Here is a 44,829-nt window from a genome sequence, read left to right as displayed (position 1 = left end):
TTCGCCACCCGCGCGACCGGGCGGTTGATGGGCAGCTCCGGCCAGTTCGGCGACCCCAAGCGGGAGAGCTGGGTGTCGAGGTAGCTGAAGTTGCGGCCCTGGAGGAGGGGATCGTCGCTGAAGTCGATCCCGGGCACCAGGTTGGTCGTCATGAAGCCCACCTGCTCGGTTTCCGCGAAGTAGTTGTCGGGGTTGCGGTCCAGGGTGAGTCGCCCGACCCGCTGCACGGGCACGAGGTCTTCCGGCACGATCTTGGTGGGGTCGAGCACGTCGAAGTCCCAGCCCTCGGCCTGCGCCTCGGTGAAGAGCTGCACGCCGAGGTCCCAGACGTAGGGATGACCGGCCTCAATGGATTCCCACATCGAGCGGCGGTGGAAGTCGGGGTCCTTGCCCGCGATCTTCTGCGCCTCGTCCCACACCAGCGAGTGCACGCCCAGGGTGGGCTTCCAGTGGAACTTGACGAAGGTCGCCTGCCCCCGCGCGTCCACGAGGCGGAAGGTGTGGACGCCGAAGCCCTCCATCATGGCAAAGGAGCGGGGAATGGCCCGGTCGCTGTGCACCCACATCAGCATGTGCATCGACTCGGGCGTCAGCGAGATGAAGTCGTAGAAGGTGTCGTGCGCCGACGCCGCCTGCGGAATCTCGTGGTGCGGCTCGGGCTTGACCGAGTGGATCAGGTCAGGGAACTTGATGGCGTCCTGGATGAAGAAGACGGGGATGTTGTTCCCCACGATGTCCCAGTTGCCCTCCTGGGTGTAGAAGCGCACCGCGAAGCCACGCACGTCGCGCGCCGTGTCCGCTGAGCCACGCGAGCCCGCCACGGTCGAGAAGCGCACGAACACAGGGGTCTGCGCCCCGACCTCGGTGAGGACCCGCGCCGTCGTGTACTGAGAAAGCGATTTCGTCAGCTCGAAATAGCCGTGGGCCCCCGCGCCACGAGCGTGGACCACCCGTTCCGGGATGCGCTCGTGGTCGAAGTGGTGGATCTTTTCGCGGAAGAGGAAGTCCTCCATCAGGGTCGGCCCGCGTGCCCCCGCCCGCAATGAGTTCTGGTCGTCGCTGATGGGGTGGCCCATGTTGTCGGTCAGCCGCGTGCCAGGCCCGGCCACGTTGGCGCTGAGGTCCTGGTCCTTCGTCTGGTCATCAAGCCGGGCCAGGGTGTCGTCGAGGGAAAGCGGGGTGGAGAGCTTACGGTTCTGAGACATGAGGAATCTGCCTTTCATAGGGGGCGGTGAGTGGACGCGGGGATCGAGACTCCGAAGTGGGGCGGTGCCCGGGAACGCCCGACCGCAGGACTGACGGATCGAAGGGGCACAACTTCAACCGGAGGAGACGGTCGTGCAGGACACGCTCAGGACCGGAGGTCGCGCTCACTCCGCCCGGCAACGGCCGCGGCCGTCGGGCGACGCAACCGCGAGAGAGCGAGCACGACAAAGGCGGCCTCCACGATCAACGCGAAGATGCCGCTAGGCTCAGACCAGTTGCCGGTGTCACCGGTCGCGCCGGGCAGGCCGGTGCTGCGGGTCAGGACGTACCCGGCGATAGCTCCCAGCGAGATCACGGCGCCCAGGACGTATCCGGCCCGGGCGAGTTCGGTGAACAGCCACGCCCCCGCCGCCGCGCACCCCGCGACGAGCAGGATGTACATCCAGCCCAGGTACGGCGTCTCCCCGAGCTTGCCCGGGATGTCCCGGTAGTGAACCCAGGCGATGGCGGCGAGCAGGATCAGGCCGAGCCAGTGGCGGGATGCTGGTGTCATGGGATTCCTCCTGAAGGGGTGAGGCGGGGCTCGCGGCGTTTTTGGCTTAGTCGCCGCTGTACGAGGGGACCGCTGTGGAAGGGTTTGTCTGGAAATCGGCCTCGCGCCGGTAGAGCGCGAGCAGCAGCAACAGGCCGAGCCCACTCATCGCCAGGGGCGCGCTGACGGGGGCCGGGCCGTTGAGCCAGCCCGGCCGCGGCGCCGGGAGACCCAGCACCCCGGATTCGCCCGGGCGCGCCTCCGGCGGGGTGCCCAGCGCGCCGGACCGGCCCTCGCGCCGCAGCTCAGGGTTCTTGCTGGTGTGCTCCACGGCCCCGTAAGCCCCGGTCAGGACAAGCAGCGCGGCGGCGGCGCGCACAGCCAGGCGGGTCCAGGCCCGCTCGGTGGAGAGGTAGAGGGCGCCGGCCAGGACGCCGACGAGGATCGCCGCGAACGGGATGAGCTGCGAGGGGCCGTACCAGTGCCCGACGGCGGCGAGTTCCGCCGCGAGGCCGAGCAGGCCCAGCAGGCCGAGGACGACGAGGGCGCGGCGCAGGGTGAGGATATGAGTCATGGATTCTCCTGGGGGAAAGCGGCCCGCTCCGGGTTCACGGCGCCTGTGCCGAACCGGGGAGGCGCCAGGAGGGCCGCGGCCCTCGCGCAGGGCTTCTGTGGGGGACCGCACCGCGGGTGGACGTCGGCCCGGCTTCCAGTGGGCGCGGGGAGCGTTGGACGGGCGTAAGGACTTGCCATTCCTCAAGGGGCCGTGAAGGTGCCTCCGGGCGTCCACAGGGGCGTGAATCCCGCGGACCACGTCCACGTTGTGCAGGGGGTGAGGGTCGGCGAGTGGAGTCATGGGAAAGGTCTGCCTGTTCCGCGTCCACGCTCAGGGGCGGGCGCCCAGGTTGCCCAGCCACACGCCGACGCCGAAGACGACCGCGCCGCCCACGATGACCTGGAAGATGGTCTGTCCCAGCGGGCTGCGCATGTAGTGGAACCGGATGTAGGCGATCACCAGCAGCTCGACCACCACCACCCCGTAGGCCAGCGCCAGGGCTGCGCGCAGGTCGGGCAGCAGGAAGGGCAGGGTGTGAAGCATCCCGCCCAGGATGGTGGCGAGCCCGGTGATGAGGCCGCGGCCCAGGGGGGAGCCGCGCCCGCTGACCTTGCCGTCGTCGGACAGCGCCTCGGCCAGCCCCATGCTGATCCCCGCTCCGACCGAGGCGGCCAGGCCCACGAAGAAGGCGTCGATGGGCCGCCCGGTCAGCCCAGCGGTGGCGAACAGCGGCGCGAGAGTCGAGACCGAGCCGTCCATCAGGCCGAGCAGGGCAGGCTGGATCTTCTGAAGCACGAACGTCTGGTCGTGCGGTGAGGCTTGCGTCATGCCGCTTATTAGGAATGGTTCTCGTTACACGAAGGTAAGAAAGACCGAGTAATGTGGGCGGTTTAGGCGGTTGGTGCCCGCGGGAACTCGATTGTCACAAGCAGGCCCCCGGCAGGCTGGTTCTCGAAGTGCAGGAGCGCGCCGTGGGCCTCGGCGACCCGCCGCACGATGGCGAGCCCCAGGCCGTTGCCTCCGCCCCGCGCGGCCTCCACCTGGTAGAAGGGCTCCGTCAACCGGGTGAGGACAGCCTCCGGCACGCCCGGCCCGGCGTCCTCCACGGCCAGGCACACCAGACCGCCCTGTTCGGCCACGCGCACCCGCATGGGGGCCCCGCGCCCGTGCCGCACCCCGTTGCCGATCAGGTTCTCCAGCAGGTGGGTGAGCAGGGCCTCGTCGCCGGGGACGGTGGTCTCGCCCCGGGTCTCGAAGTCCAGGGGCACGTCGGGGGCCGCCTCGCGGGCGCGGTCCACCGCCTCCCCCGCCACCCGGGCGAGGTCCACCGGGAGTCGGGCGACCTCCCGCACGCCCTGGGCGAGCAGCAGCAGGTGTTCGGTCAGGCGGCGCATCCGCTCCACATCCGAGAGCGCCTCGGTGATGTCCTCGCGCAGCTCCGCCGCCGAGCGGGGACCGGCGAGCGAGCCCTGGAGCCGGGTCTTGAGGGCCGCCAGCGGCGAGCGCAGGTCGTGGGCGGCCGCGCGGGTGAACTCCTCCTCCCGCTCGCGCACCTCGGCGAGCTGGGCGAACGACCCCTGAAGGGCCCCCGCCAGTCTTCCCAGCTCGTCGTTGCGGCCCACGCCGGGCAGGGGCGAGCGCAGGTCCCCCCCGAGGCCGACCCGGGCCGCCGCCGCTTGCAGCCGGTCCAGGGGCCGGAGCAGCCGCCCGGCCAGGACGAAGCTCAACAGGGCGACTAGGGCCGCCGCCGTCGGCACGGTCACCGCCAGCGCCCTCAAGTAGGCCCGCAGGGGATTGACCACGCCCAGCACGTCGCTGGCGAGTTGTGCCGTCGCCGCCCGTCCCCGCAGGGTAACCGTGGCAACGAGAACGTCGTGTCCGGCACGGGGCGCGTAGCCTGGCGGCAGATCGACCGGGATGGGCGGAAAGTTTTCTGTCACGGCCACCACCTGCCCGCCCTGTACCACCCGCACGTCCACGTTGCGCGGGAGGGTCGTAATCTCCAGCGGCGGCGCGGCTGGGGACTGGGGCCGGGCCGCCAGTTCCTGCTCCAGCCGGGGAATCAACATCTCCAGGCGCTCGTACTCGGCCAGTGCCAGGAAAGAGCGCAGGGCGAGGAACTGGACCGCTGCCACGACCAGGATCACCGCCGCGGTCTGGAGGGCTACACCCAGGGCCAGACGGGTGCGAATGGTCATAGGACCCGGTATCCCAGCCCGCGGGAACTCACCAGAACGTCTGGGCTCAGCTTGCGCCGCAGGTAGCTCACGTACACGTCCACCACCCGCGCCTCGCCTCCGAAATCCGGGCCCCAGACGCGACTGAGCAGTTCCTCTCGCGTGAACCATCTCTCCCGGGACAGCACCAGCACCTCCAGCAGGGCGTACTCACGTGCTGTGAAGCCGATGACCTCGCCGTGCCACCACACCTGGCGATGCCGGGCGTCGAGCAGGCCCGCGCCGCCGCCGAATCCCACTCTCGCGCTGCGCACCTCCTCGCCGCGACGCACGACCGCGCGCAGGGTGGCGAGCAGTTCGGGCAGCTCGAAGGGCTTGACGAGGTAAGCGTCCCCGCCCAGGTCCAGGCCGTCCACCCGGTCGTGCAGGGCGCCGCGGGCGGTCAGGAAGACGATGGGCACCTGGGCTCCCTCCGCCCGCAGGGTACGCGCCAGCTCGAAGCCGTCGAGTCCCGGCAGCATCACGTCCAGCAGCAGGGCGTCGTGGCCCCCCGAGCGGGCCCGGGCCAGGCCCCGCACCCCGTCGGGCTCGAGGTGCACCTCGTGCCCGGCGTCGGCCAGCGCCCGTGCCGTCGGGAGCGCGATGCGCGGATCGTCCTCGACCAGGAGCAGGCGCACGTTCAACGCCTCCCATTGCCGCCGGAGGGCGGAAGGAAGCTCACAGGCGGGGTCATGGGGACACCTTAAGAAGTGGAAATCAGATGGACGTAAGAACCTCCTGTGAGGGCGTCTTGAGAAGACGTTAGGAAGCGGGAGGTTCTTGCATCCGTCTAACGCCGGGTGCCTACGGTCGGGGAAGTTGCCGGTGCAGAAGCACCTCAGACAAGGAGACCCATGAACAACCTGTTGCTCGTGACCGCCCTCCTCCTCCCCTCGGCCCTCGCGGGTGGCGCGGGTGCCCAGAGCGCCGGGGCGGGCGTGCCCTACACCAACGTCAACGCCCCCGCCCCCAACACCGGGCAATCCACCGCCCAGAACACGGGCACGGCCTCGCCCCTGCCCTACAACCGCGCCTCCACCCTGCCTTCCGCCGGGACCGAGGACCTCAAGAAGAGCGTGCAGGCCCTGCAAAACACCCTCACCGAGCTTCAGGCCCTGCAACTCCAGACCAAGCAGGCGCACTGGAACGTGTCGGGGACCCTCTGGTACACCCTGCACGAACTGCTGCAAGAGCACTACGAGGGCCTCAGCAAATACGCCGACGACGTGGCCGAGCGTCAGCTCTCGGTGGGGGCGTCGAGCGACGGGCGGGCGATCACGATTGTCGCGGCCTCGCGCCTGCCGGAGATTCCGGGCGGTTTTCTCGACGACAGCCAGGTCATCCAGTTCTTCACCTACCAGTACGAGACGGTGGGGCAGCGGCTTTACCAGCGCATCAAGGACGTGGAAGATGCGGACCCCACGACCGCCAACCTGCTGCAAGAGGTCGAGCACGCCATCGAGAAAGACCAGTGGCAGATGCGCGCCTTCCTCCAGAACACGCCGCGCGACCCCAACACCGGCTTCGACCTCAACAACGGCCAGCCCGTTCCCCTGCGCGGGAAGTAGAGAAGACGGAGGCGGGACGGGGGGGCCCCGGCCCTCCCGTCGTTGTGTTCCAGGACGGATGGCGTGGAGGTCATCTCTACAGTGCCCCCCTGGGTTCTCCTCACCACCTCCACCGCCTCTTTCCTTTTTCGCACATCCTTAACAGTGCTCTCTTACCCCTGGGCATGGTTTTGAACCGCTGGGGTGATTTTGTCCGGCCACGCTTCCCCGAACTCGTCCTGACCCCCTGTGTTCTGGGCTTCGCCTTCCTGATCGCGGAGCTGGTGAGCTACCACCACTACCGCGAGGGCACCCAGATCATCGGCTTCAGCGCCTCGATCCTGGGCCTCGTCCTCAGCCTGCTGGCCTTTGCCCAGCAGCGGACCTTGCGCATGGTGGTGCTTGCCCTGCTGGCGCTGCTGACGTTAAGCGGCCTGTATGAGGCACTGGAGCATCGCGAGGCCCGGGCCGAGGACGCCGCCCGTTTCGCGCAGCGCCAGAGCGCCCAGAGTCCCACCGCTGCGAGCACCTCGGCCTCCGGTGCGGCCGTCAACTCCGATGACGGGGCCGAAGCTCCCGCTGTTGGCGCTCCCTCTGCGGGGGATGAGACCGGCGGGCTGCCCCCTGGCTTCAAGCCGGGCAGCCAGATTCCGGTGCTGGCCCCGCTGAGTCTCAGCGGCCTCGCCGGTCTGACCTTTCTGGCGCTGCTGGCCCGTCGCCGTCCCGACGAGGTGACGGCCCCCTCCGGCGTGGCGCCTTCCACCTTCGGTCAGCACGGGAGCGCATAGCCCTTCTCCTGCCCGGGCATACGGCGCGCCGCGTCCGGGGTTCCGGAGACCACTCCTGACAAGCTGGCTTCGGGTGCCTGAGCTGACCACACGCATCCCACGTCCCGCGTCATAGGGCCGTTTTTCCTTACCCTTCCAGCGCCCCCTCCTGCGGGGGGTTCACCCTCCTCACGGCCCGCACGGGCTCCTCCCGGGCACCGACCAGCAACCCCGTCGTCCCCAACACGGCGGCCAGGACGGAAGTTGTCAGAACCCTCCGTTTCGCTGGGTCAGCAGGGCCGCGTCAGCAAAGGCGAGGGTGGAGACGAGCAAGCTCATGGTGAAGCCGATCCCCGCGAGCAGGTCCGCCCCGACCATGTGCCGCCGGCTTACACAATGGGGCAGGGACGCCACCCCCGCCCGCGCCGCCAGTCAGGCACCTCCCACCACGCCCTGAGTCAGCCGTCGCACACGCTTAACGGACGTCTCCGGGCGCTTGGGGCTACTACGCGGAGCACCGCTCCAGCATCAGCCAGACTCACGCCCAGCGCCAACTTGACCGTGACGCCCTGTGACCCTCCGGGGTGGACGATCAGGGTGGCGTCGAGGAAGCGGGCGTTGGGGACCTTGATCACGCCCGCCGGGCCGGACAGCACCGTGTGCGTGAGGGTGAGGTCGCGGACCTCTCCGCCATACTCGATGCCGCCGAAGGCCCAGGAACGGACGGTGACCCGGTCGCCCACACGAAAGGCGCGGCTGGAGGTCAGCACCCTGCCCGACATGACGTTGGCCAGCAGGGACTGCGCGGCCAGGCCCAGCGCGACCGTCAGCACCGTGCCCCCGGCGATCAGCCCCGTCAGCCGGAACCCCCCGGCCCCCAGCGCGACCGGGGTCACGGCGACGAGCATCAGCAGATGGGCGAGCCGCAGGGCGGGCAACAGGTGCGGCGTGCCCACGCGCACCAGCGCCCGGCGGGTCAGCAGGGACACACCGCGGGCCAGCAGCAGCCCGCCGACGAACAGCAGCGCGGCCGAGAGGCGGCGGCTGGTCAGGTTCGGCTGCAACTCCTCGAGGATCGACGGGCTGAGCAGGAACAGCAGACCGGCGACGACGACGGGCCACCAGGGCTCACGGGCGGGGGCGGACGTCACGGCCCCCATCATGCCGGATCGGGGGGACCGGGCGGGACCCGGGGTGGGGCCAGTGGGATCCGGGCCCGGAGCACGCCGTCCGGTCAACGGGAAGCCGCCGAACGGGCCCAGACGAGGGCGTCCTGCACGCCACGCGGGGTGTGCCCCTGCGCGGCGTAGAGCTTCGCGGCGGCGAGGTACTGCGCGCGGGCGGCCCCGGGGCGGCCCTGCTTGCGGTACACGTGACCGAGCACGTACGCCGCCAGGGCGTTGTGCGGGTTCTCCCGCAACGCGGCCTGGAGCCACCGCTCGCTGCCTTGCAGCCCCGCCGGGGTGGCCCGCCCGACCCCGGTGCCCAGCAGGCCGCCGGGAGCCCGCTCGCCCCAGTAGTCGTCGAACTGCGAGCGCAGGTAGGCGAGGTCGAGGGCCGACACCCCGGAGAGCGCCACCGGCCCGCCGCCGTCGGCCCGCCGGTAGCCGGTGATCGTCTGTCCGGCCCCGTACCGGGGGACCAGGAAGCGGTACCCCCCGTCCGCCCAGGTCAGCAGCCCCTGGTGCTCCACGAAGGGCGTCGGGTCGCTCGCGTCGATCAGGAGGTCCCCGCGGCCGGACGGCAGGCGCAGCGTGGCCGTGACGTGCCCGAGGTTCGTCTCCTGGCCGCTGAGGTTGCGCCAGACCATGACTGAGCCGGCCTGGAGGCCCGCCTCCTGCAACAGCCCGGTGATCAGGACGCTCTGGAGCAGGCACTGCCTCTCGCCAGACCGCGCCGCGCCCGCGAACTCGAAGCCGCGCTCCAGGCTGAAGCGCGGCAGGGCGGCCTTCACGAAGCGGTGCGCCCAGGCGGCGGTGTCCCGGGCCAGCCGGTCGCGCTCCGCACCCACCGCCAGGAGGAGTTGGGCGCGCTGCCGCTTCAGTGCCCGGCCCAGGGAGGGTTCACCCAGGAGCAGCACGCCCTGGCGCCTGTAGGCGTCGGCGAGCCAGGTCGTGAACGAGCCGGAGAGCCCGGCCCGGCGGTAGGACTCTGCGCCGAGCGTCTGGAAGGCCTCGGAGGTCAGCGGGAGGCTGGCAGGGGCGGCCAGTGCGGCGGGGGTCAGGGCGAGCAACAGGGCGAGGGAACGGAGACGGGACATGTCGACCTCTAGGACAGGGGCGGGTGGCTCAGAGTTTCCAGATCAGCCTGCGCCGGGCCAGCCAGGCGAGGCCCAGCCACACGGCGAGGACGTACCCCAGGGTGTAGGTCCAGCCTCCCCAGAATCCGCCGAACTGCGAGCGGGCGAGGGTCAGCAGGGCGCCCTGCATGGGCTGTGGGGTTCCCGCCCAGGTGACCGTGAGGCCCTGCAAGACCCAGACCTTGACGAGGATGGGCAGCACATAGGCCGCGAGGGCGTTGCGCCCGGGAACGGTGAGGGGCGCGAGCAGCCGCGCGCCCCCCGGCAGGCGACCGGCGTCGCCAATCAGGAACATCGCCAGCAGCCCGAGGGTCCCGAGCCCCGCGGCGTACAGCAGGTAGGGCGGCGTCCATAACGCCTTGCTGAAGGGCAACGCACCGCTGGCGGCCCAGACGTACCCGGCGGCGCTCCAAGCCAGGCCCAGCCCCAGGAGCGTGACGGGGGCGCTTGTCCGCCTCGCTTGCAGGGGCCGCGCGGCGAGGCTGCCCAGCAGCACCAGGGCGGTCGCCGGCACGACGGACGGCAGCCCCCGCAGGCCCAGCGGCGTGAGCCAGGCATTCACGGCCTGCACGGGGTGGGCGGTCTCTCCCAGAACGCCCCGCCCGGCCGCGTGAGGCACCCAGAGCAGGAAGGCGGCGTAGAGCCCCAGCAGGGTGGCGGCGGCCAGGGCCTGCCAGCGGACCCGCCAGCCCTCCAGCAGCGCCGCCAGGAGGGTGGACAGGGCGATCAGTTGCAACACGTCCAGGCCCAGCATGAAGCGCTCCGTGGTCACGCTGGTCAGGAACGCCCCCACGAGGTAGAGCAGGGCCGCGCGGCCCGCCAGCCGCCGGACGCGCGTGAACCCGGTCAGATTCGCCCGGCGCATGGCCGCGCCGGCGAACGGCAGGGCGGCACCGGCGCAGAAGAGGAACCAGGGAAACACCAGGTCGGTCAGGGTCACCCCGCCGAACGGCGCGTGCTGGAGTTGCGCGGGCGTCTGGCCCCCCAGGGCGACGTTGTTGACGAGCAGCATCAGGAGGACGGTGAGACCCCGCCAGGCGTCGAGGGCCAGCAGCCGGGAGGAGCGCGCCGTGGCCGGGAGGTCCTGGGACGGCGTTGGACAGGCCGTCCGGGTGGCCCAGGACATCGGTCGCATGGGTCCAGTGTTCGACCTGACCGTTAAATCGGGGTATAGCCGCAGGGCAAGGGGTGGAACGGACCCTGACTCTCTGGGGACGCAGGAGGTGACGCCCGCCTGGAGAGAGACGACAGGCGGTCTGTGGGACAGGTCCTTCCGGTCGTCCTGCCCCAGTGCCGGGGCGGGGAACGCGTCCCGGCTGACGTCGCCTGCTTCCCCTGGACGGCGATGGTCCCCCGCCCGCGGCGAGCCCGCGACCCACCCACCGACCCTCCAGGCGCCGCCCTCAGGACCCTCCCTGGTACAGGCGGCTGGGGTAGTAGTACCTCGCCAGCAGCAGTTTCCCGAGGGCCGCGAGCGGGACGGCCACCAGCGCCCCCACCAGGCCCAGCAGATGCAGCCCCACCAGGATGCTCAGGGCGACGGTGACGGGGTGGAGGTTGGTGGACCGGCCGAGGATCAGGGGCGAGAGCAGGTGCCCTTCGAGCTGGTTGCCGAGCAGGAAGACCCCCACGACCAGCGCGAGCTTGAGCCACCCCAGCGGCAAGGCGAGGAGCAGCGCGGGGATGAGCGCGATGATCACGCCCAGGTACGGCACCAGGTTGAAGACCCCCGCCAGAAAGCCCAGCGCGAGCGCGGACGGCACGCCGATCAACGCGAGGCCCAGGGCGACCAGGGTCCCGATGGCGAGGGCGATCACCACCTGCCCGCGCACGTACCCGCCCACCGACTGCTCCACCCCGCGCGACAGGTCGAGCGCCAGCGGCTGCCACGGGCGCGGCAGCAGGCCCAGCAGGGTGTGGCCGATCTTCTCGTAATCGGCCATCATGTACACGCTTAGGATCAGGACGGCCACGGTCTCCGCCAGGGTGCTCGCCACCCCGAAGATTCGGCCGAGCAGCGGGCCGCCCGGGGCGAGCAGGCCTTGCAGGAACGGCAGCGCGTCCCGCGACAGCAGGGCCGTGCTTCTGGCGATCAGGGTGGTGAGCTGGGCGCGCAGGCCAGCGGTCCAGGGCAGGTTCGGGCGCGCGGCCAGCCAGCCGTCCACGAAGCGGCTGACCTCCTGGGCGACCGCCGGCAGGCGGCCCGCGAGGTCGATGAGCTGCGTCCCGACGGCCACCAGGAGCGAGGAGGCCAGCGCCGCGAGCGCGAGCGCGATCAGGAGCACCACGCCGACGCCCACGCCACGCCGCAGGTGACGGCGCTCCAGCCAGGTCAGCAGCGGGTGGGAGAGATAGGCGATCAGGTAGGCGGTCAGGCCCACCATGAGCACGGGCGCCAGGTCGCGGGCGAGCCAGAGCGCCAGGGCGATCAGGCCGAGAAACACGGGCGCGCGCACGTAGGGGTTGCGCCACACGAGCGCGAAAGCATTGCCGGACAAGGGTGCACCTCCTTCAGTGGGGCTGCGCTGACCTGGGTGGCCGGGGATCAGGTCACGCGGCGGGGAGAGCGAAAGCGGTTGCCCCGGACGTCGGGTCGACGCCCGGAGCGCCCGAGGCTTCCATCCACCCCTCCGCGAAGCGGACCGGAGACCCGCCTCCCACGGTGCTCCAAAGGCCAGCCGGTCACCGGTCAACCCGGGCAATCCCCGGGGCCGAAAGACACTCCACCTCTACACGCGGAATGTAAAGGCGCGGTAGGGCGAAGGGAGGCCCGGGCACAGGTCATGGCCTTCCGCACGTTCACCCGTCCTCGGAAAAACCCCGGCCCGCTATGGGCGGCCGTCTGGCCGGGTCCTTTTCCCGCGCGTGGAGCCACAGGTGGAACCTTGCCCGGGGGCAACACAGGCCGGGTCGAGCGAAGGTGCGTCCGCCGATTTCTATACGGGGGCTTTACCACCGGGGCCCATGCTCAGCCCATGACTGCCTCGACTGTCCGGCGTTCATCTCTCCGGACCAGCTCATCACGCCGATTACCTGTCGTCCCGCGGCGTCCAGGCACGGCGCGAGTGCCCGCTCTCCCGACCGATCCGGCGGCGCGGCCCGCCTGCCGTGCTGTGTCAGATGGCCTCATGCCCGCGCGTTCCAACCGTACTGAGTCTCTCCGGACCTCTGACCTCGTTCCACCGTCTCGGGTGGACCGGACGGGCCGGGATTCACCCGCCCCCGCAACCTGGTGGGCTGAACACGGCCTGCCCTGCCCCCCGGACCGGGAGGGTGAGTACCATGCCTGACCACGGGGGAGTCACCGCTCCCGATTTGGAACCGCTGGTCGGCCAGCGGAAGATGACGTTGGCGCAGCGTCCGTCCCGCTCACCGGAGGCGGCGGGGTCTACCCCTCCTCCAGCCAGGGAGGCCTCGTCCCGGCGCGGTGACGGGGTGACCGCGAGGCCCCGCCGCTCCCTGAACGTTCTGCTTGGGCCTGCCAGCCTTCGCCGCGAGCTGGCGGTGTCCGGCGTGCTGAGTGTGCTGGGGCTGCTCGCCACCGCCGCCGCGTTCGTGCTGACGGCCCGCGTGATCGCCGCCGGGCTCCTGCAGGGGCAGTCGCCCGGGGCGGGCACCGTCCTGACCGTCGCGGCGCTGCTGCTGGCGCGCGCTGGAGCGGGCACCGCCCGGGAACGCCTGGGGACCCGGCTCGCGGCCCGCCTGGTCGGGACCTGGCGCACGCGGCTGACTGAGGCCGCCCTGAGGCTCGGCCCGGTCGCGCTCGCGGACACGCGGGACGTGGACCTCGCCACGCTCGACCTGGGCCTCGGCGCGCGGCTGACGCCGTACTACGCGCGGTACCTGCCGGGCGCCGTACACGCGGCCCTCGCCTTCGTGGTGGTCCTGGGCGTCACCGCGTGGCTCGATCCCGCCACGGCAGGCGTGCTGCTCGTCACCGGGCCGCTCACGGTGGTGTTCCTGGCGCTGGTGGGGCTCGCCACCCGCAGCGCCACCGAGCGGCAGTGGCTCGCCCACACCCGCCTGGCCGCGCGGCTGCTGACCCTGGTCCGCCACCTGCCCACCCTGCACGCCTTCGGCGCGGTCGCGCCCTACCGCGCCGTCCTGGCCCGCTCGGCCCGCCAGCACCGCGAGGCCACCCTGGGGGTGCTGCGGGTCGCGTTCCTGAGCGGTTTCGTGATGGACTTCGCCGCGACCCTCGCCACCGCCCTGGTGGCCGTGTGGATCGGCGTACGGCTGTTCGGCGGGAGTGCCGAGCTCGCCCCGACCCTCGCGGCCCTGATGCTCGTCCCGGAGTTCTTCAGCCCGCTGCGTCAACTCGGTACGGACCGGCATGCCGTGCTGGAGGCCGAGCCCGTCGCCGCCCGGTTGCAGGACCTGCTCACCCGGCCGGTGGCGCCCTCCGGGGAAGGGGCGGTTCCGGTTGGCGTCCCCCACCTGAGCCTGACTGGGGCGTACGCGGACTTGCCCACGCCCACCGCGCCGGTGAGCGTGGAACTCCCGCCGGGCACCCTCGCCGCGCTGCGCGGTCCTAGCGGCAGCGGCAAGACCACCCTGCTGCACGCCCTGCGTAAGCACGTCCCGCACCTGGGTAGCATCCGGGTGGATGGCACGCCGCTCGACGACCTCGGGGCTCCCGCCTGGCAGGCCCGCGTGGCGTTCGTGCCGCAACACCCGCGCCTGATCGCGGGCAGCGCGCGGGAGAACCTGCGCCTCGCCGCCCCCGACGCCGGTGATACCGAACTGGAGCGAGTCTCAGAGGCGGTGGGCTTGGGCGACGTGCTGCGCGCCCTGCCCTCCGGATTTGACACGCCGCTCGGCGAGGGCGGCGCGTTGCTCTCGGGCGGCGAGACCGCGCGCCTCGCCCTGGCCCGCGTCCTGCTCTCCGGCGCGGATGTGATCCTGCTCGACGAGGTGAGCGCGCACCTCGACCCGCAGAGCGAGGCGGCGCTGTACGCGGTGATCGGACACGCCTTCGCGGGGCGGACGGTGCTGCTCGCCACCCACCGCGCGGTTCCGCCCGGCTGGCGGGAGATCACCCCGGGCGCGCCCGCGTCCCCGGCGGTGGCCACGTGAGGGGCGCGCTGGCGCTCGGGGTGCTGACCGCCCTGGCCGGGGTCGGGCTGGCGGCCAGTTCGGGCCTGCTGATCTCCCGGGCTGCCCTGCGTCCCGAGGTGTTCCTGAGCCTGCTCCTGCTCGTGACCACCGTGCGCGCCCTGGGACTGGGCCGCGCCGCCCTGCGCTACGCCGAACGCCTGGCCGGGCACGCGGCGGCCCTGGAGGGGGGAGAGCGGGTGCGGCTGCGCCTGTTCGACACGCTGGCCCGCTTCGGGCGCGACCTGCTGGCCTACGAACGCAGCGGCGACCTGCTCGCCCGCTCGGGTGCCGACATCGACGCCCGGCAGTTCTTCACCCTGCGGGTCAGCCTGCCCCTGGGGGCCTTCGTGGGCGTGCTGATCGCCCTGGGCGGCTGGCTCGCGTGGCTGGACCCGGGCCTGGCACTGCTCGCGCTGCTCCCCCTCCTGGGGGCGGCCCTGGTGGTGCTGCGTGGGGGGGGACGCGCTGCGCGGCTGGCCCGGGAGGACGCCCACCTGTCACGTGATCACGCGGCCCGGCTGCTCGACGCCCTCTCGGCCAGCGGGGACGGCGGCGGGAGCCACCACGGCCCCGAACTCACGCGCCTCACCGCCCAGCTCGAACACGTCGCGCTGGAGACCGGGCGCCTGGCGTGGCGGATCACCCTGGCCCGCGAGCTGGGGTTCGCGGTCGCGTTGAGCGGCGTCCTGTGGCGGGGTGCGGCGCTCGTGCAGGCGGGCCACCTGGGCGGCGCGCTGCTGGCGGCGGTGGTGTTGGGGGTCGCGGCGGCCTTCGACGCCGCGGGACCCCTGGCGGCCGTGCCGCTGGCCCACGCCGCCGACGTGGCTGCCAGGGAGCGCACGGCCGCGCTGGAGGCGCTGACGCCGGGGGTGGTCGATCCATCCGTGCCGCGGGCCGTCCCGCCCGGACCTTTCGCGCTCGAACTCCGGGACGTCATCGTCCGGCGGCACGGGCGAGCCGTGCTGAGTGACGTGTCGCTGCGCCTGCGCGCCGGGGAAAGCCTGGGCATCTCGGGGCCGAGCGGCGGCGGCAAGACCACCCTGATCCGGCTCCTGACCCGCGACCTCGACCCGGACGCGGGTCAGGTCACCCTGAACGGAGCGGACCTGCGCGACCTTGACCTCGCCACGCTGCGCGCCCGGATCAGCCTGCACGAGCAGGACGCGCCGCTCCTCGACGGCACCCTGCGCGAGAACCTGCGGCTCGGCGACCACCACGCCCCTGACCCCCGACTGCGCGCCCTGCTGGACGACCTCGGGCTTCCTCACCTGGACCTCGACACCTGGGTGGGTGAGGGGGGCACCCGGCTCTCGGGCGGCGAGCGGGCGCGGGTGAGCCTCGCCCGCGCCCTGCTGGGGCCGGGCGACCTGCTGCTGCTCGACGAGCCCACCGCCCACTTGGACGCCGCCACCGAGGCGCGTGTGCTGCGGGTCATCGGGCGCGAGCGCGCCGGGCGGGCCCTCTTGATCGTCACCCACCGGGCCGCGCCCCTCGCCTTGACCGGGCGTCACCTCACGCTGCGCAGCGGACACCTGCACGAAGGAGCGTCCGTTCCCGAAAGGACCGCCGTATGAACGAGCTGTTCGGCTTCTCCACGCTGGACCTCTCGCGATTTCAGTTCGCGACGACGAGCATCTTCCACTACTTCTTCGTGCCCTTCACCGTCGGCTTCGCGCTGATCATCGCCATCCTTCAAACGCTGGCCTACCGCAGCCACGATCCCAAACTGGAAAACCTCACCCGCTTCTTCGGGCACCTGTTCTTCATCAATTTCGCGGTGGGGGTGGTGACGGGCATCGTGCAGGAGTTCCAGTTCGGCATGAACTGGCAGGGTTTTTCCAACTTCGTGGGCAATATCTTCGGCGTGCCGCTCGCGCTGGAGGTGCTGATGGCCTTTTTCCTGGAGAGCACCTTCCTGGGCCTGTGGTGGTTCGGCAAGGACCGCCTGCCCGCCTGGGCGTCCCTCGCCAGCATCTGGATCGTCGCGCTCGGCACCACCGTCAGCGCCTTCTGGATCATCCTTGCCAACGCCTGGATGCAGCACCCGGTCGGGTACGCCATCAAAAATGGCCGCGCGGTGATGACCGACGCCTGGGCCATCGTGACCAACCCCAAGGCCCTGGAGTGGTTCGCCCACCTGTGGTCGGGCGGCCTCACCGTCGCCGCATTCTTTGTGCTGGCCGTCAGCGCCTACCACCTGCGCCGAAGACACAACGTGCCCACCTTCCGGGTGAGCTTCCAGGTCGCGCTGCTCACGGCGCTGATCGGCTCACTGGGCGTGATTGCCGCCGGGCACGTCCAGGGCCAGAGCGCGGTGCGCGACCAGCCCATGAAGTACGCGGCCTTCAGCGCCCTGTGGGACACGCCGACCGGTGCCCAGATGCCCGAGAGCCTCGTGGCGCTGCCCAGCAACGGCGCGCACACCAACCGCTTCGAGGTCACGGTCCCGTACGTCGGCTCGTTCCTGGCCTTCAACAATTTTTCCGGCAAGGCGAAAGGGCTCAACGACCTGCAAAAGGAGTACGTGGCGAAGTACGGGCCGGGCAACTACCTCCCCTGGGTGTGGCCGGTGTACTGGGCCTTCCGCGTGATGGTGGGCCTGGGTGGCCTGATGCTGCTCGTCAGCGCCTACTACACCTGGCGCTGGCGGCGGGGCCAACTTGACGACCCGGGCCGACTCTACCCACTGCTGCTGGTGATGCCGCTGGCGCCGCACCTGGCGAACTTCAGCGGCTGGGTCGCCACCGAGATGGGCCGCCAGCCCTGGATCGTGCAGGGCCTGCTGCGGACGGCCGACGCGGTGAGCGGTCTGACCCCGCGCACGGTGCTCGTCTCGCTCGCGGCCTTCTGGGTCGTGTACCTGACATTGATCGGCCTGGACGTCTTCCTGCTTACCCGGACGGCCCGCGCCGGGATGCACGAGCCCGAGGTGGAGACGCCCTCGGTGCCCGCCCCGAACTACCTGCCCGAAGGAGCCGCGCCGTGACCGCCGACCTGCCCACCGTCTGGTTCGGGCTGACCGCCCTGACCTTCACGATCTATTTCTTCCTGGACGGCTTCGACTTCGGGGTCGGCATCCTGCAACCCTTCCTCGCGCGGAACGAGGCACAGCGCCGCGCCCTGATCGGCACGGTCGGCCCCTTCTGGGCGGCGAACGAGGTCTGGGTGATCCTGGCCGCCAGCGTGATCTTCGCGGCGTTCCCACTGTGGTACGGGGCGCTGCTGACGGCCCTCTACCCGCTGTTCGCCCTGATCCTGCTGGCGTTGATCGGGCGGGGCGTGGCCTTCGAGTACCGCTCGGAGGTCGATCACGTCCGCTGGCGGCTGTTCTGGGACGTCACCTCGTTCGTCACCAACCTGCTGCCCGCCTTCTTATGGGGCGTGATCATGTCCAACATGGTGCGCGGGTTGCCGCTCGGTGTCGGCGGCCGCTTCCAGGGCCACGTGCTGGGCGCCTTCGACCTCTTCACGGTCCTGGGCGGGCTGGCCACCCTGAGTCTGTTCGTGCTGCACGGCGCGACGTACCTGCTGCTGCGGCTGCACCGGGACGGCACGCTGTACCTCCGGGCCAGGCGCGCGGCCCTGCTGTGGGGCGCGGCTGCAACCGTACTGGTCCTCGCCTTCGTGTACGTGGGCTTCGTGCGCTCCGGCGTATTCAATTCGCTGGGGTTGTCCCAGTGGCTCTTCCCGGCGGCGGCCGCCCTCAACCTCGGCCTGGTGTGGCTGGCCCTGACCCTCAGGCGCGACGGGCTCGCCTTCGCGGCCACCGGGCTGACCGTCGTGTTCTCGACGGCGACCATCTTCCTGAGCCTGTATCCGAGCGTGCTGCCGAGTACCCTGGGCGAGGCGTACACCCTGACGGTCCGGAACAGCGCGAGTGAGCCCTACACGCTGCGCCTGCTCTCCTGGGTGAGCCTCACCTTTCTGCCCCTGATCGTGGGGTACCAGGCCTGGAACTACTACGTGTTCCGGCAGCGCGTCCAGGAGCGCGATCAGGCCATTCCCGGCGGCGGTTCGGGGGACTGACGGCGGAGGACCCTGCGCCCATGAAGGAGTTGGGGGGCTCTTCGACTCAGGAAGACGGTGGCGCGTCCGTCCTGGGCACGGCGGTCGAGCGCTCGAAGAGGCCGCAGACCCCGCTGCGGTCCCCCTCGTGGTATTCCAGGAGGGCGACGGGGGCGGTGGTGCCGGGCCTGAGGCCCTCGGCCTCGAGTTGGGCGGCGGTCGCCAGACCTGTGGGGCACGTGTTGACGTACCGGGGAATGCGGGGTGAGGGCTTGGCCATGAGGTTCCGGCCCCCATCCTGGCAGAGGTCAAGGTGAGCTGCGAGAGATTGGAGGCGTACCGATGCGAAGGTGGACGACCTCCGGGGCGAGGTGCGGTGGTTGACTGTCGCGGCCAGCCTGCGGCCGGAGGCGTCCCGGGCCGGTCGCTCCCCCGGCCCGGCGTTCCGGTCGGCCTGGGGCCGCTGATGGCCCTGCTGTCGGCGTCGGGCCTGCGGCGCACGGTGGAGGGCCGGACGCTCTGGCAGGACCTGGGCCTGACCGTCCGCGCCGGGGAGAGCGTGGCCGTCACCGGGCCGTCCGGATCGGGCAAGAGCCTGCTGCTGCGGGCCCTGGCCGGGCTGGACCCCCTGGAGGGCGGCGAGGTGATGTATGGGGGCCTGCCGCAGTCCACGTGGCCGATGCCTCAGTACCGCGCCCAGGTCACCTACCTGCCCCAGCGCCCCGCCCTGGACGGCGGCACGGTCCTCGACCACCTGCGGCGGCCCTTCTCCCTGGCGGCGCACCGCCACCGCACCTTCGATGTCGCCGCGGCAGAGGCGCTGCTCGCGGCCCTCGGGCGAGAGGGGGCCTTCCTGCGGCTGGATACGTCGACTCTCTCGGGCGGTGAGGGGCAGCTCGTGGCGCTCACCCGGGCGCTGCTGCTGGACCCCGCCGTGCTGCTGCTCGACGAGGCCACCGCGTCCCTTGACCCGGAGGCCACCCGGCGGGCGGAAAGGCTGCTGCTTGGGTGGCTTGGCTCAGCACCTCGCCGCGCCCTGGTGTGGGTCAGCCACGACCCGGCGCAGCGGGCCCGGGTCGCTCCCCGCGAGGTGACCCTCCAGCCTCAGGCGGGGACGCCGTGAGCGTGCCGATCAGTGCCGGTCAGCTGGCCCTGGCCGCCGCGCTGCTGCTGATCAACGTCGTGCTGTCGGCGCGGCTGCGCCTGGGGCTGGAGCGGGACGTGCTGGTGGCGGGCGCGCGCATGGTCGCGCAACTCCTCGCGGTGGGGCTGATCCTGGGCTGGGTGTTCGCCCTGCGCTCCCCGCTGCCGGTGCTCGGAATTGGCCTGGTCATGACGGTCCTGGCCGGGCAGGCGGCGGTGGGGCGCAGCCGCGAGCGCTACGCGCGGGTGTATCTGGACGCCTTTCTGGCCGTGTTCGGCAGCTCCTTTCTGCTGACGGGGCTGGCCCTTTCGGGCCTCCTGCGCGTCCACCCCTGGTTCGAGCCGCAGTACGCCGTGCCCATCCTGGGGATGGTCCTGGGCAACACCCTGACCGGCGTGTCGCTGTCGCTCGACCGCTTCACCTCGGACGTGGTGGGGCGCCGCGCCCAGATCGAGGGCCTGCTCGCGCTGGGGGCGACCCGTTGGGAGGCGGCACACGCCGAGGTCGCCGCCGCCGTGCGGACCGGCATGATTCCCACCCTCAACAGCATGGCGGTGCTGGGGATCGTGAGCCTGCCGGGCATGATGACCGGGCAAATTCTGGCGGGCGCCTCCCCGAACACGGCGGTGCGCTACCAGATCGTGATCATGTTCGTGCTGGCCGCCAGCAGCGCGCTGGGCAGCCTGACGGTGACCCTGCTGGCCTTTCGGGCGCTGTTTGACCCCCGAGACCGCCTGAGGGTCGAGCGGCTCCACGCCCGGAGGAGGCAGTGAGCGCCCTGCTGGTCTTTCTCGGTACGGTCGCCCTGGTGGTGTGGCAGCCCCGCGGCCTGAAACCCGCCTGGGCCGCGCTCGGCGGCGCCGTCCTTGCCCTGCTGCTGGGCGTGGTCCGGCCCGCGGACATCCCGGTGGTGTGGCACGCTACCTGGAACGCGACGCTCACCCTGGTCGGGTTGATCGTGATGAGCCTGCTGCTCGACGGGGCGGGCTTCTTCCGCTGGGCGGCACTGCACCTCGCCCGCTGGGGCCGGGGGCGCGGTGTGGCCCTTTTCGTGCTGCTGATCGTGTTCACTGCCCTGGTTTCCGCCCTGTTCGCCCAGGGCGGCGCCGTGCTCATCCTCACGCCGGTCGCGCTGGAACTCGCGGGGGTGCTCGTGCTGTCCCGGGCGGCCACGCTCGCGTTCGCCTTCGCGGTGGGTTTTGCGGTGGACGCCACCAGCCTGCCCCTGCCGGTCTCGAACCTCGTCAATATCGTTGTGGCCGACGCCTTTCACTTGGACTTCGCGCAGTACGCCCGGTGGATGTGGCGGCGCTGCTCGCCTGCCTGGTGGTTCTGCTCGTCCTGTACCGCCGCGTTTTGCCAGCAAGGTACGATCCGGCGCCCCTACCGTCCCCAGGAAGCGCGCTGCGGTCGCGTGGCCTGTTCCTCGCCGGGTGGACCGTGCTGCCCCTCCTGCTGGTGGGATATTTTCTCGCGGACCCGCTGGGCGTGCCGCTCGGCGGGATCACCACCCTGGGGCAGTGGCCCTCTGGCTCGTGGCGGCCCGCTCGCGCCAAGTGTCGAGCCGCGCCGTGCTTGGGCACGCCCCCTGGGATGTGGTGGTGTTCGCGCTCTCGATGTACCTGGTCGTATACGGGCTGCGCGGCGCCGGATTCACCGCCGGGTACGGGGCGTTGGTGGCGGACGCGGCGCGGCATGGAACGCTGTCGGGCGTGCTGGCGGCGGGAGGCAGTGTGGCCGCCCTGAGTGCCTTCATGAACAACCTCCCGGCGGTGCTGTTCGCCCTGCTCGGGGTGCAGGGCGCCACGCTGTCGCCGCACGTGCGTCAGGGCCTGGCCTACGCGCTGATCGTGGGCGCGGACATCGGGCTCAAGCTCACGCCCATCGGCACTCTCGCCACGGTGCTGTGGTTATACCTGCTGGGGCGGCGCGGGGTGAAGGTGAGTTGGGGGGAGTACTTCCGGGCAGGGCTCATCCTGACCCCACCCGTCCTGCTCGCCGCGCTGCTGGCTCTGGCGGTGATCTTGAGATGAGGCTGGGGGGCGGCCATGGGCGCCGGGGTCGCATGAACAGCGACCCGGTGGTCCTGCAATGACGTTCGGCGGGGACCCGGAGCCGCAGCCTGTCGCGCTGCTGGTGAACCTGCGCGCGCGGCGGGGCCGGGGCGAGCTGGACCGCGCCGTGACGCTGCTGGGGGACGCGGGCGTGTCCGTCCCTGTCCGGTGGAGGACCCCACCCGGGCGGAGGCGCTGCTGCGCACGGAGGTCGCCCGGGGCGCACCTCTGGTGGTCGGCGGCGGTGGGGACGGCACGCTGTCGCACGCGGCGGGGCGGCTCGCGGGCACGAACACGGCGCTGGGCGTGCTGCCCCGGGCACCGGCAACACCTTTGCGCGCAGCGTCGGGGTGCCCCTCGACCTCGCGGGGGCGGCGTGCGTGATCGCCGCCGGGGTGCGGGCGTGGGTGGACGTGGGCGGGTGGGCGAGCGGGTGGTTCTCAACAGCGTGGCGCTGGGCCTGTCGGCCGAGATCGCGCGCACCCTGACCCCGGACCTCAAGCGCCGCCTGGGGCTGCTCGCCTGGCCGGTGGCGGATGCGAAGGTGTTGTGGCGGCACCGGGCGCTCGACCTCGACGTGACCAGAGAGACCGGGCAACTGCGGTTAAGAGCCCGCCAACTGCTGGTGGCGAACGGGCGGTACGTCGCAGGGCCGCTGCGGGGGCGTCGGTGGCCGACCGGCAACTCGACGTGCTGGCCTTCGGGGACGGGCGGCTCGTGAGCCCGCTGCGGGTGAGCCTGGGCTGGGCAGCAGGAGGACGGGCGCGGCACTTCACGGCGTGGCAGGTGACGGTCAAGCGCCGTGGTGGACCGGCCTGGGCCAGTGTGGACGGTGAGGTGCTGCGGGCGGCCGAGGTGACCCTAACTGGGGTCGCACTAATGGGCCGTCAGGAAAGGTGTGTCAGGGACTACCCCCATGTGCTGGGGTCAGCCTACGGTGGGGCATGAAGTACCTGGTGCAGTTGAAGGACGAGGAACGGACGCAGCTCCGGGCGTTGCTCAAGGTGGGCAGCGCGCCTACCCGCAAGCTCACCCATGCCCGCATCCTCCTCAAAGCGGATCAGAAGGGCCCTGGGCTGCACGATCAACTCATTGCCCAAGCCTTGGAAGTCAACCCTCGAACGGTCCTGCGTGTGCGGCAACGCTACGTGCTGGACGGGCTCGAAGCCGCACTCGATCATCTGCGGCCACAACGCTTCAAGCCGAAAAAGCTCGACGAGCGCACCGAAGCGCATCTGATCGCGCTGGCCTGCAGTGCAGTGCCCGAGTCTCTCGGGCACAAGACCTGGACGCTGCGCCTCCTCGCTGACCAAATGGTCGAACTCGGTCACGTGGACGCCATCTCGCATGAAACCGTGCGGGTCTATCTCAAAAAAACATCCTGAAGCCGCACCTGCACGAACAATGGGTCATCCCACCCGAGCACAACGGCGCCTTCGTCGCCGCGATGGAAGACGTCCTGGACCTGTACGCCCGGGAGTACGACCCCTCACGACCGGTGGTGTGTTTCGATGAACGCCCCTGCCACCTCATCTCCGATGTCAACGACCGTCTCCCGACCGAGCCAGCACGGCTGGCTCGCTACGACTACCTCTACACCCGGCACGGCACCATCAACTTGTTCGGTGTGGTCGAGCCCAAGACAGGCCGGGTGGACTTCGAGGTCACCGAACGGCACACCAAACTCGACTTCGCCTTCGCTATGAAGCGCCTCGTTGACGAGCTTTACCCTCAAGCCGAGCGTGTCCTGGTCGTTCTCGACAACCTCGCCACGCATAGCAAAGGGGCGCTGTACGAGGCCTTCGAGCCCACAGAAGCGCATCGTGTGGCAAGGAAGTTGGAGTTCCACTTCACACCGAAGCACGGCAGTTGGCTCAACGCGATTGAACTTGAGTTTGCGGCGTTGACCCGTCAGGCCCTCGATCACCGGATCGGGACGAGCGAAGAGTTGGAGCGCGTGGTTGGGGTGTACGGAAAGTTGCGCAACGAGCGGGGCCGACCCATCGACTGGGCCTTCACCTCGGAGACGGCACGAGCAAAGCTCAGCCGTCTCTACCCCAAAAAACCGACAGACCAAACTTGACGGCCCACTAAAGACTGTCTGGAAAGCGTGCAGGAGGGGGTCGTCCCGGGAATGTTACCATTTTTGCGTGACTCGGCGCCGGACCTCTTCAACCGACACCAGCGATGCAGAGTGGGCCATCCTCAGTCCCCTCATCCCGGCGCCCCGACCCGGTGGACGACCGGCCCGTATCGCTCGTCGGGACATCGTCGACGCCATCTTCTACGTCAAACGCGGTGGGGTGTCCTGGCGCCTGTTGCCTGCTGATTTTCCCTATTGGAAGACGGTGTACGACGACTTCCGGCAGTGGAAGCAGAGCGGGCTGTGGGAGCGCATCAACAATGCGCTCCGGGCACAAACGCGTGAGGTTCTCGGACGAAACGCGGTGCCTACCGCTGGAATTGTCGATTCGAGGAGCGTGAAGACCTCTCAAAAAGGGGGCCCCGTGGTGACGACGGCGGCAAGAAGATCAACGGACGAAAACACCACCTGATCGTCGATCCCCAGGGCCTGCTGCTCGCGGTGCAGGTCCTGCCCGCGAACATCACGGATCGGGAGGGCAGCCAGCAACTCCTGAAGGAGTTGCGACACAAACAGCCGCAGATGAAGCTCCATCTCTTCGCCGACGGCGGGTACAAGGGAAAGTGGGAGGCATGGGTCAAGACCACACTCGGGTAGAGCGTCGAGATCGTGCAACGCCCGGATGCCAATATCCGTGGATATTGGCTCCCAGAGGGTCAAGAGCTGACTGAGGCCCAGATCAAGACCTTCCGGGGGCATCGGGAATTCATCGTCATCAAGAAGCGTTGGATTGTGGAACGCAGCTTCGCCTGGCTGTCCTTCGACCGCCGACTGAACCGTGAATATGACCTGCTGCCCGAGACCACCGAAGCCTTCATCTTATTGTCGTTCATTCGTCGTATGCTTCGCCGACTCGCCGCTTTTGCCCAGCAACACGCGGTTTCTGCTTGATCCCACACGTTCCAGACAGTCTCTTAGTGTGGCCCCTAACTGTGGCGCCAGAGGTCCTCGTGGTGCTGGTCCCGGGCGATTTCGACGCGCGCCGGGTGGGAGCCCGCGCTGGAGAGGAGGGGCGAGCATGGGTGGACCGGACGAGATGGACGAGTCGTGGCCGGAAGGCGCGGTGACGGTGCGGTGTGGGGGCACAAAGTTCAGGGTGGAGTACCTGAGGCTAGACCGCAGGACGGCGGTGGTGTCTCTGGTCTTTGACGAGTGGTCTCCCGCCCTGGGGGATAGCGTGCGGCTGCTGGACGGGACCGCGAAGCGGTGGGCCACGGTGTGCAGCGTGTGGGTGTCACCCCGGGCACAGCGGGTGGAGTTGCATCTGGATTTCACGAGGTAGGGGCAAGCCGTTGAACGCGCTCGTGTTTGTCAGCGGTCAGACCCCGGACGGCTGGGAGAAGGGCAGGAGGCTCTGCCTGCCCCGCTTGCCCGCGTGGCGCGCGGCCAAGGTGGACTTGTGAGGTGGGCGGCCGGTCATTTTCCACCCCGCACCCAGGACCTGCAGGTCCTCGCCTGGCCCACCATCGCCGAGAACCTGCTCCAGAGTGCCGTTGGTTTTGCGGACTCCTTCTTCGTCTCCCGGCTGGGCCTGGGGGCAGTGGCCGCCGTGGGCGTGAGCAACGCCCTGCTCCAGGTGTTCTTCGCAGTGTTCCTCGCCGTCGCCACCACCTCGGGAACGTTCAGCGCCCGAGCCACTGGAGCTGGAGACGTTGCCGCCTTTCAGCGGGCGACGATGCAGGCGTTGTGGCTGGCCGTGGCGGTGGGGCTGGCCTACGGCCTGTTCGCCCTGGTGCTGGCCGGGCCGCTGCTCACCGTCATGGGGGCCGCGCCGGAAGTTCGGTCGGCGGGGGAAACTTACTTCCGTATCGTGGCCGTGCCCTCGGCAATCATCGCGGTGATGTACGCGGCGGGCGCGGTGCTGCGCGGGGCCGGGGACACCCGGGCGGCCTTGCGGGCGGGTTTATGAATGAACGCCGCACACGTCGTCCTCGACCCGCTGCTGATCTTCGGGGTGGGGTTCGGCGGTCTGGGGCTCGTGGGGGCAGGGGTGGCGACCGTCCTCGCGCGGCTGCTCGGGGCGCCCTGCTGCTCGGGCGACTTCGCCGGGCCGGGGCGATGCCGTCCTCCTGGCGGAAAGCCGGGCCGGATGTGGGGGTGCTGCGCCGCATGGCCCGCCTGGGTCTCCCCAGTGCCCTGGAACGGCTGGCAATGCGCTTCGGGCAGATCGTGTACTTCGGGCTGATCCTGTGGCTGGGCACGGAGGTGTGCGCCGCCCACACCCTGAGCGGCAACTTCACGCTGTTCGCCTCGGTCGCTGGGACGGAACTGGCGGCGGCCACCAGTGTGCGGGTCGGCCAGCGGCTGGGCGCGGGAGAGGAGAGGGAGGCACGGCGTTACGCCTGGGCAGGCGTGCGGCTGTCCTCCGCCCTGATGACGGGCCTGGCGCTCCTTGCCTGGATCGCGTCGTTCCGGGGTGCGAGCCTGTTCACGGGGAATGCGCGGGTGGTGGCCCTGATCGTGCTGGCTCTGGGCATCGACGTGCTCACCCAACCCGCAACGGGGGTGATGACGGCCCTGACCGCGACCCTTCAGGCGGGCGGCGACCCGCGCTTTCCCATGTGGACGACGCTGGTGGGCATCTGGGGGATACGGACACTGGGCGTGTACCTGCTGGGCGTCCAACTCGGCTGGGGCCTGGCGGGCGTGTGGCTGGCGACCCTGCTCGACAATTACCTGCGCGCCGCCGTGCTGTGGTGTCGCTACAGGTCGGGGCGTTGGGTCCGGGAGCTGTAATGCGTCGGGCCGAGGTTGACCCCGGATGCTGACAGAGGGGGTGAGCCCTGAGCGTGTGTTTCCGCGTCGCTGCTGGCGTGCCCCCGCATTGCGCGACATCTTGGCGAGGTTTTGGGGGGTGCGACCCGACGCGCTGAGCAGGCCCAGGGTGATGTCGAGGTCCTCGCTGAAGCGGGTAACGGCAGCGTACCCTTTGGAGAGGCTGGTCCCTCCCTTGAACGCCATCGGGACCTCGCTCCCACCCAGCGCGAAGGTCTGGGCGAGCGCCCACACCAACCACAATGCTGTCCTTGGTCAAGCGGGAGATCGCTTGGTCGATACTCGCGCGCGTGCCGTAAAGCAGCAGTTCCGTCGGTAAGAATGGCTCGCCTTCAGGTTGCCGCTCCACGAATTGGCGCACCTCCGTGCTGGCCTTCGCTTTCACAAGAATGATAAATAGGTTACAAACTTAGCCGTCGTCCGGTCCAGCCTCGGGAGCAGGAGCGGCGGTGAGGCACAACGGTCTCCCCGGTCGGCGGTGACCCGGGTGCAGGGTTGCGATCAACAACGTCAGCACACTCCCCCAGACCACCCAGTCGCCGTACCGCACGAAGGGGGTGCGGGTCGCCGAGACGTCGAAGGCGACCCGGTAGGCGCCCCGCTCCCCCCGGGGCGCACGGAACCGGACCCGGCCCCAGGGGTCGATCACCGCGCTCACCCCGTCGTTCCCGGCGCGCAGCAGGAACCGCCGGGTCTCGATGGCGCGCAGGCGGCCCATCTGGAAGTGCTGCTCGGCCCCCGCTCCCCGGCCGAACCACGCGTCGTTGGAGATCACGACGAGCAGGTTCGCCCCGGCCCGCACGGCCTGGCGGCTGAGAGACCCGAACACCGACTCGTAGCAGATGCTCACCCCCGCCCGCAGGTCCCGCAAGAGCAGCACGTTCAGGAGCCTTCCGGGGGTCAGGCTGGTGGAGCCGGCCATCCCCAGGCTCCTGAGCACGGGGGTGTAGAGAACCCCCAGCACGCCCGAGAAGGGCAGGCTCTCCCCGAACGGCACCAGGACGCGTTTGTCCTGCCGACCCGTGACGCCGCCGTCCACGCCGTAGGCGCTGTTGCGCGCCTGACCGGGCACGTCGCCCGGGGCGCCGAGCAGCAGGGGCACCCCCAGCCCCCGCAGGGCGGGCAGCGCCCCCGGGTCGGAGGCGGGCAGCGGACTCGCCGTCTCCGGCCACACGGCCAGGTCCGCCGCCCCCGGGCGCAGGGCGCCCCGCGTCAGGTCGAGGTAGACCCGGAACTCGTCGAGGGTACGCCCCCGGGCCTTGAGGCGCGGATCGATGGCTCCCTGCACGAGCACGGCGGTGCGGGGAGCGGGCGCAAGGGGGGGCGTGACCTGTCGTCCCCACACGAGGCCGGCGCCCCAGACGGCCAGCCCGGCCAGGAGGACCGGGGGCCGCCCGCCGCCGGGGCTGGCCAGGACGCTGGCGGTCCCGGTCACCAGCAGCGTCAGGAGCGAGACCCCGCCGACGCTGGCGAGCTGGGCCAGCGGGGTCTGGGTCAGGGCGTACCCCGGCGCGCCCCACGGAAAGGCCAGGGGACCCTGGGTGCGCAGCGCCTCGAGCAGGACCCAGGCGAAGGGCAGGGCGAGCAGGGTGCGGGGCCCGAAGGCCACCCGGGTGAGGGCCAGGGGGGCGGCCCAGGTCAGCGCCGCGGCGGGCAGGACGAGCACGGTGAGGAGCCCGCCCAGCGGCCCCAGCACGTCCGCCATGCTGGCGGGCAGCCAGGCGAGGTGCGCGCTGAAAAAGGCCAGGGCGAACACGAACGCGTGACCGAGGGCCGCTCGCCCCCCCGCACTGCGCGCCAGGCGGCGGTGGAGCACGGCCAGCGGCAGCGGCGCGAGCACGGCCAGCGGCGACGGCAGGAACAGCAGGCCCAACACCACGCCGCCCAGCGCGTCTCCCAGCCAGGGGGGCAGGGGCGCTGGGTTGAGGCGGGCTCGCCAGGCACGGAAGGTGACGCGCTCGTTCACGGGCCGCACGCTACGGCAGTCCTGTTCAGGTGCGGTAAAGCTTTACACGACGCAAACACACCCCGCCTAAGCTCCCGGTGGAGGAACCTGACATGCCTACCTGCCCCCCTGCCCTCTTGTTGTCCGCAGTTCCGGGGTCCGCGTGACCTCGCCACGTCCGCGCCGGGGACGGTCGGGCGCCTGGCTGGCGGCGGCCCTGCTGCTCGCCACCGTGCTGGGGGCGGCCTGGCTCGCCCGTTCCATGTCGGACCGGGGCCTCACCGGCAATCCGGCCATGAACCCCGGCATGCCCGGGATGAGTCAACAGAACATGCCCGGTATGGGCGGCGCCCCCGCACCCGCCACCCCCTGAGTCCGCAGACCCCCGGCACCCCCCTGTCCTGTTGGAGAAAGACCCTTCACCCGTGCCCCACCCCCTGTTTCACGCCAGTGACTTCCACCTAAAACGCCGCGCGGCCAGCCTCGCCATTGCCGCCCTGCTGGCCTTCGCCTCCCTCGCGGTGGCCCTGGCCGGGGTCATCATACCGGCCCGTCCCGCGCCCGCCTCGGTGGCGGCGCCCCCCCGGGGGGAGCTGCGCAGCGCCGACGGGCGGGTGCTCGCTGGGGGCGACCTGCCCCGGCGTGTCTACCCGCTGGGCCCCCTCGCCGCGCCGGTGATCGGCTTCGTCGGCGCCTCCGGCGGCCTCGAGGGGCTTGAGCGGGCCAGCGACCCCCAGCTGCGGCGCGGCGAGGACCTGACCCTCACCCTGGACACCCGCGTGCAGGCGGCGGCCGAGAGCATCCTCACCGAGGCCCTGGAGCGCACCGACGCCGAGTACGCTTCCGCCGCCGTGCTGGACACCCGCTCGGGTGACCTGCTCGCCCTCGCCTCGGTGCCCGGGTTCGATCCGAACGCCTGGCGGGCGACGCCGCCGGACCGCTGGCGCAACCGGGCCGTCCTCGACGAGTACGAGCCGGGCAGCGTCGTCAAGGCCCTCACGGTGGCCGCGCTCCTGAACGAGGGCCGCACCACCCCCGACACCCAGTACGACACGCCGATGTGGCGCCGCTTCGCGGGGGCGACCATCAACGACATCGTGGCGCACCCCCCGACCCTCAAGACCCGCCAGATTCTGCGCTACTCCAGCAACGTCGGCATGACCCGGCTGGTGGAGGGGGTGCCCGCCGAGCTGCTGCACCGGTACTTCACCGCGTACGGCTTCGGCCGGCCCGTCCGGCTGGGTCTGCCCGCCGGGGACGGCCTGTTGCGGGACCCGGCCGACTGGAGCCCGCTGACCCAGGCCACCCAGTCCTTCGGGCAGGGCCTGACCGTCACTACCCTGCAACTCGCCGTGGCTTTCAACGTGCTCGCGAACGACGGGCGGTACGTCACGCCGCGGATCCTCGCAGGCGCCCCGAGCACCTCCCGGCGAGTCCTGACGCCGCAGACGGCCGCCACCATGCGCGAGCTGCTCCACGGGGTGGTCGACGACGGGATCAAGACGAAAGCGGAGTTGCCCGGCTATCACGTGGGCGGCAAGACCGGCACGGCCCAGGTCGTGGTGGACGGCCGCTACAGCGCCCAGGTGTTCTCCTCCACCTTCGCGGGCTTCCTTCCGGCGGCGAGGCCGCGCTTCACGGTCGCGGTGATGGTGCGCGGCGCGAAGCGGGAATACCAGGGGTCGCAGCTCGCCGCCCCCATCTTCCGGGAGATCAGCTCCACCCTGCTGTCCCTCTACGCCCTGCGTCCGGAGATGGTGCGCCCGCCGACGGCCGAACCGTGACCAGGCGGTCCCCCACCCGGTTCAGGGGAAGTCGCAGCTTCTCCCGCCTGTCGCCACCTTGCCCGGTTGTGGACCGCTTCACAGGCCGTCCCCCCCGAAATCTGTCAGGCTGCGGGCTCATGCGCCCTCTCTCGACCCTGCTGCTCGCCTGCACCAGCCTGGCCGCCGCCGTGAACGTGACGGTTCTGCCGGGCGACACGGTCCCCCGGCTCGCCGCGCGGTACGGCGTTTCCCCGCTGGACCTGCTGCTCGCCAACCCGGGCCTCCAACCGTCGGACCTGCGCGCGGGCCTCAGCGTGACCTTGCCTCCGGGCGCGGTGGGTCTCCCCGTTCCCGTGCCGTCTCCAGTCGCAGCCCCTCCCCCAGCGGTGCCTGCGGGGGAGCCCGTCGTTTCCGGGGGGCCCGTGGCTCCAGCCGGCACCACGACCTGGACCGTTCGGCGGGGGGACACCCTCTCGGCGGTCGCCCGCCAGCATGGGCTGACCCTGGCCGGCCTGCTGGCTCTCAACCCACAGGTGGACCCGGGGCGTCTGCTGATGGTGGGGCGCGTGCTGGTGGTGCCGGTAGGATCAACCCCGGCTGCTGGGGTGGCGCCGGAGGCAACGCCCAGCTTGCCTTCGCCCCTGGCCGCCTCGCCCGCAACTCCGCCCACCAGCGGGGTGCCCGGGGCGACGTCGTCTGCCTCACCTGCGCAGGTCGTCTCGGTGGTTCCCCCGTCTCCCCAGGAACCGGTATCGCCGGGGTCCACGCCTGCCTTCCCCGTACCTCCCACCCCGGTCGTCCCGGCCCCCGGAACCGAGGCCGCACCTCGCCAGGAACTGCCGGTGAGCGGTGCCCGGCTGACGAGTTCCTTCTCCCCGGTGCACCAGGGCATCGACCTGGCCGTCCCGCAGGGAACGCCGATCTATGCGGTGGCGGCGGGTGTGGTGGTGGAGTCGTACTTCGACGCCCGTTCCGGGTGGGGCTGGACGGTGCTGCTCCAACACGAGGGGGGCCTTCGGACGCGCTACAGCCACAACAGCGCGAACGTGGCGCAGGTCGGGGAACAGGTCCAGGCCGGGCAGCTCATCGCCCGGGTCGGCAGCACCGGCCACAGCACCGGGCCGCACGTGGACTACCGGGTGTACGCCGCGGGCGGGGCCATTGACCCGCTGGCCCCGGCGCCAGTCCCCTCGGCCGTGCGCGGATGTCCGGCCACCCAGCTTCTGCCATCGCCCCAGCTTTCCCCCAGTTCTGCCTGGTCACCCTTCCCCTGACCGTTTGAGGGTGGAGGTGCACCGCCCAGTTCACCCGGGATGGAGGCCCGACATGGAATGGCGCCGGTGAAGGACCATCTCCACCCCCTGCGTCATATGGTGCCCCTCGTTCACGTCGGCTCGCTTCCTTCAAATGCCCGGCGGGTGGATGACGGGAGCCGTCGTTGGTCAAATCGCGTCCAGGAGGCTGTGCAGAACAGGCCGCACGCGCCCGGCGAGCAGGTCAATGCCCAACGGCGCGGTGGTGTCCTCGCCGCTCAGCCGTTCGACTTCTGCGGTGCACCACTTCCGAAGCTCATCGGAGAGCACTCCCGCACGGGCCAGAAGCCTCGGGACCGTGGCGAGAGCCGATGGATGACGGTCCGTCGTCAACCAGGTGGCCAAGGCCGCGCCAAACGCCGGGTCGTGTCGCAAGCGCCGGACCAGCGGGGGCACGATGCTTTCGGAAGCGATCTTGGGAACCGACGCGCAGTGTTCGAACGTGGCTTTGAGCGCCTCGATCAGTTTCTCCGGCGTGGAGTGCAGGCCAGCCAGACGAAAGTAGAGAGGATATGACGCGCTCGCCTTGTTGGCTGCGTACCAGTCGTATGCCTCCCTGACGACAAGGCTGTCCGGCCAACCTTCCGTCAGGGCCATCAGAACGTCCTCCCGGGGAGGCATCTCGCCAAGCGCCGTGGTGAGACGTTCCGGCACCGGGCCGCTTCCTCCAAAGTGCTTCCCCAGCAACTGGGCCGCTGCAAGGGGAGTGTCTCGGTAAGAATTTTCCTCCTCGAGCGCATCCAGGCACGCCTCCAGCAGGAGCCCACTCCCGGGAAGTACCCGCCCCAGGAACTGCAAGATGGCCGGGGAACGCCTGAGCGAGCGGTGCTGTTCTATAACCTGCAACAGTTGCCGGCTCATCAGGGGGGACCCTTCCGCGTATGCCGCCAGGGCGGCAAGGCTTGAGACACGGACTGCGTTCTCCTCGCGACCCTTGAAGAGGGCCGGACCCACGACTTCACGGACCTCCTCCCAGTGCTGCGCGACCGTGGCCACAAAATTTCCGGCGGTATCGAAAGAGGTCTCCAACAGGGGATGGATCCATTCCGTGATCCTGCGACCATGAACCTCGGCGGTGACTGCACCGAGTTCGCCGAGGGTAAGTAACCCGGCGATGCCCGCCTGTAGACCGGTATTGCCTCCTATGCCGGGCGTACTCGCGTCCCGCACGAAGAGCTCGACGATGGGCGTCAGCTCGCGCCCTTCCGCCCGGGCGCGAAGGGCCAGGCTGATGGCGCACTGCACGCGCGTCTCCGGATCGCCTTCTTCGTTGTGCGCCTCCAGCAGGCCCAGCACTTCCTGCGGGTCGCCCCAGCGCTGCCGGAGCTTGGAAGCGATGACGAACCGTGAACCGGGGTCGAGCGGCATCGACCGGTCCCGCACCGCCTGCCGAATGGCCGCGTCGTGCCGCAGGTGATAGGCCACGGAGCCTGCCCACTCCGCGCCCTCCTCTAAAAGCTGCCGGGCGTATTCCAGCATGCGCGGCTCCTGGGGGAAGAACTGCAACACGTGATCGAGCCCGCCGTACCCCAGCCCACGCGGCCTGCCCAGGTGGGGGAAGGCGGCATCGAGCATGGCCGGACCAACCTCGCCCACCCCGACCTTGGCCAGTCCGCTGAGCACGAAGTCGGGCCGGGCGCACTCTGGGTCGCGCAGCAAGGGCAGAAGCCGCTGACGAGCGGCGTCGGCGTCACGCATGATGTCGGGAATGAGGAACCCGATACTGGCGGCCACGTCGTCCGGTCCGGTGGCGAGCGCCAGGAGTCGGGGGGCCACCTCCGGGTCATCCATGCCCCAGCCCTCCAGCAGGGCGTGGACCGGCCAGTGTCGGAACCCGTCATCAAGACTGCCGAGCAACTTCGTCTTGGCGAGAGCGGTCCGGCGGACCAGGGACGCGAAGAACAGATCGCGCTCCCCCAAATCGCCGCCCTCTAGGCGGGCGTCGATGGCCAGCATGACGGCGGGAGCATCACGAAAATGGCGGAGCAGCAGTGGCCACGCGTTGCTCACGCCCAGGAACGGAGGTTTCTCTCCACGAATCTCTTTGCCGACTGCACCCAGCACTTGAGGATCAGAAGAAAAGCCCCTCAGCAGCACCTGCCAATTCAACTCTCTGTCCATTCCGGCCTGGGAACCGCCAGGCAGGCAGGCCTCTCTCACTCTCGGGTCCCCTGGCCACCCCTGCACTAGAACGTCAACCACCAGATCGCGGAGTGTGTAAGAGATTCCTCCCCCGTATCCGCGAAAGGACAATGTATCGTTCAACTGCATGTCGGTGAGTCGACCCTGTTTGGCCAGACCGGTATAGGCGAGGAGGCGATGTTCGGGATGGGGTGAGGCGGCGTGATGGTCAAGCATCTCCGAGAGGTCTAGGGCCTCCGGCCACCCGAGGACGAGCGCGTGAAGGGCGCCCGCCTGGGCCTCGACCGAGTGGGCCTGCCGTGCGACGCGCGCGAGCTGCTCGAACAGCCCAGGCTGTTGGTTCCCCAGCGCAGCCAGAGCTTTGGCGGCAGCGATCCGCTCCGAGGCCTCCTCTTCATGCAACCCCTGGAAAAGCAGTGCGACGGTTTCCTCTTCCAAGGGCCACGTGCCCATGGCCTCGAGTGCGCTTGAACGGTAGCGCAGGCGCTCGGGGAACCAACGGCGAAGCCGCTCGTGCACCAGATCTCGCACCTTGGCGGATTGCAGACCATCAAGCGCGTGGCCCAGGAGCCGTTCACGCTGCGGCACCCACGTCTCTCGCTCGATGGCCGCGAGCGTGTCGTGCGCAAGCTCCTGCGCCACTGCTGGCGGAACTGGGAATTCCCCGAACGCGGCCTCCGCCAGCAGGTGGGCCAGGTGTTGCCGCTGCGCGACGGTGCCACCCGGGGCGCGCAGCACGTCCAGAAGCTTCCGTGCCTGTTGCGGAAGCCGCGTAAAGTGCAGCGTGCCCAGCAAGACCTCACGCCACTGGGCGTCGAGGCGGCGCGACCGGACGACCTCCAGCTGGTCGTCCAGCCGTGAGAGGTACCCGGCGGCCAGGAATTCCTGCAACGAACGGTGGAAGAAGCCCGCCTCGTGCGGCGACCGCCCCACGAGCAGCCCCGAGTTGGTCTCCCCGACGGCGACGAGGCGCGCCGCAGACGTGCGGGCCTCGCGCCGCCCGAGGCCCAGGCCCACCTCATCGTCCTGCAGATACGCGGCGACCACCTCGCTGGCGGTGTCGATGGAAATCACGCCCTCGGGGTGGGCACAGTGCATCTCATACGCGAGGCGCTCCAAGGCCTGCCGCGTTTCCAGCGGGGAGAGGGAGTGGTCGTCGTCCCCCATCGCCGCGGCCCGCCGCCGACGCCGGGGGTGCGCCTCCAGGAGGTGCTTGACCACCTCCTCGTACACCCGGAAGCGGCTGCGCGGCAGGGCGACCTCCGCGCGGCGCAGGGCGACGAGCAGACACAGCAGGAGCGGCACGGCCGCCAGGTGCGCGAGGTCTGGTGAGTCGCGCAACTCCTCGAAAAAGGCCTCGACCTCCGCCGCCGTCCGCCGCACGACCGCGTCATCACCCAGGTCCTCGTCCGCGTTTCTCAGCTGGTGGGCGAACCAGATTTCGGCCAGGCGGCGCTGCTGTGCCTCGGAGAGGTCGGCGATGTGCCCGTCCGCCCAGCCGCTCAGCTTGGCCTTGAATAACTTGTAACCGTCCGGGCGACTGGAGAGCAGCACCGGCACCCCGCGTTGTTGCACGAACACCCGCAGCCGGTCGAGCGCGAGCTCACCGTAGTCCGAACGCACGTACTCGTCCAGGCCATCGACGACGAGGAGCAGGCGCCCGTCGTCCAGGGCCCGGTCGATGAGCGGCGCGAGGTCCTGGGCGTTGAAAGCGCGCAACCACTGCCCCATCACCTCGTGCAGAGAGATGGTGCCCTCGCCTTCGAACGAGATCACGCGCGTCCAGAAGGCGAAGGGGACCCACACCGGGAGGTGCTGACCCCACCGGCCCGCCACCTGTCCCAGTTCTGGCGCGTCGTCGAGCAGGTCGAGGGTCACGAAACGCAGCAATGTGCTCTTTCCGGAGCCAGGACCGCCGAGGATTACATGGGCGTCGTGCTCGACCAGCCAGCCCTCCAGTCCCCGCCGCCGGGTGTCGGCGGAGGGACGCACGGTGCGGACCTCCCGGCGGCGCCGCCGCGCCTCAGGGCTGTGTTCGGTCTCGGGTTCTTCCTCGTCAGGACGGGGGGGCCGCGAGGCCGGAAGACTTCCGGGCGGCGCGTCGAGAATGTCCGGCAGGATAAACCGTTCGCGCAAGGACGGCGCGTGGACACGGCCGGCGTCGGTCAGGGCCACGCCGGAGTCATGTTGCTCGAACACTGACGCGTAAAACGACCGGAGCCCCTGGCGCAACTGCAAGAAGTTGGGGGCGTCGAGACGATCTCCCAGCGCCCGCGCCGCGTCCTCACCGCAAAAGGCCTCGACCCAGGGGCGCCCGAAGAAATCGTCCACGACCTCGGGCGCCTGCTTGAGCAGGTGGTTGAGTTCGTCCGCGTCCCAACGGAGGAGCTGGATGTGGTGGGCCTCCAGCACCCCTGTTGTTCGCGGAACATGTCGTCCCGCTGCTTCCCCCGCAGGCTTTCCATCGTGCACAGCACGAAGGCGGAGGTGCGGTCACGCCCCACGAACCCGTCCTCCTCCAGGAACTTCTCGACGGCCGCCTTGATCCTCGCGGGGCCGAAGTCCTCGACGCGTTTGCACTGGTACACCACGTACTGTTCGCCGTCGAGTTCGCGCGCGTACAGGTCGATGCCCGCCTGCGCGTCGCCCTGCTCACCGTACAGGCGGCAGCCCTCCACCGCGGCGTCCCGCTGGGCGAGGCACAGGCACAGCCGTTCAAAATCCTGCCAACTCAGCTCGTGGTACGGCAGCTCCTGCAGGCGGGTATGGACGGGTGGGTTCATGGCCCGCCCGACCGGCTGGGAGAGCCAGGTGGGCAGGGGCGCGAGGGCTTGGGGCGCGGCGGGCAGGGTCACGTCCTTCACGATAGCTGCCGGACAAACCCCCGGTGGAGGACTTCGACCGTCGCCAGCTCACCCGGAACGCCCCAGGTCACCGTCTCAGTGTGTGGCGTGGAGGGCGGCTCCAGGCTCCGCTTCCGCAACGTTCGTCTTGAGGGATACCCACGAACAGGTGGAGGTCGGGTTCGTGACCTTGATCCACGCCCTCCACCTCGCTCTGGAAAGAGCCTGAGATAAGCGGCGGACGATGCTCACCTGCGGGAGCAGAGCGGGAAGCCCGGCGCGCATCTGTCCCAACGAAGGCTCAAACGCGGGCCCTGCTCGCCCGACGCGTTCTTTACAGGTTTTTTACAGGCCCCCGGCAAGATAGGCCATGCCGATGCGACCGCTTCCCCTGTTTTCGCTGGCTCTTTGCGCGCTTGCCGGGTCGGCGTCCGCCCTGCCCGCGAGCGTCACCCTGAAGAACATCCGCCATCAGTACCAGGGCCCGGACAACTGTGCCCCGGTGACGGCGCTGACGGTCCTGGGGTACTACGGCACCCGGGTCAGCCAGGTGCAGGTCGCGAATGCCATGAAGGACTACCCCGGCGACCCGCAGGTCACCAGCCTGGAACTGGCCGCCTACCTGGGCCGCTTCGGGCTGCGCAGCGTCATCCGCTATGCGGGGGACGCCGAGGTGCTGCGCGAGCTGGTCTCCCGCGGCTTTCCGGTGGTGGTGCAGCAGCGCCTGCGGGCGGGCAGCAACGTGGCGCACTTCCGCACCGTGTACGGGTACAGCCGGGGCCGCTTCCTGGTGAGCGACCCCATCCGGGGCCCCTCGCTCAGCCTCACCACGGCGGAGGTGCAGGACCTGTGGCGGTACTACAACGGCGAGTACCTGGTCGCGTATCCGCCCGGGAAGGAGGCGCGGGTGCGGGCGGCCCTGGGCGAGGACTTCGGCGTGGCCGCCAACTGGCGGCACGCCAAACTCCACGGGGAGCAGGACGTGAAGACGCGCCCGAACGACCCCTATGCCTGGTGGGGCCTGGCCAAGGCGAATCTCCGGCTGGGGAACGTCGCGGCGGCCTCGGACAACTTCGACCGGGCGGTGGCGCTGGGCGTGCCGACCCTGTACCTCCTGTATCGCCAGGAGGCCTTCGAGGCATGGACCCGGGCGGGCAAGCACCGCAAGACCCTGAACCTAACCCGGCGGGCCCTGAGGGCCTACCCACGGAGCAAGGAACTGCTGCATTTCGAGAAGGTCGCCAGCCGCGCGCTCGGGGCGTAGGGGTGCGTCACGGCGAGGTGGGGCGGTGCAGGGGAATGTCGGACCATCCTGGCCGTGCATCGTGACCCCGGGGACGCCGCTCCGCCGCCGCGTGCCCTCTCCGGCCAAACGCCGGTCCCGCCCGGGGTGGACTGGTGCCCTCCCAGCCCTCATCTCCGGGCGGTACAACCAGGCCGCACCATTCACCTGCTTTCCGGGAGAAGCCATGAACATTCGCGCTGCCGTCTGCCTCACTGTCCTGACCCTCCTCGGCGCCGCCCTCGCGGGTGGCGGTGGGCCGGCGGCCCGCCCCGGCCCACCGGCCCCCAACTTCGTGCTGCGCGCGGTGGGCGGGGAGACCGTCCGTCTCTCCGACCTGCGGGGCAAGGCGGTCATCGTGCTGTTCGGGGACGTCCACTGCGCGGTCTGCCGGGCGAACGACCGGTTGTTGCGCCTGTACCAGTACCAGTACGTGGACCGTGACCTGGCGGTGCTGAGCCTCCACGCGCACGTGACCCCGGCAGAATTGGCCCGCTACGACGCGCAGTTCCTCTTCGGGGTGCTCACCGGGCGGGACCCGGGCGACGTGGTCGCGCACGAGTACCGGGCCACGCTGCCCACCACGGTCTTCATCGACCGGCGTGGCCGCATTCAGCGGGTCGTGCACGGCCGCCTCGACGAGCGCGAGCTGGTGCGCGACCTCCAGGCCCTGTTGTAGTCCCCCACCCGGGGGACAGGAGGATGAATGGGCTTCTCGTTCCCCAGAGAACTGGCCCGGCTTCAGCCGGACGTGAGGCCAGCCCCCGACCATGTGGCAAGCAGGGCCGCGTGGACCCCCTGAGCGCTCCCGCGACCAGGGAGGCGGGCGATCCGCCGCGGGTGTCCGGGACCAGGGCGAGGCGTTGACCCCGGCGAAGACCGCGCCGGATGCGCGCCCCGCCCGGATGGTCGAACTCGACGTGTACCGTGGCGTGATCATCCTCGCGGTGGTGCTGCACCACCTGACGGGTCTGGCGCTGCGTCACGCGGCGGCGGGCTCCTCTCTGCGCGAGGGCCTGATGGTCCTCAACCGCAGCTCGCACTTCGTGGTGCCGGCGTTCCTCTTCCTCACGGCCCTGGTCCTGACCCGGTCCGCCCTGCGCCGCTTCCACCTCGGGACCTACGTCCGGTCACGCTTCCAAAAGGTCCTGGTGCCATACCTCTTCTGGACGGTCGCCTACGTCGGCTTCCGCGTGCTCACGGGCCAGGACCCACCGGCGGTCCTCGGGGACCTGGACCGTTGGCGGGTCTGGCTCCAGTACGGGAAGGGGTACTTCCACCTGTACTTCCTCCTGATCGCCCTGCAGTTCTCCCTGATCCTGCCGCTCTTGCTGCCCCTCTTCCGCCGCAGGCCGCGCTTCTCGTGGGTGCTGGCCGGAGCCGGCGGGCTGCAACTGCTGGTGTACCTGCTCAACCGCGCGGGCGTGCTCCACTTCCGCTTCCCGGCAACGATGGTCTTGTGGTACGTGCCGGTGCTCGCGCTGGGGATGTCCTTCGGGTCCCAGGACATGCCGTTCGAGCGCTTCTGGCACCGCTGGCGCCTCTGGATCGTCGCGGCCACGCTCCTCACGTTCGCCTGGTACGTGCCCCTGTCGGTGGCCCTGCTTCAGGGCGCGCCCGTCAGTTCCGCAGCCTACAGCCTCGCCAACTGGTCCTACACGACGGCCGCCTCGCTGGCCCTGCTGGGGCTCGCGCGCGCCCTCACCCGGGGCCCCGGCTGGCTGATGCGGACGCTCACGTCCCTGGGCACGGTGAGCCTGCAGGTGTACCTGCTGCACCCGGCCGTCTTGCTGTACCTGGAACGCCTGGGCTTCCCGGGGAACCCGGCCCAGTTCGTGCTTGTGCTCGTGGCGTACGGACTCCTGGCGCTCGCCGTGCCGCTCGCCGTGGCACGCCTCCTCGCCGGGACGCAGGTGGCGCAGTGGGTGTTCGGCCGTTGACCGCCGGAGCAGGGGCGAGCGTGGAGGAGCGCCACCCGCGAGGCCCGCGTCCAGGGCCGGCTTTACAGAACCCGAACAAGGGCCGGGTAGGGTGCGGTGGCCCCCGGAGGTCCTGTCCGGCACCCCCTCGCTGTCCCCCTCGCCCTCGTGAAAGGTGAACGACCATGCCCCACCCCTTGCGCCTCGCCCTGCTGCTCGCCGGCGTGACTGCGGCCCCGGCCGCGCAGGCCCGGCTCGCCCAGACGGACGCCGCTCCCCTCTCCATCGAGCGGATGCGGGCGCGCGCCTACCCGGGCAGCGCCCTCACCACCCGCCAGACGCTCCGCCCGGGCGCGGGCTACCAGCGGCGCGTGGTGTCCTACCTCTCGGACGGGATGCGCATCAACGCCCTGCTCACCGTTCCCAACGGTACGCCGCCCAGGGGGGGCTGGCCCGCCATCGTGTTCAACCACGGGTACATCCCCCCGCAGCAGTACCGGACCACCGAGCGGTACGTCGCCTACGTCGACGCCTTCGCCCGCGCCGGGTTCGTCGTCCTCAAGCCCGATTACCGGGGCCACGGCAGTTCGCAGGGAGAGCCCGCGGCGGCGGCCTACTGGTCTCCGGAGTACACCGTCGACGTGCTCAACGCCTTTTCCTCCCTCCAGAAATTGAAGGGCGTGAATCCCGGGCGCATCGGGATGTGGGGCCACTCGATGGGTGGGCACATCACCCTACGCGCCATGGTCATCAACCCCGAGATCAAGGCCGGCAACATCTGGGCGGGCGTCGTCGGCCCGTACAGCCTGATCTTCCAGGACCTCCCCCGCTGGGGCGGTGGCTCCGGGGGAAATGACCCCCGCGCCCAGATGCTCGCGAGGTACGGCACGCCGGACCGCAACCCGGCCCTCTACCGGTCGATCTCCCCGAACTCCTTTCTGGCGGACCTCAAGGGGCGCCCCCTCCAGCTTCACCACGGCACCGGGGACACGCACGTCCCCATCAGCTTCTCCCAGGCGCCCGCGAGGGGCCTCAAAGCCGCGGGGCAGCCCTCCACGTTCTTCTCCTACCCGGGGGACGACCACAATCTCAGCCGGAACCTGGGCGTGGCCCTCAGGCGGTCGGTGGAATTCTTCAAGAACACCCTGTAGGGTCAGAGGGTCCGGCCACGCACACGTGCTGGTGTGCGTGGCCGGACCTGCTCTGACCCGCTGACTGGGGCCGCCCAAACCCTGTGGCAGCCGGGCCCTCCTATCGAAGGCCGCCCACCAGAAGGACCGTGGTCGGCGACCAGTTCACGGACGCTCCCGGTCAACTGTGCTCGAAGGTTCGCGTGCCCTGTTGAGGAAGGATTGTGTCTGACAGACGCGGCATCACGCGTTGTCTATTTCCACACCGACCAAACAGCAGAACACCGAATGCCGACCGGAGGTCCCGAGATGAAGACCAAGACGAGCCGTTCCGCCGTCCTCGTCTCCAGCATCAGCTCCTGCTCGTCGCGTGCGGGAAAACCCCGCCGGCAGCCGAGACGGCCACGTCTCCGGGTGCGGAGACCACCTCGGTGCGAACGTCCGCCCCCGTCACCAACACGCCCTGGCGGGCCGAGAGTGACGTCAGCGCTGCCCGGGTCAAGGCACAGCGGCTGAACCTCAAGCTCACGCCGGAGTACGTGCCGCTCGGGCGGCGCTCCCTGGAGTCGCTGCGGAACAAGGCGGCGGACGCGTTCAACATCGCCTCCATGTCGCAGACCATTCGGCACCACCCGTACGCCAGCTCCATCTCCGAGGCCGAGGTGCGGAGCGGCCAGCGTCCCGAGGCCCGGCAGGCCGCGCAGATGATCACTGAGCGGCACACCCAGCGGAGCAACCAGCTGCGGACCTGGCTCCAGCAGTGGTCCAACATCGACCCCGTGCGCGAGGAGCAACGGCTGGTGGGTCTCGACCTCGCCCCCCTCTTCCAGCTCACCCGCGACGAGACCCTGGTGGGGCGCCTCGTGGAAAGTGACCGGGCCTGGCGCGAGGGCAGCGTCCGCAGGCACGAGCGGATCATCGCCTCGCAGATCGCCGTCCTCATGGCCATACGCCCGGAACTCAGGGACTTCGCGCTGAATGTCGTGCAGAGTCGGCCGGTGCAGCGCGCCCAGTTCCAGGCCTGGCTGATGCTGTGGTACGGCCAGACCATCGAGACGCCCGCCTCCTGACCACGCTACGGTCGGCGGCCGGGTCGGGAAAGGTGGACCTCAACCGGCACAGGGAGCAGCCCGCCCCCTGTGCTTTCTGACGTGTCCCGGCCCGGCAACACGATCTTTACACGCCTGCCGGACAATCGGCCGGGTGCCTTACCTCGCACAGCCGGGGGCGGTGAACCCTCCCGGGCAACGCGGACGGCCCGGGGAGGCCCGGCCGTTCAGGCCCCAGGAGGACCACCTTGACCCCTCAGGACTGCCCGCCCATGCCCAGCCTGTTTCCCCCGGACGCCCGGCTGCCCTTCCTCCCCGGCGGCGGGACCGCCGGGGCATCCCGGGCCGCGTCCCAGCGTTCGTCCCGTCTCCACCGGGAGTGCCCGTGAACATCGGGCCGGACGCCCTGAAGCTCGGCCCGCTGGTGCTCGGCTGGTCGCAACTCACCCTGGTGCTCGGCCTGCTGGCCTGGTCCTCCCTGGCGCGCTTCCGGGGCGCGATGGAAGCCGCGGTCGTGGCCCTGGTCACCGCCCGCCTCTGGGCGAACCTCCCCGGCCTCTTCGGACAGCTCGGTCAGTCGCCCGGCGCCGGGCTGCTCGAACTGCTCGACGTCCGGCGTGGGGGCTGGGCGTGGGGGCCAGGCCTCGCGGCGGGCCTGCTGGCCCTGTGGCTGCCCCGCCGGCGCCTGCCGGACCGGCTGGCCCTCCCGCTGCTCGTCACGGTCCTGGCGGGCGTGCTGCCCCTGCTGCTCAAGCCCACTCCCGGGGTGCAGACCTTCCCGGCAGTGCCCTTCCCGCGCCTCGCGGGCGACGCGGTCTCGCGCCCTGCCGCGCTGCCCCGCCCGGGCGTCGTGAACCTCTGGGCCACCTGGTGCCCGCCCTGCCGGGCCGAGATGCCGCTCCTGATGCGCGCTGTCCAGGCGGGTGAACCCGTGGTGCTGCTGAACGTCGGCGAGCCGGCCGGTCGGGTGGGGGCGTTCCTGCGCACCTACCCGGCGACGAACGCCACCTGGCTGGGCGGTGAGGCCGTCACCGGCACCCTGCGGGTCAGCGGCTTTCCCACCACCTTCGCGGTGAATGCCCAGGGCCGCATCGTCGCGCGGCACCTCGGCCCCCTGAGCAGCGCTCAGCTGCAAGCCCTGATCCGGCAGGCGAAGGAAACGCGCTGAGGGGCCCACTGCCCCTGCCGCCCGCATTTCCGAACGACCTACACCGAAGAGACTCACTCCTCCTGGGGTGCCCCGGTTTCTCGTTTCTCCTCACCGCCCCGCTTCACCATCGGCCGTCCCGTGATCCTTACACTCAAGGCACGCTCACCAGCCAAGGCCCTCATCCTGCCCCTCAAGGGGTGAGACCACGTTCACAACGGGTGCGCCCCTCTCGTCCCAGGAGCAGGAGGACCTATGTTCATCAAGACCGCACCGCTCGCCGCCCTGACCCTCGCGCTCGTCGCCTGCTCGCCCGGTCCCGTCCCCCCGGCGCAGCCCGTCACCCTCCAGTTCCTCGACGTCTCGGACTGGCACGCGCAACTCGACCCGCTGAGTGTAGGCAGCGGCGCGAGCGCCTACCAGGTGGGCGGCGCGGCGGTACTCAGCGCGTATTTCAAGCAGGACCGCGCGGCCAACCCCAACACCCTCACCCTGACGGGGGGAGACGCGTACGGGGCGTCCCCGCCCCTGTCGGGCTTCTTCGGCGAGGTGCCCGCCGTGGAGGCCATGAACGTCATGGGCTTCGACGCGGACACCTTCGGCAACCACAACTTCGACCGGGGCCTCACCTTTCTCCAGAACCTGATCGACCGGGCCAAGTTCTCGTACCTCTCCGCGAATCTGCAACACCTCGACGCGAACCTGAAGAACGTCGCCCCGTACAAGATCTTCACGGTCGGTGAGGTGAAGGTCGCGGTGATCGGGCTGACCAACCCGGAGGCGCCCACCCTGGTCGCGCCGGGCGCCCTCGGCACCCTGCAGGTCACTGACCCCGTCGCTGCCGCGACCCAGGCGCGGGCGGCCGCGCAGGCCCAGGGCGCCCAGGTCTTCGTGGCGATCACGCACCTGGGCGTCACGGGCAAGGATGCGGCCACCCAAGCGGCAACCGGTCCCCTGATCGATTTCGCGGGGAGCGTCCGGGGCTTCGATGTGATCTTCGGCGACCACACCAACGAGCAGTTCAGCGGCTTCGTGGGAGACGCCCTCGTCGTGGAGAACCTTAGCAAGGGGGCGAGTTACGCGAAGGTGAACGTCACCTACGACCTGACCAGCCGCCGGGTGACGGACCGGGTGAACACCTTCGTCGAGCCGCGCATGGACGCCGTCACGCCCGACCCCGCCGTCGAGCAGGTGCTCGCCCCTTACCGTGCCCAGCTCGCCCAGCAGCTCGACCGCCGAGTGGGCGTGGCGACCGATGTCTTTCCCCGTGGCAGCAACATTGAGCGCCTGGGGGAGGTCGCGCTGGGCGACTTGATCGCGGACGCCTTCCGGACACGTTACGGCACCCAGCTTGCCATTCAGAATGGCGGGAGCATCCGCAGTTCCCTGCCCTCCAGCTACGCGCCGCAGGACAAGAACCTGCGACGGCCCACGCCCGGGTACCAGCCGGGGCCGCCCTATGATCTGGTGGCGGGGGACGTGTACTCGGTGTTGCCCTTCGGGAATACGGTGGTCACCCGCACGGTCACCGGGGCGCAACTGTACGCGGCGCTGGCAAATAGCGTCTCGGCCCTGCCCGGGGCGAGCGGACGCTTCCTGCAGATCTCGGGTTTCTCGTTCGCCTACGACGTGAGCAAGGCGGTCGGCTCCCGGATCGTGAGCGTCACCCTGGACGGCGGCACGCCGATTCAAAAGGACGCCACGACCTACACCCTCGCCCTCAGCGACTTCACCAACAGCGGCGGGGACGAGTACACCATGTTCAATGACGGGCAGGGCACGACCCGTGAACCCGACGCGCAGGTCGTGCTGGAGTACATCCAGGGGCTCGGGACGGTCACGCCCACCGTCGGGCAGCGCATCCGGGCCGTCACCGGAACCTGAAGCGGGTCAACTCCAGGAGATCAGAATACCGTCCCAAACGTCATTCTTCCGTGCATCAGAGTGACGAA

45 protein-coding genes and 2 pseudogenes (1 of these 47 cut by a window edge) are annotated in these 44,829 nt (G+C 70.4%); 31 read left to right on the top strand and 16 right to left on the bottom strand.

The annotated features are described in order from the left end of the window. The 6 genes from DAETH_RS22825 to DAETH_RS22800 form a co-directional block, all read right to left on the bottom strand. Positions 1 to 1,205, bottom strand: partial view of a catalase gene (locus DAETH_RS22825; protein ID WP_264778828.1) — the 5' portion only. 1,096 nt of this gene lie to the left of the window's left edge; the window shows 1,205 of its 2,301 coding nt (coding positions 1–1,205); it begins with the start codon at positions 1,203 to 1,205; the stop codon falls past the left edge of the window. A gap of 146 nt (positions 1,206 to 1,351) precedes the next feature. Next, positions 1,352 to 1,759, bottom strand: a complete 408-nt coding sequence (locus DAETH_RS22820; RefSeq protein ID WP_264778827.1) for a hypothetical protein — start codon at positions 1,757 to 1,759, stop codon at positions 1,352 to 1,354. A gap of 46 nt (positions 1,760 to 1,805) precedes the next feature. Next, a complete protein-coding gene (locus DAETH_RS22815) occupies positions 1,806 to 2,312 on the bottom strand; it encodes a hypothetical protein (RefSeq protein ID WP_264778826.1) in 507 nt (168 codons plus the stop codon). Between the two features lie 312 nt (positions 2,313 to 2,624). After that, positions 2,625 to 3,122 (bottom strand): VIT1/CCC1 transporter family protein, encoded by a 498-nt coding sequence (locus DAETH_RS22810; protein ID WP_264778825.1) that lies wholly within the window; start codon positions 3,120 to 3,122, stop codon positions 2,625 to 2,627. A gap of 62 nt (positions 3,123 to 3,184) precedes the next feature. After that, complete coding sequence (locus DAETH_RS22805; RefSeq protein ID WP_264778824.1) at positions 3,185 to 4,492, bottom strand: sensor histidine kinase; 1,308 nt, start codon at positions 4,490 to 4,492, stop codon at positions 3,185 to 3,187. Then, the gene (locus DAETH_RS22800; RefSeq protein ID WP_264778823.1) at positions 4,489 to 5,148 is read right to left on the bottom strand and encodes a response regulator transcription factor; all 660 of its coding nucleotides are present in this window, start codon (positions 5,146 to 5,148) and stop codon (positions 4,489 to 4,491) included. The genes DAETH_RS22805 and DAETH_RS22800 overlap by 4 nt, the downstream gene beginning before the upstream one ends. Before the next feature lie 216 nt (positions 5,149 to 5,364). Here DAETH_RS22800 and DAETH_RS22795 point away from each other — a divergent pair, with 216 nt between their 5' ends. After that, entirely contained in the window at positions 5,365 to 6,078 is a 714-nt protein-coding gene (locus DAETH_RS22795) for a Dps family protein (protein ID WP_264778822.1), read from the top strand. A gap of 164 nt (positions 6,079 to 6,242) precedes the next feature. Then, positions 6,243 to 6,845, top strand: a complete 603-nt coding sequence (locus DAETH_RS22790; protein ID WP_264778821.1) for a hypothetical protein — start codon at positions 6,243 to 6,245, stop codon at positions 6,843 to 6,845. Positions 6,846 to 7,091: 246 nt separating this feature from the next. Here the strand turns inward: DAETH_RS22790 and DAETH_RS22785 are convergent, their stop codons facing one another. The 5 genes from DAETH_RS22785 to DAETH_RS22765 all read right to left on the bottom strand — a co-directional run bounded on the left by DAETH_RS22785 (position 7,092) and on the right by DAETH_RS22765 (position 11,621). After that, positions 7,092 to 7,202: a Na+/H+ antiporter NhaA gene (locus tag DAETH_RS22785; RefSeq protein ID WP_264778820.1), complete on the bottom strand. Its 111-nt coding sequence runs from the start codon at positions 7,200 to 7,202 to the stop codon at positions 7,092 to 7,094. 80 nt (positions 7,203 to 7,282) lie between these two features. Beyond that, positions 7,283 to 7,975, bottom strand: a complete 693-nt coding sequence (locus DAETH_RS22780) for a mechanosensitive ion channel domain-containing protein (RefSeq protein WP_264778819.1) — start codon at positions 7,973 to 7,975, stop codon at positions 7,283 to 7,285. An 83-nt stretch (positions 7,976 to 8,058) separates the two neighbouring features. Beyond that, a complete protein-coding gene (locus tag DAETH_RS22775; protein ID WP_264778818.1) occupies positions 8,059 to 9,084 on the bottom strand; it encodes a hypothetical protein in 1,026 nt (341 codons plus the stop codon). 28 nt (positions 9,085 to 9,112) lie between these two features. Then, the gene (locus DAETH_RS22770) at positions 9,113 to 10,258 is read right to left on the bottom strand and encodes a heparan-alpha-glucosaminide N-acetyltransferase domain-containing protein (protein WP_264778817.1); all 1,146 of its coding nucleotides are present in this window, start codon (positions 10,256 to 10,258) and stop codon (positions 9,113 to 9,115) included. Between the two features lie 268 nt (positions 10,259 to 10,526). Continuing rightward, positions 10,527 to 11,621 carry an AI-2E family transporter gene (locus DAETH_RS22765; protein ID WP_264778816.1) on the bottom strand — a complete coding sequence of 365 codons (1,095 nt, stop codon included), beginning with the start codon at positions 11,619 to 11,621 and terminating at the stop codon, positions 10,527 to 10,529. A gap of 937 nt (positions 11,622 to 12,558) precedes the next feature. On the opposite strand from DAETH_RS22765, the gene DAETH_RS22760 reads away from it, so the two are divergent. The 4 genes from DAETH_RS22760 to cydB are packed head-to-tail and all read left to right on the top strand — an operon-like array spanning position 12,559 to position 18,246. Continuing rightward, the gene (locus DAETH_RS22760) at positions 12,559 to 14,199 is read left to right on the top strand and encodes an ABC transporter ATP-binding protein/permease (protein ID WP_264778815.1); all 1,641 of its coding nucleotides are present in this window, start codon (positions 12,559 to 12,561) and stop codon (positions 14,197 to 14,199) included. Then, positions 14,196 to 15,794, top strand: coding sequence for an amino acid ABC transporter ATP-binding/permease protein (locus DAETH_RS22755; RefSeq protein WP_264778814.1), 1,599 nt, complete (start codon positions 14,196 to 14,198; stop codon positions 15,792 to 15,794). Before DAETH_RS22760 ends, DAETH_RS22755 begins: the two co-directional genes overlap by 4 nt. After that, positions 15,791 to 17,206: a cytochrome ubiquinol oxidase subunit I gene (locus DAETH_RS22750; RefSeq protein ID WP_264778813.1), complete on the top strand. Its 1,416-nt coding sequence runs from the start codon at positions 15,791 to 15,793 to the stop codon at positions 17,204 to 17,206. The genes DAETH_RS22755 and DAETH_RS22750 overlap by 4 nt, the downstream gene beginning before the upstream one ends. After that, a complete protein-coding gene (gene cydB, locus DAETH_RS22745) occupies positions 17,203 to 18,246 on the top strand; it encodes a cytochrome d ubiquinol oxidase subunit II (protein WP_264778812.1) in 1,044 nt (347 codons plus the stop codon). The genes DAETH_RS22750 and cydB overlap by 4 nt, the downstream gene beginning before the upstream one ends. 46 nt (positions 18,247 to 18,292) lie before the next feature. On the opposite strand, the gene DAETH_RS22740 is transcribed toward cydB, so the two are convergent. Continuing rightward, positions 18,293 to 18,505: a hypothetical protein gene (locus tag DAETH_RS22740; RefSeq protein WP_264778811.1), complete on the bottom strand. Its 213-nt coding sequence runs from the start codon at positions 18,503 to 18,505 to the stop codon at positions 18,293 to 18,295. 186 nt (positions 18,506 to 18,691) lie between these two features. On the opposite strand from DAETH_RS22740, the gene DAETH_RS22735 reads away from it, so the two are divergent. From DAETH_RS22735 to DAETH_RS22670, 14 genes and pseudogenes are all read left to right on the top strand, one after another. Then, a complete protein-coding gene (locus DAETH_RS22735) occupies positions 18,692 to 19,348 on the top strand; it encodes an ABC transporter ATP-binding protein (protein WP_264778810.1) in 657 nt (218 codons plus the stop codon). After that, positions 19,345 to 20,142, top strand: coding sequence for an ABC transporter permease (locus DAETH_RS22730; RefSeq protein ID WP_264778809.1), 798 nt, complete (start codon positions 19,345 to 19,347; stop codon positions 20,140 to 20,142). The genes DAETH_RS22735 and DAETH_RS22730 overlap by 4 nt, the downstream gene beginning before the upstream one ends. Then, a pseudogene (arsB, locus tag DAETH_RS22725) lies at positions 20,139 to 21,402 on the top strand (arsenical efflux pump membrane protein ArsB). Before DAETH_RS22730 ends, arsB begins: the two are co-directional and overlap by 4 nt. A 189-nt stretch (positions 21,403 to 21,591) precedes the next feature. Then, the gene (locus tag DAETH_RS22720; RefSeq protein WP_264778808.1) at positions 21,592 to 21,807 is read left to right on the top strand and encodes a diacylglycerol kinase family protein; all 216 of its coding nucleotides are present in this window, start codon (positions 21,592 to 21,594) and stop codon (positions 21,805 to 21,807) included. Next, the gene (locus DAETH_RS22715; protein WP_264778807.1) at positions 21,800 to 22,144 is read left to right on the top strand and encodes a hypothetical protein; all 345 of its coding nucleotides are present in this window, start codon (positions 21,800 to 21,802) and stop codon (positions 22,142 to 22,144) included. Before DAETH_RS22720 ends, DAETH_RS22715 begins: the two co-directional genes overlap by 8 nt. Then, entirely contained in the window at positions 22,093 to 22,371 is a 279-nt protein-coding gene (locus DAETH_RS22710; RefSeq protein WP_264778806.1) for a hypothetical protein, read from the top strand. Before DAETH_RS22715 ends, DAETH_RS22710 begins: the two co-directional genes overlap by 52 nt. After that, positions 22,368 to 22,808, top strand: coding sequence for a helix-turn-helix domain-containing protein (locus DAETH_RS22705; protein ID WP_264778805.1), 441 nt, complete (start codon positions 22,368 to 22,370; stop codon positions 22,806 to 22,808). The genes DAETH_RS22710 and DAETH_RS22705 overlap by 4 nt, the downstream gene beginning before the upstream one ends. After that, positions 22,802 to 23,506, top strand: a complete 705-nt coding sequence (locus DAETH_RS22700; RefSeq protein WP_319993772.1) for an IS630 family transposase — start codon at positions 22,802 to 22,804, stop codon at positions 23,504 to 23,506. The genes DAETH_RS22705 and DAETH_RS22700 overlap by 7 nt, the downstream gene beginning before the upstream one ends. A gap of 67 nt (positions 23,507 to 23,573) precedes the next feature. Further along, the gene (locus tag DAETH_RS22695) at positions 23,574 to 23,978 is read left to right on the top strand and encodes a transposase (RefSeq protein ID WP_264778804.1); all 405 of its coding nucleotides are present in this window, start codon (positions 23,574 to 23,576) and stop codon (positions 23,976 to 23,978) included. Continuing rightward, a complete protein-coding gene (locus DAETH_RS22690; RefSeq protein WP_319993771.1) occupies positions 23,954 to 24,163 on the top strand; it encodes a transposase in 210 nt (69 codons plus the stop codon). Before DAETH_RS22695 ends, DAETH_RS22690 begins: the two co-directional genes overlap by 25 nt. A 12-nt stretch (positions 24,164 to 24,175) precedes the next feature. Beyond that, positions 24,176 to 24,457, top strand: coding sequence for a transposase (locus DAETH_RS22685; RefSeq protein ID WP_264778803.1), 282 nt, complete (start codon positions 24,176 to 24,178; stop codon positions 24,455 to 24,457). Positions 24,458 to 24,584: 127 nt separating this feature from the next. Further along, positions 24,585 to 24,848 (top strand): hypothetical protein, encoded by a 264-nt coding sequence (locus DAETH_RS22680; RefSeq protein ID WP_264778802.1) that lies wholly within the window; start codon positions 24,585 to 24,587, stop codon positions 24,846 to 24,848. A gap of 117 nt (positions 24,849 to 24,965) precedes the next feature. Further along, complete coding sequence (locus DAETH_RS22675; RefSeq protein WP_264778801.1) at positions 24,966 to 25,475, top strand: MATE family efflux transporter; 510 nt, start codon at positions 24,966 to 24,968, stop codon at positions 25,473 to 25,475. A 149-nt stretch (positions 25,476 to 25,624) separates the two neighbouring features. Next, complete coding sequence (locus DAETH_RS22670) at positions 25,625 to 26,302, top strand: MATE family efflux transporter (protein WP_264778800.1); 678 nt, start codon at positions 25,625 to 25,627, stop codon at positions 26,300 to 26,302. A 108-nt stretch (positions 26,303 to 26,410) separates the two neighbouring features. Here DAETH_RS22670 and DAETH_RS22665 read toward each other — a convergent pair. Further along, positions 26,411 to 26,575: pseudogene (locus tag DAETH_RS22665) on the bottom strand (nucleotidyl transferase AbiEii/AbiGii toxin family protein); the annotation flags it as partial. A 175-nt stretch (positions 26,576 to 26,750) separates the two neighbouring features. Then, positions 26,751 to 28,307, bottom strand: a complete 1,557-nt coding sequence (gene lnt / locus DAETH_RS22660; protein ID WP_264778799.1) for an apolipoprotein N-acyltransferase — start codon at positions 28,305 to 28,307, stop codon at positions 26,751 to 26,753. A 142-nt stretch (positions 28,308 to 28,449) separates the two neighbouring features. On the opposite strand from lnt, the gene DAETH_RS22655 reads away from it, so the two are divergent. The 3 genes from DAETH_RS22655 (at position 28,450) to DAETH_RS22645 (ending at position 31,326) form a co-directional block, all read left to right on the top strand. After that, a complete protein-coding gene (locus DAETH_RS22655) occupies positions 28,450 to 28,659 on the top strand; it encodes a hypothetical protein (RefSeq protein ID WP_264778798.1) in 210 nt (69 codons plus the stop codon). Positions 28,660 to 28,711: 52 nt separating this feature from the next. Beyond that, positions 28,712 to 30,070 carry a peptidoglycan D,D-transpeptidase FtsI family protein gene (locus tag DAETH_RS22650; protein WP_264778797.1) on the top strand — a complete coding sequence of 453 codons (1,359 nt, stop codon included), beginning with the start codon at positions 28,712 to 28,714 and terminating at the stop codon, positions 30,068 to 30,070. Between the two features lie 119 nt (positions 30,071 to 30,189). Continuing rightward, entirely contained in the window at positions 30,190 to 31,326 is a 1,137-nt protein-coding gene (locus DAETH_RS22645) for a peptidoglycan DD-metalloendopeptidase family protein (RefSeq protein ID WP_264778796.1), read from the top strand. A 168-nt stretch (positions 31,327 to 31,494) separates the two neighbouring features. Here DAETH_RS22645 and DAETH_RS22640 read toward each other — a convergent pair whose 3' ends face one another. Beyond that, positions 31,495 to 35,499: an NACHT domain-containing protein gene (locus tag DAETH_RS22640; protein ID WP_264778888.1), complete on the bottom strand. Its 4,005-nt coding sequence runs from the start codon at positions 35,497 to 35,499 to the stop codon at positions 31,495 to 31,497. A gap of 173 nt (positions 35,500 to 35,672) precedes the next feature. After that, positions 35,673 to 36,362 carry a restriction endonuclease gene (locus tag DAETH_RS22635; protein ID WP_264778795.1) on the bottom strand — a complete coding sequence of 230 codons (690 nt, stop codon included), beginning with the start codon at positions 36,360 to 36,362 and terminating at the stop codon, positions 35,673 to 35,675. 364 nt (positions 36,363 to 36,726) lie between these two features. On the opposite strand from DAETH_RS22635, the gene DAETH_RS22630 reads away from it, so the two are divergent. The 8 genes from DAETH_RS22630 (at position 36,727) to DAETH_RS22595 (ending at position 44,761) form a co-directional block, all read left to right on the top strand. Next, positions 36,727 to 37,614 (top strand): C39 family peptidase, encoded by an 888-nt coding sequence (locus tag DAETH_RS22630; RefSeq protein WP_264778794.1) that lies wholly within the window; start codon positions 36,727 to 36,729, stop codon positions 37,612 to 37,614. A 205-nt stretch (positions 37,615 to 37,819) separates the two neighbouring features. Beyond that, positions 37,820 to 38,311: a TlpA family protein disulfide reductase gene (locus tag DAETH_RS22625; RefSeq protein WP_264778793.1), complete on the top strand. Its 492-nt coding sequence runs from the start codon at positions 37,820 to 37,822 to the stop codon at positions 38,309 to 38,311. Between the two features lie 184 nt (positions 38,312 to 38,495). Further along, positions 38,496 to 39,572 carry an acyltransferase gene (locus DAETH_RS22620; RefSeq protein ID WP_264778792.1) on the top strand — a complete coding sequence of 359 codons (1,077 nt, stop codon included), beginning with the start codon at positions 38,496 to 38,498 and terminating at the stop codon, positions 39,570 to 39,572. Positions 39,573 to 39,736: 164 nt separating this feature from the next. Beyond that, complete coding sequence (locus DAETH_RS22615) at positions 39,737 to 40,702, top strand: alpha/beta hydrolase family protein (protein WP_264778791.1); 966 nt, start codon at positions 39,737 to 39,739, stop codon at positions 40,700 to 40,702. Between the two features lie 410 nt (positions 40,703 to 41,112). Further along, positions 41,113 to 41,751: a DUF305 domain-containing protein gene (locus tag DAETH_RS22610; protein ID WP_264778790.1), complete on the top strand. Its 639-nt coding sequence runs from the start codon at positions 41,113 to 41,115 to the stop codon at positions 41,749 to 41,751. A gap of 227 nt (positions 41,752 to 41,978) precedes the next feature. After that, positions 41,979 to 42,119 carry a hypothetical protein gene (locus tag DAETH_RS22605; protein ID WP_264778789.1) on the top strand — a complete coding sequence of 47 codons (141 nt, stop codon included), beginning with the start codon at positions 41,979 to 41,981 and terminating at the stop codon, positions 42,117 to 42,119. Further along, on the top strand, positions 42,116 to 42,898 hold the full coding sequence (locus tag DAETH_RS22600; RefSeq protein WP_264778788.1) for a TlpA family protein disulfide reductase: 783 nt from the start codon (positions 42,116 to 42,118) through the stop codon (positions 42,896 to 42,898). The genes DAETH_RS22605 and DAETH_RS22600 overlap by 4 nt, the downstream gene beginning before the upstream one ends. A gap of 234 nt (positions 42,899 to 43,132) precedes the next feature. Then, complete coding sequence (locus DAETH_RS22595; protein WP_264778787.1) at positions 43,133 to 44,761, top strand: bifunctional metallophosphatase/5'-nucleotidase; 1,629 nt, start codon at positions 43,133 to 43,135, stop codon at positions 44,759 to 44,761. The last annotated feature ends 68 nt before the right edge of the window (positions 44,762 to 44,829 follow it).

The sequence above is a fragment of the Deinococcus aetherius genome (assembly GCF_025997855.1).
GTDB lineage: Bacteria > Deinococcota > Deinococci > Deinococcales > Deinococcaceae > Deinococcus > Deinococcus aetherius.
This window is presented reverse-complemented; position numbering and strand designations above follow the sequence as displayed.

Coding starts and splice junctions, on each gene's coding strand:
- DAETH_RS22820 (WP_264778827.1), bottom strand. CDS start 1,759: ATGACACCAGCATCCCGCCACTGGCTCGGCCTGATCCTGCTCGCCGCC.
- DAETH_RS22815 (WP_264778826.1), bottom strand. CDS start 2,312: ATGACTCATATCCTCACCCTGCGCCGCGCCCTCGTCGTCCTCGGCCTG.
- DAETH_RS22810 (WP_264778825.1), bottom strand. CDS start 3,122: ATGACGCAAGCCTCACCGCACGACCAGACGTTCGTGCTTCAGAAGATC.
- DAETH_RS22805 (WP_264778824.1), bottom strand. CDS start 4,492: ATGACCATTCGCACCCGTCTGGCCCTGGGTGTAGCCCTCCAGACCGCG.
- DAETH_RS22795 (WP_264778822.1), top strand. CDS start 5,365: ATGAACAACCTGTTGCTCGTGACCGCCCTCCTCCTCCCCTCGGCCCTC.
- DAETH_RS22790 (WP_264778821.1), top strand. CDS start 6,243: ATGGTTTTGAACCGCTGGGGTGATTTTGTCCGGCCACGCTTCCCCGAA.
- DAETH_RS22785 (WP_264778820.1), bottom strand. CDS start 7,202: ATGGTCGGGGCGGACCTGCTCGCGGGGATCGGCTTCACCATGAGCTTG.
- DAETH_RS22775 (WP_264778818.1), bottom strand. CDS start 9,084: ATGTCCCGTCTCCGTTCCCTCGCCCTGTTGCTCGCCCTGACCCCCGCC.
- DAETH_RS22770 (WP_264778817.1), bottom strand. CDS start 10,258: ATGCGACCGATGTCCTGGGCCACCCGGACGGCCTGTCCAACGCCGTCC.
- DAETH_RS22750 (WP_264778813.1), top strand. CDS start 15,791: ATGAACGAGCTGTTCGGCTTCTCCACGCTGGACCTCTCGCGATTTCAG.
- DAETH_RS22740 (WP_264778811.1), bottom strand. CDS start 18,505: ATGGCCAAGCCCTCACCCCGCATTCCCCGGTACGTCAACACGTGCCCC.
- DAETH_RS22735 (WP_264778810.1), top strand. CDS start 18,692: ATGGCCCTGCTGTCGGCGTCGGGCCTGCGGCGCACGGTGGAGGGCCGG.
- DAETH_RS22705 (WP_264778805.1), top strand. CDS start 22,368: ATGAAGTACCTGGTGCAGTTGAAGGACGAGGAACGGACGCAGCTCCGG.
- DAETH_RS22680 (WP_264778802.1), top strand. CDS start 24,585: ATGGGTGGACCGGACGAGATGGACGAGTCGTGGCCGGAAGGCGCGGTG.
- DAETH_RS22670 (WP_264778800.1), top strand. CDS start 25,625: ATGCCGTCCTCCTGGCGGAAAGCCGGGCCGGATGTGGGGGTGCTGCGC.
- DAETH_RS22645 (WP_264778796.1), top strand. CDS start 30,190: ATGCGCCCTCTCTCGACCCTGCTGCTCGCCTGCACCAGCCTGGCCGCC.
- DAETH_RS22630 (WP_264778794.1), top strand. CDS start 36,727: ATGCGACCGCTTCCCCTGTTTTCGCTGGCTCTTTGCGCGCTTGCCGGG.
- DAETH_RS22625 (WP_264778793.1), top strand. CDS start 37,820: ATGAACATTCGCGCTGCCGTCTGCCTCACTGTCCTGACCCTCCTCGGC.
- DAETH_RS22615 (WP_264778791.1), top strand. CDS start 39,737: ATGCCCCACCCCTTGCGCCTCGCCCTGCTGCTCGCCGGCGTGACTGCG.
- DAETH_RS22595 (WP_264778787.1), top strand. CDS start 43,133: ATGTTCATCAAGACCGCACCGCTCGCCGCCCTGACCCTCGCGCTCGTC.